Source organism: Paenibacillus sp. oral taxon 786 str. D14, assembly GCF_000159955.1.
Taxonomy (GTDB): domain Bacteria; phylum Bacillota; class Bacilli; order Paenibacillales; family Paenibacillaceae; genus Fontibacillus; species Fontibacillus phoenicis.
The window spans coordinates 1-48,142 of record NZ_GG695970.1; the positions used below are offsets into that span (position 1 = coordinate 1).

General features: G+C 53.8%; 51 protein-coding genes and 1 pseudogene. 33 read left to right on the forward strand and 19 right to left on the reverse strand.

What is annotated here, in order from left to right; translation table 11 throughout:
* Positions 1 to 86: 86 nt before the first annotated feature.
* On the reverse strand, positions 87 to 395 hold the full coding sequence (locus POTG_RS00005) for a hypothetical protein (protein WP_009222721.1): 309 nt from the start codon (positions 393 to 395) through the stop codon (positions 87 to 89).
* A 165-nt stretch (positions 396 to 560) separates the two neighbouring features.
* Here POTG_RS00005 and POTG_RS00010 point away from each other — a divergent pair, with 165 nt between their 5' ends.
* From POTG_RS00010 to racE, 4 genes are all read left to right on the forward strand, one after another.
* Positions 561 to 848 carry a Dabb family protein gene (locus tag POTG_RS00010; RefSeq protein WP_009222722.1) on the forward strand — a complete coding sequence of 96 codons (288 nt, stop codon included), beginning with the start codon at positions 561 to 563 and terminating at the stop codon, positions 846 to 848.
* 24 nt (positions 849 to 872) lie between these two features.
* A complete protein-coding gene (locus POTG_RS00015; protein ID WP_009222723.1) occupies positions 873 to 1,292 on the forward strand; it encodes a DUF86 domain-containing protein in 420 nt (139 codons plus the stop codon).
* Positions 1,293 to 1,411: 119 nt separating this feature from the next.
* Complete coding sequence (locus POTG_RS00020; RefSeq protein ID WP_009222724.1) at positions 1,412 to 1,852, forward strand: YtxH domain-containing protein; 441 nt, start codon at positions 1,412 to 1,414, stop codon at positions 1,850 to 1,852.
* Between the two features lie 178 nt (positions 1,853 to 2,030).
* The gene (gene racE, locus POTG_RS00025; protein WP_009222725.1) at positions 2,031 to 2,849 is read left to right on the forward strand and encodes a glutamate racemase; all 819 of its coding nucleotides are present in this window, start codon (positions 2,031 to 2,033) and stop codon (positions 2,847 to 2,849) included.
* 89 nt (positions 2,850 to 2,938) lie between these two features.
* Here the strand turns inward: racE and POTG_RS00030 are convergent, their stop codons facing one another.
* A complete protein-coding gene (locus POTG_RS00030) occupies positions 2,939 to 3,835 on the reverse strand; it encodes a diacylglycerol/lipid kinase family protein (protein ID WP_009222726.1) in 897 nt (298 codons plus the stop codon).
* 121 nt (positions 3,836 to 3,956) lie between these two features.
* On the opposite strand from POTG_RS00030, the gene POTG_RS00035 reads away from it, so the two are divergent.
* The 4 genes from POTG_RS00035 to POTG_RS00050 all read left to right on the forward strand — a co-directional run bounded on the left by POTG_RS00035 (position 3,957) and on the right by POTG_RS00050 (position 5,719).
* Positions 3,957 to 4,580: a TraX family protein gene (locus POTG_RS00035; protein WP_009222727.1), complete on the forward strand. Its 624-nt coding sequence runs from the start codon at positions 3,957 to 3,959 to the stop codon at positions 4,578 to 4,580.
* A 248-nt stretch (positions 4,581 to 4,828) separates the two neighbouring features.
* Positions 4,829 to 5,068 (forward strand): hypothetical protein, encoded by a 240-nt coding sequence (locus POTG_RS00040; protein ID WP_009222728.1) that lies wholly within the window; start codon positions 4,829 to 4,831, stop codon positions 5,066 to 5,068.
* An 81-nt stretch (positions 5,069 to 5,149) separates the two neighbouring features.
* Positions 5,150 to 5,452: a heme biosynthesis protein HemY gene (locus POTG_RS00045; RefSeq protein ID WP_009222729.1), complete on the forward strand. Its 303-nt coding sequence runs from the start codon at positions 5,150 to 5,152 to the stop codon at positions 5,450 to 5,452.
* Positions 5,453 to 5,488: 36 nt separating this feature from the next.
* Complete coding sequence (locus POTG_RS00050) at positions 5,489 to 5,719, forward strand: DUF1450 domain-containing protein (protein WP_009222730.1); 231 nt, start codon at positions 5,489 to 5,491, stop codon at positions 5,717 to 5,719.
* 52 nt (positions 5,720 to 5,771) lie between these two features.
* Here the strand turns inward: POTG_RS00050 and POTG_RS25275 are convergent, their stop codons facing one another.
* From POTG_RS25275 to POTG_RS00065, 4 genes are all read right to left on the reverse strand, one after another.
* On the reverse strand, positions 5,772 to 5,972 hold the full coding sequence (locus POTG_RS25275; RefSeq protein WP_009222731.1) for an FtsW/RodA/SpoVE family cell cycle protein: 201 nt from the start codon (positions 5,970 to 5,972) through the stop codon (positions 5,772 to 5,774).
* On the reverse strand, positions 5,881 to 6,300 hold the full coding sequence (locus tag POTG_RS23485; protein ID WP_198136148.1) for a hypothetical protein: 420 nt from the start codon (positions 6,298 to 6,300) through the stop codon (positions 5,881 to 5,883). The genes POTG_RS25275 and POTG_RS23485 overlap by 92 nt, the downstream gene beginning before the upstream one ends.
* Before the next feature lie 389 nt (positions 6,301 to 6,689).
* On the reverse strand, positions 6,690 to 8,750 hold the full coding sequence (locus POTG_RS00060; protein WP_009222733.1) for an LTA synthase family protein: 2,061 nt from the start codon (positions 8,748 to 8,750) through the stop codon (positions 6,690 to 6,692).
* A gap of 60 nt (positions 8,751 to 8,810) precedes the next feature.
* Positions 8,811 to 9,956 carry a THUMP domain-containing class I SAM-dependent RNA methyltransferase gene (locus tag POTG_RS00065; RefSeq protein WP_036643663.1) on the reverse strand — a complete coding sequence of 382 codons (1,146 nt, stop codon included), beginning with the start codon at positions 9,954 to 9,956 and terminating at the stop codon, positions 8,811 to 8,813.
* Between the two features lie 138 nt (positions 9,957 to 10,094).
* Between POTG_RS00065 and POTG_RS00070 the strand changes: the two genes are divergently transcribed.
* The gene (locus tag POTG_RS00070) at positions 10,095 to 10,724 is read left to right on the forward strand and encodes an O-methyltransferase (protein WP_009222735.1); all 630 of its coding nucleotides are present in this window, start codon (positions 10,095 to 10,097) and stop codon (positions 10,722 to 10,724) included.
* A 375-nt stretch (positions 10,725 to 11,099) separates the two neighbouring features.
* A complete protein-coding gene (locus POTG_RS00075; protein ID WP_009222736.1) occupies positions 11,100 to 12,449 on the forward strand; it encodes a lytic polysaccharide monooxygenase in 1,350 nt (449 codons plus the stop codon).
* Between the two features lie 64 nt (positions 12,450 to 12,513).
* Here the strand turns inward: POTG_RS00075 and POTG_RS22900 are convergent, their stop codons facing one another.
* On the reverse strand, positions 12,514 to 12,768 hold the full coding sequence (locus POTG_RS22900) for a winged helix-turn-helix transcriptional regulator (RefSeq protein ID WP_157273284.1): 255 nt from the start codon (positions 12,766 to 12,768) through the stop codon (positions 12,514 to 12,516).
* Here POTG_RS22900 and POTG_RS00080 point away from each other — a divergent pair.
* The 4 genes from POTG_RS00080 to pfkB all read left to right on the forward strand — a co-directional run bounded on the left by POTG_RS00080 (position 12,710) and on the right by pfkB (position 15,584).
* Entirely contained in the window at positions 12,710 to 13,606 is an 897-nt protein-coding gene (locus POTG_RS00080; RefSeq protein WP_232282192.1) for an MFS transporter, read from the forward strand. The two genes, POTG_RS22900 and POTG_RS00080, sit on opposite strands and share 59 nt — an antisense overlap.
* Before the next feature lie 10 nt (positions 13,607 to 13,616).
* Positions 13,617 to 13,829 carry a hypothetical protein gene (locus tag POTG_RS24520; RefSeq protein WP_050769655.1) on the forward strand — a complete coding sequence of 71 codons (213 nt, stop codon included), beginning with the start codon at positions 13,617 to 13,619 and terminating at the stop codon, positions 13,827 to 13,829.
* Between the two features lie 81 nt (positions 13,830 to 13,910).
* Positions 13,911 to 14,660 (forward strand): DeoR/GlpR family DNA-binding transcription regulator, encoded by a 750-nt coding sequence (locus POTG_RS00085; RefSeq protein WP_009222739.1) that lies wholly within the window; start codon positions 13,911 to 13,913, stop codon positions 14,658 to 14,660.
* Positions 14,661 to 14,666: 6 nt separating this feature from the next.
* A complete protein-coding gene (gene pfkB / locus POTG_RS00090) occupies positions 14,667 to 15,584 on the forward strand; it encodes a 1-phosphofructokinase (RefSeq protein WP_036643846.1) in 918 nt (305 codons plus the stop codon).
* Positions 15,585 to 15,700: 116 nt separating this feature from the next.
* Here pfkB and POTG_RS00095 read toward each other — a convergent pair whose 3' ends face one another.
* Positions 15,701 to 16,402 carry a cupin domain-containing protein gene (locus tag POTG_RS00095; RefSeq protein ID WP_009222741.1) on the reverse strand — a complete coding sequence of 234 codons (702 nt, stop codon included), beginning with the start codon at positions 16,400 to 16,402 and terminating at the stop codon, positions 15,701 to 15,703.
* Positions 16,403 to 16,577: 175 nt separating this feature from the next.
* Here POTG_RS00095 and POTG_RS00100 point away from each other — a divergent pair, with 175 nt between their 5' ends.
* A complete protein-coding gene (locus POTG_RS00100; protein WP_009222742.1) occupies positions 16,578 to 16,799 on the forward strand; it encodes a DUF2905 domain-containing protein in 222 nt (73 codons plus the stop codon).
* A 158-nt stretch (positions 16,800 to 16,957) separates the two neighbouring features.
* On the opposite strand, the gene POTG_RS00105 is transcribed toward POTG_RS00100, so the two are convergent.
* Positions 16,958 to 17,641 (reverse strand): DUF559 domain-containing protein, encoded by a 684-nt coding sequence (locus POTG_RS00105; protein ID WP_009222743.1) that lies wholly within the window; start codon positions 17,639 to 17,641, stop codon positions 16,958 to 16,960.
* 149 nt (positions 17,642 to 17,790) lie between these two features.
* Positions 17,791 to 19,719 carry a squalene--hopene cyclase gene (shc, locus tag POTG_RS00110; protein ID WP_009222744.1) on the reverse strand — a complete coding sequence of 643 codons (1,929 nt, stop codon included), beginning with the start codon at positions 19,717 to 19,719 and terminating at the stop codon, positions 17,791 to 17,793.
* A 142-nt stretch (positions 19,720 to 19,861) separates the two neighbouring features.
* Here shc and POTG_RS00115 point away from each other — a divergent pair, with 142 nt between their 5' ends.
* The gene (locus tag POTG_RS00115) at positions 19,862 to 21,028 is read left to right on the forward strand and encodes an alanyl-tRNA editing protein (protein ID WP_036643665.1); all 1,167 of its coding nucleotides are present in this window, start codon (positions 19,862 to 19,864) and stop codon (positions 21,026 to 21,028) included.
* A gap of 16 nt (positions 21,029 to 21,044) precedes the next feature.
* On the opposite strand, the gene POTG_RS00120 is transcribed toward POTG_RS00115, so the two are convergent.
* The gene (locus POTG_RS00120) at positions 21,045 to 21,938 is read right to left on the reverse strand and encodes a LysR family transcriptional regulator (protein WP_009222746.1); all 894 of its coding nucleotides are present in this window, start codon (positions 21,936 to 21,938) and stop codon (positions 21,045 to 21,047) included.
* A 354-nt stretch (positions 21,939 to 22,292) separates the two neighbouring features.
* Here POTG_RS00120 and POTG_RS00125 point away from each other — a divergent pair, with 354 nt between their 5' ends.
* From POTG_RS00125 to POTG_RS00135, 3 genes are read left to right on the forward strand one after another with little or no spacing between them, the layout of a single operon-like run.
* On the forward strand, positions 22,293 to 23,270 hold the full coding sequence (locus POTG_RS00125) for a carbohydrate ABC transporter permease (RefSeq protein WP_009222748.1): 978 nt from the start codon (positions 22,293 to 22,295) through the stop codon (positions 23,268 to 23,270).
* Positions 23,267 to 24,091, forward strand: a complete 825-nt coding sequence (locus POTG_RS00130) for a carbohydrate ABC transporter permease (protein ID WP_009222749.1) — start codon at positions 23,267 to 23,269, stop codon at positions 24,089 to 24,091. The genes POTG_RS00125 and POTG_RS00130 overlap by 4 nt, the downstream gene beginning before the upstream one ends.
* Before the next feature lie 39 nt (positions 24,092 to 24,130).
* Positions 24,131 to 25,525: an ABC transporter substrate-binding protein gene (locus tag POTG_RS00135; RefSeq protein WP_009222750.1), complete on the forward strand. Its 1,395-nt coding sequence runs from the start codon at positions 24,131 to 24,133 to the stop codon at positions 25,523 to 25,525.
* 324 nt (positions 25,526 to 25,849) lie between these two features.
* On the opposite strand, the gene POTG_RS00140 is transcribed toward POTG_RS00135, so the two are convergent.
* Positions 25,850 to 27,061 (reverse strand): MFS transporter, encoded by a 1,212-nt coding sequence (locus POTG_RS00140; protein WP_036643852.1) that lies wholly within the window; start codon positions 27,059 to 27,061, stop codon positions 25,850 to 25,852.
* 253 nt (positions 27,062 to 27,314) lie between these two features.
* Here POTG_RS00140 and hemE point away from each other — a divergent pair, with 253 nt between their 5' ends.
* The 10 genes and pseudogenes from hemE to POTG_RS00190 all read left to right on the forward strand — a co-directional run bounded on the left by hemE (position 27,315) and on the right by POTG_RS00190 (position 39,276).
* A complete protein-coding gene (gene hemE, locus POTG_RS00145) occupies positions 27,315 to 28,376 on the forward strand; it encodes a uroporphyrinogen decarboxylase (RefSeq protein WP_009222752.1) in 1,062 nt (353 codons plus the stop codon).
* A gap of 57 nt (positions 28,377 to 28,433) precedes the next feature.
* Positions 28,434 to 29,375, forward strand: coding sequence for a ferrochelatase (hemH, locus tag POTG_RS00150; RefSeq protein WP_009222753.1), 942 nt, complete (start codon positions 28,434 to 28,436; stop codon positions 29,373 to 29,375).
* A 6-nt stretch (positions 29,376 to 29,381) separates the two neighbouring features.
* Complete coding sequence (hemG, locus tag POTG_RS00155) at positions 29,382 to 30,806, forward strand: protoporphyrinogen oxidase (protein ID WP_009222754.1); 1,425 nt, start codon at positions 29,382 to 29,384, stop codon at positions 30,804 to 30,806.
* A gap of 184 nt (positions 30,807 to 30,990) precedes the next feature.
* Positions 30,991 to 32,418: a CapA family protein gene (locus POTG_RS00160; RefSeq protein ID WP_009222755.1), complete on the forward strand. Its 1,428-nt coding sequence runs from the start codon at positions 30,991 to 30,993 to the stop codon at positions 32,416 to 32,418.
* A 37-nt stretch (positions 32,419 to 32,455) separates the two neighbouring features.
* Positions 32,456 to 33,190, forward strand: coding sequence for a glycerophosphodiester phosphodiesterase (locus POTG_RS00165; protein ID WP_009222756.1), 735 nt, complete (start codon positions 32,456 to 32,458; stop codon positions 33,188 to 33,190).
* Positions 33,191 to 33,229: 39 nt separating this feature from the next.
* Positions 33,230 to 33,871 carry a fumarylacetoacetate hydrolase family protein gene (locus tag POTG_RS00170; protein WP_009222757.1) on the forward strand — a complete coding sequence of 214 codons (642 nt, stop codon included), beginning with the start codon at positions 33,230 to 33,232 and terminating at the stop codon, positions 33,869 to 33,871.
* A 2-nt stretch (positions 33,872 to 33,873) separates the two neighbouring features.
* Positions 33,874 to 34,701 (forward strand): DUF92 domain-containing protein, encoded by an 828-nt coding sequence (locus tag POTG_RS00175; RefSeq protein WP_036643855.1) that lies wholly within the window; start codon positions 33,874 to 33,876, stop codon positions 34,699 to 34,701.
* A gap of 15 nt (positions 34,702 to 34,716) precedes the next feature.
* Positions 34,717 to 36,699 (forward strand): ABC-F family ATP-binding cassette domain-containing protein, encoded by a 1,983-nt coding sequence (locus POTG_RS00180; RefSeq protein ID WP_036643668.1) that lies wholly within the window; start codon positions 34,717 to 34,719, stop codon positions 36,697 to 36,699.
* A 277-nt stretch (positions 36,700 to 36,976) separates the two neighbouring features.
* Positions 36,977 to 37,688: pseudogene (locus tag POTG_RS00185) on the forward strand (ABC transporter permease).
* Positions 37,689 to 37,908: 220 nt separating this feature from the next.
* Positions 37,909 to 39,276, forward strand: coding sequence for a helix-turn-helix domain-containing protein (locus POTG_RS00190; protein ID WP_009222761.1), 1,368 nt, complete (start codon positions 37,909 to 37,911; stop codon positions 39,274 to 39,276).
* Between the two features lie 264 nt (positions 39,277 to 39,540).
* Here POTG_RS00190 and POTG_RS00195 read toward each other — a convergent pair whose 3' ends face one another.
* The 6 genes from POTG_RS00195 to POTG_RS00220 all read right to left on the reverse strand — a co-directional run bounded on the left by POTG_RS00195 (position 39,541) and on the right by POTG_RS00220 (position 44,334).
* The gene (locus POTG_RS00195) at positions 39,541 to 40,278 is read right to left on the reverse strand and encodes a hypothetical protein (protein ID WP_232282193.1); all 738 of its coding nucleotides are present in this window, start codon (positions 40,276 to 40,278) and stop codon (positions 39,541 to 39,543) included.
* A 22-nt stretch (positions 40,279 to 40,300) separates the two neighbouring features.
* Positions 40,301 to 41,338, reverse strand: a complete 1,038-nt coding sequence (locus POTG_RS00200; protein WP_009222763.1) for a M42 family metallopeptidase — start codon at positions 41,336 to 41,338, stop codon at positions 40,301 to 40,303.
* 43 nt (positions 41,339 to 41,381) lie between these two features.
* Positions 41,382 to 41,765: a LapA family protein gene (locus POTG_RS00205; RefSeq protein WP_050769656.1), complete on the reverse strand. Its 384-nt coding sequence runs from the start codon at positions 41,763 to 41,765 to the stop codon at positions 41,382 to 41,384.
* An 85-nt stretch (positions 41,766 to 41,850) separates the two neighbouring features.
* The gene (gene pepF / locus POTG_RS00210) at positions 41,851 to 43,641 is read right to left on the reverse strand and encodes an oligoendopeptidase F (protein ID WP_036643671.1); all 1,791 of its coding nucleotides are present in this window, start codon (positions 43,639 to 43,641) and stop codon (positions 41,851 to 41,853) included.
* A 248-nt stretch (positions 43,642 to 43,889) separates the two neighbouring features.
* Positions 43,890 to 44,060, reverse strand: coding sequence for a hypothetical protein (locus tag POTG_RS24145; RefSeq protein WP_009222766.1), 171 nt, complete (start codon positions 44,058 to 44,060; stop codon positions 43,890 to 43,892).
* A 40-nt stretch (positions 44,061 to 44,100) separates the two neighbouring features.
* Positions 44,101 to 44,334: a hypothetical protein gene (locus POTG_RS00220; protein WP_009222767.1), complete on the reverse strand. Its 234-nt coding sequence runs from the start codon at positions 44,332 to 44,334 to the stop codon at positions 44,101 to 44,103.
* Positions 44,335 to 44,574: 240 nt separating this feature from the next.
* Between POTG_RS00220 and POTG_RS00225 the strand changes: the two genes are divergently transcribed.
* The 4 genes from POTG_RS00225 to POTG_RS00240 all read left to right on the forward strand — a co-directional run bounded on the left by POTG_RS00225 (position 44,575) and on the right by POTG_RS00240 (position 47,302).
* A complete protein-coding gene (locus POTG_RS00225; protein WP_009222768.1) occupies positions 44,575 to 44,772 on the forward strand; it encodes a cold shock domain-containing protein in 198 nt (65 codons plus the stop codon).
* A gap of 180 nt (positions 44,773 to 44,952) precedes the next feature.
* On the forward strand, positions 44,953 to 45,900 hold the full coding sequence (locus POTG_RS00230; protein WP_036643674.1) for a helix-turn-helix transcriptional regulator: 948 nt from the start codon (positions 44,953 to 44,955) through the stop codon (positions 45,898 to 45,900).
* 68 nt (positions 45,901 to 45,968) lie between these two features.
* Positions 45,969 to 46,391 (forward strand): VOC family protein, encoded by a 423-nt coding sequence (locus tag POTG_RS00235; protein ID WP_009222770.1) that lies wholly within the window; start codon positions 45,969 to 45,971, stop codon positions 46,389 to 46,391.
* A gap of 23 nt (positions 46,392 to 46,414) precedes the next feature.
* A complete protein-coding gene (locus POTG_RS00240) occupies positions 46,415 to 47,302 on the forward strand; it encodes a prenyltransferase/squalene oxidase repeat-containing protein (protein ID WP_036643681.1) in 888 nt (295 codons plus the stop codon).
* Between the two features lie 63 nt (positions 47,303 to 47,365).
* Here POTG_RS00240 and POTG_RS00245 read toward each other — a convergent pair whose 3' ends face one another.
* Positions 47,366 to 48,013, reverse strand: a complete 648-nt coding sequence (locus tag POTG_RS00245) for a nitroreductase family protein (protein ID WP_009222772.1) — start codon at positions 48,011 to 48,013, stop codon at positions 47,366 to 47,368.
* Between the last annotated feature and the right edge of the window lie 129 nt (positions 48,014 to 48,142).

Genomic DNA, 48,142 nt, shown 5'->3' on the forward strand with positions numbered 1-48,142 from the left:
TATCCCTTCAGCGAAAAAAATGTGTTCCTCCTCCCATCCAGCCATCCCGGTTACCGAATGGGAGGACCACGCCGGTTTCACGCGGTTTACAATTTGATGCTCGTGATTTTGGCGACCGGGACGATCACCTGCCGACCTGATTCATCGACCATCTCCAGAGCATCAGGATGCACAGCGATCAATGTGCCATGGATGACGGAGCCCGTCGTATCAATGATGATGCTGAGACCGATCGAGGCTTCAATTTGCTGCCGGGTCGCGGAATCCGGGAAGGAGGCGGCATCAAGTGCATGCTCCAGATGCTCCACTCGGCTGGCTAGCAGCTCAAGTTCTGCTTGCAGCAGGCGAATTCGCCTTCGCAACGGTTCGTTTAGCAGAAAGCGCAGGAGGGTCATTGCGATTCACCTCTTTTCCCTCTAATTTTCGTCTCTAGTAAATGAGACAATATATCATATGAAACTAGATTGATAGAGTTTCGGGAGTGCCTTACTTTCCGGCAGATACCCTTTATGTTATGCTGAAATGAGATACGGAATCGTTAAGAAGGAGAAGGGTGAACTATGATCAAGCATATCGTATTGTTTAAATTGAAGGATGCATCTCCGGAAAATGTGGCACGTACGGTTGAGATACTGCGCGGCATGCAGGGTAAAGTAGAGCAGCTCAGAAGCCTTGAGGTGGGCACCGACGTGATCCGTTCCCCTCGTTCCTATGACATTGCGCTCATTGCTACCTTTGATTCGCTTGTGGATTTGGAAGGATATCAAGTTCATCCGGAGCACAAGAAAGTGATTGAGCACATGAACGAAGTACGTGAGAGCCAGGTCGCAGTCGATTTCGAATTTTAGGCTGGACCGAAGGAGGGAACCCCCGTGTATTATGTAAACCGGGAACAAATCGAACGCAGACTGGACATGCTGCCGGAATTGCTGCAAGCCCTTCGTGAATCGGCGGAGGCAAGCTCATCCCTGCTGGGGCGTTATGCGGAGGAGCGGGCGTTGCATTTGGCTCTGGAAATCGTGACGGACGTCGGCAGCTATTTAATCGACGGGTTTATCATGCGTGACGCCAGCAGCTATGAAGACATTGTTGACATCCTCTTGGATGAAACCGTAATTGATGCAAAACTGCACGCTACGCTCATCGAGCTGGTTCGGCTGCGGAAACCGTTAGTTCAGGAATATTTTGCTTGGGATCGCCAAGAGGTCGAAGGACTAAGGGGGCGGCTGCCCGAGGCTTTGCAGGATTTTTCGGCAAATGTGCTGAAGTATTTGGATCAGGAAGGCGTCTAATCTAAGACGGACAAGCCCAAAAATTATTCCTTACAAGTGTGACCGGACAGACCATTGCTGCTTATAATACATTATCGATATGGGCATTCGCGGAGAAAGCCAAAAAGGAGAGATGAGTCGTGAGCAAAGGAAACAAAGGTTGGATATGGGGGGCAGCCATCGGCACGGTTGCCGGTGCGGTAACGGCGCTGTTATTTGCCCCTAAAGCCGGGAAAGAGCTGCGTAAGGATATTGCCAACGGGGCTCGTCAAGTCGGAGAGAAGACGCAAGAGGCTGCCGAGAAAGTCTCGGAGCAAAGCACCGTTCTTGTCGGTAAGGTGAAGGAAGCCGCTGAAGTGCTGATCAGTGAAATCCAAAGCCGTCGTTCCGAAAAGACCACCGATGAAGATGAGGTAATTGCTCAAGTCTCCGAATTTGCAGATGAGGATGAGGAGACTGCGGCCGAAGAAGAGACAGTGGCCCTTGGCGTCGTATCGGAAGAAGAAACGACGGAAGCCGGTGAACCGGTGGCTGCAGCTTTGGAAGCGGCGGCAACTTCCGACAACGAGGAAGGCCAATAATTCGATCGGCTGTCCACAGCGATCGCCCGAAAAAGACCCGCTCCCGGGTCTTTTTCCCGTTTTCTCCGCCCTTGCGGGTTTTCTTGCACTACAAATTGAGTTAAGATTTAGGTACCCTCTGTGATGCGAAGTCATAAAGTAATGAGAAGGATTTTACACTAAACATAAAGGAAGCGGTATGTTCGTGCAGCAAGCCATCGCCATATTAGACTCGGGAGTGGGAGGCCTCACCGTCTGCAAGGAAGTGATGAGGCAGCTTCCCAGAGAGAAAATCATTTACTTCGGCGATACGGCCCGGGCTCCTTACGGTCCAAGGTCGCCCGAGGAAGTCCGCTTGTTTACCGAGCAAATCGTCGATTATTTAATCCAGTTCCATCCGAAAATGATTGTCATTGCCTGCAACACTGCAACAGCGGCTGCACTCGATTTCATCAAGGCCAAGGTTGATATCCCTGTAATTGGCGTCATTCATCCTGGTGCACGGGCAGCGATCAGCGAGACGAAGACCGGAAAGGTTGGCGTCATCGGGACGGTGGGTACGATCCGAAGCGGGGCCTATACGGTGGCGTTACGTGAGTTGAATCCGCAAACCGAAATCGTCAGCGAAGCTTGTCCTGAATTTGTTCCGTTGGTAGAGCATGGGTTGTATGAAACGAAGGAAGCGCTGCATGTGGTCGAGAGATCTCTTCGGGAGATGAAGAAGCAGCCTATGGACTGCTTGATTCTAGGCTGTACCCATTATCCGTTCTTGAAGGACCCCATCCAACGTGTCATGGGGCCGAACGTGAAGTTAATCAGTTCTGCGGATGAAACCGCCCGCGAAATCAGCACCATCCTGCATCAACGGGGGTGCTTAGCTCGCGGCAACGGTACTCCCGTGCATCAGTTCTTCTGCAGCGGGGATGCCGAAATGTTCCGCAAGATCGCCAGACAGTGGTTGGGCGAGCAAGTCGAGCTGAGTCCCATCGTTTGGCAGGTATCCAGCCCGGTGAGGTAAACAATCAAAAAACCTTTGGGGGAGCTTAAAAATCCCGCCCAAAGGTTTTTTTGAACCACGTCATAGTTCGTCACGCTGTACCGTTCCCGTTACGGGCGAATGATCCGAATGGAGCCGGGTTCCAAGGAAGCGCGAAGCGGCGTGGTTGCCACGTGCTCCCCGTCACCTAAAGCAAGGCGCGGCAGAGAGCTGGAAATCGTAATGTTTTGGCCCTTCAGCATCGTTACGAAGGAGAGCTTCGTATGACCTCCAAACAATACGGTTGGAAATAACAGGAGCAGCTTCAGCTTGGAGCAATCGTGCACGACGCACAGATCGAGCATTCCGTCATCCGGCTTGGCGTCCGGACAGATGGTCATTCCCCCGCCATAGCTGGAAACATTATTTATTGCTGTCAGCCAGGCTGACTCGAACCGGTAAGTAGTTCCGTCACATTCGAGCGTTAACGGTCCGGGACGATAGGTTAGAAGGGTATGAAAAATGCCGATGATATAAGCTAACCTGCCAAGTCCAATCGCGTTGCATATTTTTTTGTAGCGGCTGTTGTTGACATTGTTGGCAACCTGAGCGTCAAAGCCGACAGCCAGTGCGGTCAATGTGCTGTCTCCATCGATGGAGATGAGATCGGCCGCCGTTGACCGGCCGCTCAGCAGCACCTTCAGTGCGCCGCCTACCCGGCGCGGGATGCCGAATCCACGGGCGGTGTCATTGCCCGACCCGGCGGAGAATACGGCCAGCGGCACGCCGGAGTGGCGCATTGCGGGCAGCAGGCTATGGATCGTGCCGTCGCCTCCGATTACGCCCACCGCGCGCCAAGGCACTTCCCCGGATAGCTTGGCCTGAAGGAATGTATGCGCTTGCTCGGCGCTTGTTGTGTAGACGTGCTCGTAAGGAATACCAAGCCGTTGCAGCTTTTTGCTGATTTTATTCCAACCCCGGCGGCCTTCGCCGTTACCCGCATTTGGATTGACGATAAACAAATACATGATGACTCCCCTATCTATGATGGCAACACCAATTTGGCATAGTTTCAGTCTACTGAAGTTTGGAAAAAATGAAAATCAAAATTTTTTAAACCCCTGTCGATCGACGAAAGGAGTGTAGGCCGTGCAACTGATCGCCATGATCACCATGCTGATCGACCATGTCGGGCTGCTGTTTTTTCCCGGAGATGTACTGTGGCGGATTATCGGACGAATTGCCTTCCCGATCTATGCCTACGCGCTGGTCCAGGGTTATCAACACACTTCCAATTACCGGAAGTACGCTTTACGGTTGTTACTGATTGCTGTACTTTCGCAAATTCCTTATCAGCTAGCCTTCGATACGAACGGTCTAAATGTTGTGGCGACCTTGTTTGTCTCTTTATTGGTTCTGCGCATGCTGGATTCATCGAAACCGGGGCCGCTGTCCGCGATCATTATCGCCGGTGTCTGCGTGATCATGGAGGTACTTCCGTTTGATTATGGCGCTTACGGCCTGCTGCTGGTGCTGATCTTCAAATTTGCCAATCAAGGAAAAGCGGTGGCGATGCACTTGCTCCTGAACCTCGTGTATCTGTTCGCCTACAGCTGGGTGATTCAGCTGGCCAGCATCCTGCCGACGCTGGTGATTGCCTACGGGCCGGGGCTGTGGCGAAAGCTCGAAGCCTGGCGGCTGCCCCGCTGGGTGTGGAGAGCTTTTTATCCTGCGCATTTAGTGGTGCTGGCGATCTTGGTGTACCTGTTGTAAAGAGAGAATGGAGCCAAGTTTGGGGGTGGAAAAATCCGGGGTTTTTCTCGGATTTTTTTTAAGATATCAGAAAGTATAAACTTCGGTGGATCGGCATCCTGATATCGCAAGAAAAACTTCCGCTAAACGCGGTCTGGCTACATTGAATGTACGTCGATAGACGTTTTTCTTATTGGGCCATGAACCATGGTACAATAGGGTATCCTAAGTAGCAGCGCAACACTTACGCCGAAACGGGAGGGATGGAAATGAAATGGAAAAGCTGGTGGTCGCTTCGTCGTTGGTCCCATATTTTTCGCCGGACTCTCCCGCTGCTCACTTCGGGCAACATTCCGCTTACCGATAAGCTGTTGTTGGTCGTGCCGGCGCTTGCTTATTGGGTTCTGCCGGATGTGCTGCCGTGGATTCCGATCGACGACATGGCGGTGACGATGCTGCTGATGGATTGGTTTGTGACCCGGGCAGAGCGGAAATATCCGGGTGCTTAGCGTTGAGCCTTGCTTGTTGAGCTGTGTTTCTTTACAATAGGAATGTTAGGGGAAGCCATTTTGTGCGATAGGAGAGATCATATGAGAGTCAAAATTACCCGCAATGCGGCGAAAGTGATACAAAAGGAACTGGCCAAGGAAGAAAACCAAGGGTTGACGCTGAAGGTATTCATCACCCATTCTCATGGCGACCATGCTCACTACGGCCTGGATTTGGTCAAGCCTACCGAGAACGACCAAATCGTCAAGACCGATAAGGACATCGATGTCATCGTGGAAGGAACGGATCCGTTGTTGGATGGCGTGAAGATCGATTATTTGTATTTTCCGGAGGAAGGCTTCGTGATTACCAACCCTTCCAAAGGCAATCACGGGGATCACTAAGCTAAGCTTTAGCTAACGATAAAGAAGGGACCTGGCATGGCTAACGATATTCGGATTTGCGATAAATGCAATCATATCCGCATGAAGACGTTTGTACCGAAGCTGCAAAAGCTCGCGCCGGATGCCGAGATCAAAATCGGCTGCAAATCGTATTGCGGTCCGTGCGGCAAAAGAGCGTTCGTATATATCAACGGCAGATACGTCAGCGCACCGACAGAGGACGAGGTGCTGGCGAAGGCTGCGCCTTTTGTGAAGAAACCGAAGTAAGGGAAGGAATTGAAACCGCCGGAGCTGGGCTCCGGCGGTTTTTTTAAGGGTATCAGCCGTTTCGGATTCTGCCTTTTAAGCTAATCATGTCTTTCCTGCGATAGACACTGTAGATGAGGCCGATGGCAGCTAACTGAGCCAACAACTGGCTTCCTCCAAAACTAAGAAAAGGAAACGAAACTGCAGAAATCGGGAGCAATCCCAGCGACATGCCCATGCTCCAGAATAAAGCTCCAAGTCCGGAAATGAGCATTTTCCCATAAGTATCGCTGGCGCAGCAAAAATCCGAGCAGCCGATCGTGACTGCGTTCGCTTAGCAGCATCGGCAAGAGGTAGGCCGCTGTGACGAATGCCAGGTAAGCGGCTGCCCAGGGACGTGCATACCTGGAGATGGCTAACATGAAGGTGAACGTGGCGGCATATAGCAGAAGGCTTGCAGACGACGGAATGGATGCAAACAGCAGTAAAGGAAGGACACCGAGTAGAATGATTTTCCCTAAAGCCTTCCCGTACCCCTCATTCTTCTCGACCCTGGACAGCAGTCCGGCTGCCGCGATGATAAAGAGATAGGGGCAGAGCACTTTAATACTTATCCCTCCGAAAATATAACCCCGAACGCCATTGATCTGCTGGCTCCAAAGATGGGCAGCCCAAATAAGACCCACCGATAATCCATTAATCATCCAAGGCCTTAAAGCGGGAAAGAGCGACGCTGGCGACACTCCATTTCGTTCTTCCCGATAACGGTAAAAAAGTTCGCTATATCGGCCAATTTACGTAACTGACCGAGAATAACGGACTTTTTTGGCTCTATCTAACGGTAGTATCGCTCCAAATGGCGATTTAGCCAACTGTCCACGAAAATAACACCATAAAAGGGCGCTATTTCGCGATATGATCAACAATTGGACGAAATAACGCCCTATATTACCGCTATTCCACTCGCTCGCGTTGCTCGCCGCGCGGCCCCTTAATCCTCCTTGCGGAACGTCGCAATCAAATCGGAAGTGATGATTTCGTCTGAGATGCGCAGGCGCTTCATCGCTTCTTCGTGCGGAGCGCGGCATGCCTCGATGTCGGTAGCGTTCCGGCTGGTCAAGTCGTAGCAGCTGCCATTCGTGAACAAGTTATCGTCGGACGGAATGTAGTACCGCTCGCCGTCCGTAAACGCGCCTGAGCGCAGCACGACCAAACGATCCAGCGCGTGGTCATTTCCGGTGCCGGCAAACAGATTATGCCCCATCATGTAGTAGGAATCCGAGGATATGCCCAGCAGATGCAGCAGCGACGGCGCCAAGTCGAGCTGACCGGCAGGCTCCTCGTAGACGCCGGCGTGCTGGCCGTCCGGCAGATGGATGAGCAGCGGCACCTGATTCATGATTTGGTGCATATCGAGATCGCTTAGCGACTTGCCGAAGAACTGCTCATACACCGCTTTGTCGGTGATCGAGTTGTCGTGGTCCCCGTAAAATGCCAAGATCGTATGCTCCCACAAGCCTTCTCGTTTTAGGCCCTCCACGAACTCCCCAAGCGCGGCATCCACGTAATGCACGGCCTGCAAATAATCGCCGAAAATAGTGCCTTTGAACTCACCGGTATCCAGTTCCTGTACCGCAGCCGGCAGCGAATAGGGATGATGGCTCGATAAGGTGATCATAAACGAATAAAAGGGCTGTTTCTCCTGAGCCATGATCGTGAGCGACTGCCGGAAGAAGGATTTGTCCCCCAGCGACCAGCCCAGGGGCTCGTCCAGTTGGAAATCTTTTTTGCTGAAAAACCGGTCGTAGCCCATCGCTTGATACATATTGTTACGGTTCCAGAAGCTGCCCTCGTACGCATGAAAAGCATCGGCGGTATAGCCGGCTTGCGTCTTCAGAATCTGCGGCAGCACGTCGAACGTATGGTTAGGGTAACGGACAGCAACCGAGCCTGTTGGCAACGGATGCAGGGAGCTGTTGGAGGAGAAGTCCGCATCCGAGGTGCGCCCTTGACCCGTCTGATGATAGAAATTCGAGAAATAAAGGCTCTCATCCATTAGCTTGTTGAAGTTCGGCGTGATTTCTTGGCCGCCAATGGTCTTGCCGATCATGAAATTCATAAAAGCTTCGGCCTGAATGACGATCACATTGCTGCCGGCGTACGCCCCAAACAGGTCATTATCCGCATGGCGGCGCTGGCTGGCTTCACTGAACCACTGGCGGATCTCATCCTGCTCCTCGGCGCTGACCGTTTGGACGCCTCCGAGATGCTCCTTGAGGAACCGGCTCGTATCATAGTAATGGAAGCCTAGCAAGCCGGTCACATTGTATAAGGAGACGTTCCACCAGTTGTTTTCGAACAGCCCCACCGCCCAGGTTTGGGTATAGAAGCGAATGGGCCCCATCGTGAGCGCAAAGCTGAGCACAAAGACGCCGATCCCCGTATAGAGGCGGCTGAATCGGCGCCAGCCGACCGAGCGGCGGGCGGTGCCGCCAAAGGAGACGGGCGCGAAGGAGCCGCCGCCCAGGCCGGTGTAGGCGTTGTAGCCGCCGGAGCTGCGAAGCCAACCTGATTGACGGCGGCTTCCGCCACCGCGTATCAAGCGCCGGACAGCCTTAAACGCCGCCCAAACGGCCCAATCGGCGATAAGCCACAGATCGGCTACGCGGATCAGCTCGCGAATGCTTCCGCCCAGATCCCCGACTTGTCCGGCCTGCAGCAGGACGGGCACGGTCAGAAAATCGCCGAAATAGCGGTAATAGATCAAATCGGCGAAGATGAGTACGGTGAGCAGCACGTTTAGCACGCCTAACGCGATCCCTCTGCCACGCGGGGGCAGCCACAACGTCCAGAACGAAGCCAGTAGGATGGAACCGACGGCGATCAGATCGTCCAGCAGGTTCATGTCGATATAGCGGGCGTGCAGATTATTATGCAAAATGACAAGTTTCATGAAGATGGCGGCCACAAAAAAGAAATAGACGAAATGGCGGTACTGCAGCCGAATGCTGAATCGACTGCCGAAACCGCGAGGAGATGTCAAACGCAGCATGACGACATGTCAGCTCCTTTCCTTGCAAAGGTGTAAAAGGGAGAGACCCTCCCTCTGCACCTAATGGCGCGGAGGAAGGGGCCCAAGATACTGCAAATATTGGCATTCGATACGCCCGTTGTACAGCTTGCGGCGCTTGTCCGCTTTGCGCTGGAAGTCGTGCTCGAACTGCTTGGTCGGAGTCAGCGCGAAAAAGGACCATGTCGGCAGTCCGGCCATCACTCTCCCAAGCTGGGCGATCAGCTTGCGCACTTCCTTCTCTTCACCAATCCGCTCTCCGTAAGGCGGGTTGGTGATCATCACGCCGTAATCGCCCTGCGGCTGGACTTTGGCGGCAGGCATGCAGGCGAACCGGATTTCGTTCGCCAGCCCGGCGCTTTTGGCCGCGGCTTTAGCGATTTCGATCGCGGCCGGGTCAATGTCGCTGCCGGCAATGTTCAGCGGTACATCGTCCCGTACCGCGTCAATCGCCTCGTCGCGCGCTTGCTGCCACAGCTCTGGCGGCACAACCGGCCATCGCTCGGCGTTAAACGTGCGCCGCATGCCCGGCGCTATGTTCCAGCCGATCATCGCTGCCTCGATCGGCAATGTTCCCGAACCGCAGCACGGGTCGTAGAACGGGCGCACCGGGTTTTGATTCCAGCGGCTGAGCAGAATCATCGCCGCGGCCATCGTCTCCTTGAGCGGTGCTTCGGTCGCGTGCTTGCGGTAGCCGCGCTTATGCAGTGCTGGACCGGTGGTATCCAGTGTCAGCAGCGCTTTGTCGTTAAGCAGATTTACTTCAATCACGTAACGCGGTCCGGTTTCTTCGAACCACTCGGTGTGATAGGATTGCTTCAGCTTTTCGACAATCGCTTTTTTCACGATCCCCTGACACGCCGGCACACTGCTGAGCTGCGATTTGTGCGAGCGTCCTTCCACCGGAAACTCTCCGTTTACCGGGATAAAATCTTGCCAAGGCAGCGCCTTGGTGCCTTCAAACAGCTCGTCAAAGGTGACGGCCGTAAACTCGCCCATTTTGATGAGGACGCGATCCGAGGTTCTTAGCCACAAATTACAGCGGCAAATATCGATGAGATCTCCGGTGAAATTCACCCTGCCGTTCTCCACCGCCGTATCTTCATAACCTAATTCTTTGAGTTCACGCGCCACCACGGCCTCCAGGCCCATCGGGGCGGTGGCGATCAGTTGCAAAGGTCCAGCCATATTTACGTCAATCACTCCAGCTTCGCATAGACTTGTGAGAATAGCGGAAAAACCATACAATTCAGTATAGGCCAATGTCTAACAAGTTACAAACGGTTCTTCGATTAAGGAATGAACGGATGAAAGGAAGATTAATCCATGCTGACACCGGAAGAATACGGTGATGAATTATATGCCAAGGATGAAGTGCTGGAACGGGTGACCGAATCGATCGCAAACCATGGGATGCGGGATGTGTCGATTGCACCGGGATATGGGCGGCTGCTGACGCTGTTAGTTAAGCTGGCTGGAGCCAAATCCGTGCTGGAGATCGGTGCGCTGGGCGGGTACAGCGGCATCTGCATGGCGCGGGGATTACCTGCGGACGGGCGGCTCGTGTCCCTGGAGCTGAAGGAGGAGAACGCCGAGCTGGCGCGGAGCAATTTGCAAGAAGCTGGATTCGGGCAGATGGTGGAATATATGGTAGGCCCCGCGCTAGACAGCTTGCATACCTTGGAGCAACGGGGGGAGCGGTTTGATTTCTTTTTGATTGATGCGGATAAGGAAAACTACCCGAACTATCTCGAATATGCGATCAAGCTGGCGAAACCGGGGGCGCTGATTGCCGGCGACAATATCCTGCTGCGCGGTCGGACGTTAAATCCGGACAAAAACGGGCCGTCGGTGCAGGCGATGCGCAGGTTCAACGAGATGATCGCCCGAGACGAGCGGCTGATCAGCACGCTGCTGCCGGCGTATGACGGGCTGGCGCTGGCGATGGTGAAATAAGGCATCCGACAAGAAACATAAGATAGACAAGAACCTGCTGGAATGGCGGGTTTTTTGATGTGGCAAGTTGCCAAGAATGCACTATTTTTTACAAAAAAATAAATAATTGTTCACAAAAATGCAGCAAATCGTGTATAATTTGGACATCAGCAATATTCCCCATAATTAACATCCTCTTCTATTCTTGTTAATTCCCTTCATGATCTCACGGCGAAATGAACTTACGGTATAAGCTCCTTTGGGAGTTTATATAGACTTCCTTCAGAAAGGGGGGGCGTTTAGGGTTCCTGCAGAAGGTTGTAAAAGTGAGAATTTGAAATGCACAGCCAAGGATCAGACATAAGGCACATTTCCAATTTCAAAGGAGGGACAAGCATGACTTCAACACGGCTAGCACAATCGTTAGTTTTGAAGGCGCTTACTTCTTTGTTGGTCATGGTGATTGCTGGAATCGGAATGATCCTGTTATCGGAACAAGCTTCGGCTCACGGCTGGGTGGACGGGCCGGCAAGCCGGGCGATCTTGTGCAAAAACGGCCAGAATACGGACTGCGGTGCGATCGTGTACGAGCCTCAAAGCTTGGAAGCGCCCAAGGGCTTCCCCAATTCCGGCCCGGCGGATGGGAAGATCGCCAGCGCAAATGGAGCTTTCCCCAAACTTGATGAGCAGTCGGCTAACCGCTGGACCAAAGTGAACATCTCGGCTGGTACGAACACCTTCACCTGGAAATTTACCGCTCCCCATGCTACGGCAAACTGGAAATATTACATGACGAAGCCGGGCTGGGACCCTAATGCCCCGTTAACGCGCAATTCCTTTGATCTGACACCGTTTTGCACGGTTTACTATGGCGGTGTGCAGCCTCCGTTTACGTATTCGCATACTTGCAACGTACCGGCGCGGACAGGGTACCATGTCATCTTAGCCGTTTGGGAGATCGCCGATACCGCGAATGCCTTCTACAACGTAATTGACGTGGATTTTGGCGGCGGCAATTCAGGGGACACGACCGCTCCAACGGCGCCGACTGATCTGACGGCTACGGCGGTCACCTCGAACTCGGTTACGCTGGGCTGGAACGCCTCCAGTGATAATGTTGGCGTCACCGGCTATCGGATTTATAACGGCAGCAACCTGGTCGCCACTGTATCGGGATCGACGCTTAGCCATACCGTGACCGGGCTGAATGCGAACACGTCCTACACGTTTACCGTCAGGGCGGTGGATGGAGCGGGCAACAGCTCCTCGCCCAGCAATTCGGTGACGGTGACGACAAGCCCGGCCGCTAACGATCCCGAGGCTCCTTCGGCTCCCGGCAACCTGCATGTCATGGGGACAGCTACGTCCTCCAGCGTGACGTTAATGTGGAATGCTTCCAGTGACAATGTGGGTGTAACAGGCTACCGGATTTATCGCGGATCCACCTTGTCCGTCACTGTGCCTGGGACGCAGACCAGCTTTACGGTAACGGGACTTAGCGCTGCGACTTCGTATACGTTCACCGTTCGTGCGATTGATGCGGCCGGCAACGAATCGGCAGCCAGCAACGCGGTGCAAGTGACGACAGCGTCAGCCCCCGCCGCGCAGCCTTGGGCCCCCAATACCGCTTATGCGGTAGGGGAATTGGTCAGTTACAACGGGGCGATCTACGAATGCCGCCAGGCCCATACTTCCCTAGTAGGCTGGGAGCCGCCGAACGTACCGGCTTTGTGGCTGCTGAAATAACCCGAATAACCTAAAATCCCTCGGCTTGCCGCCGGGGGATTTTTTTTCGCCGGACAATTAGTTGTCATGGTGTCGAACAGGGGGGGTTATTCCATCTGGCTGCCCAATTTTCCATCTCCTTCAGCGCACTCTGGAAATCGAGGCCTTTAGGAGTTAGCGAATATTCAACCGTGACGGGGACGGTGGGGAAGACCTGGCGGTGAACGATGCCGCTCTTCTCCAAATGACGCAATGTGTCGGTCAATGACTGCGTCCGGACGATGGACAAGGCGCGCCGAAGTTCCTGGAACCGTTTCGGTCCTTTAGACAGCTCGAACATGACAAGAAACGACCATTTCGCCCCAAGAATTTGCAGCACAGAGCAGATATTGCCGAATTCGTCGTCGTTACGTTCCCAAAACTTAACGATGTGGATGCTAACGCTTGGCGTCTTTCTAACCGCGACCTCAGAGCTAACCGTCTCAGGGGTGATCAGCCAGATTGCGGGGGATTTTGGTATTACATTAGGCCTTACCGGGCAACTGGTCACGGTTTTCTCATTGGCTTATGCCATCGGGACCCCGCTGCTGATTTCCCTCACGTCACGTTGGGATCGCAAAAAGCTGCTTCTCTATGCTCAGCTTGCCTTTATCGCCGGCTGCCTCGTGGCTTGGGTGAGCCCGAATATCGCCGTGCTGATGATCTCGCGCGTGATCTTAGGAGCGAGCTCGGGCGTGTTCCTTGTCGTTTCCTTTGCGGCGGCTGCCAAAATCATCGCTCCGTACAAAATCGGAAGTGCCATCAGCACCCTGGTTCTGGGTTTCAGTCTTTCCATGATATTGGGCGTTCCGATTGGGATCGCCATCGCCGATTGGTTGAACTGGAAAGCGATCTTCTTGTTGCTTGGTCTGATCAGCGCCGGAGTCGCCTGGTTGATTACCAAGCTGCTGCCACCTATAGAAGGGGATGCGCCTGTACCTTATTTTCAACAGTTTAAGGTGCTGGGGAGCAACCCGCACGATTGCGGCAGGGCTAATTGCACAAACCGCGGCTTTGACCGTTTTACCTTTCACGGCGGGAGCGGTTTTTCCTGGGATTGGCTTTATCGGTTTGATGGTTGTAGCCATGTTTATGACCGGGCCGGCGATCCAAAGCTATTTTATTCAACGTTCGCCTGAATCTTCCGGTATGGCACTGAGCATCAATACGTCCATGACCCATATTGGTTTGGCTGCGGGGGCCGGGACCGGGGGAGTGCTGTTCCAGCAGGTATCGACGCTTCACTTCCACCCTTGGTTGGCAGCTGCGATGGTGGGGATCGGGCTAGGTATTGCTTATGTCGGATATGCAGGGGAACGGAAGCGGCGTTCACAACTTGTGATGAAGGATGATAGAATTTGATTGAAAATGATTGATTATGATAGAATATGATTGATTTTTGCGGAGGATATGATACGATGGTTGGAGTTGGGAGGGGGAACGATGTTAACCGAAGAAAGACATCGCCGGATTCTGGGACGGTTGCAGGAGGTAGGCACCGTTAAGCTTCAGGAGCTCTGCGTCTTGCTTGAAGCGTCCGAATCCACCGTAAGGCGCGATTTAGCCGATTTGGAAGAACAGGGGCTGCTTCGCAGAGTGCACGGCGGTGCGACGCTCCCGATGATGCCCGGAGGCTTGGAGCCGGGGATGGTGGAGAAGTCCGCCGTCAATCTCCCGCAAAAGCAGCAAATTGCTGAAATGGCGTCCGGCTTGGTACGCAGCGGGGAGGCGATTTATCTGGATGCGGGAACGACGACGTTGGCCATGATCCCTTATCTGCGAGGGAAATCGATCACCGTCGTGACGAACGGCTTGCCGCAAGTGGAGGCGCTGTTGGAGGCGGACATTCCGGCTTATCTGCTCGGAGGTCTGGCCAAAAAACGCACGAAAGCCCTAGTCGGCCACCTGGCGTTGGAGCAATTGGCACATTTTCGGTTTGACCGGTGTTTCCTTGGGACGAATGGGGTTCATCCCGATGCGGGGTATACGACGCCGGATCCGGAGGAAGCTGCGTTAAAACGCCGCGCTCATGAGCAGTCCTCCCTAACGTATGTACTTGCCGATTCCAGCAAAATCGGGAACATTGCCTTTGCCAAGATGTTCGAGTTGGAGCGGGCGACGCTTATTACGGAGCAGGTTCCGGAACGCTGGCGCAAGCCCATCACGGAAATCACAAACCTAATTGGAGGATAAACCATGATGATCTATACCCTCACTTTAAATCCTTCCATTGACTATATCGTGGAGGTTGACGACCTGCAGCTCGGCGGACTTAATCGTATGAAACGGGACCTGAAGCTCCCCGGCGGGAAAGGTCTTAACGTCTCCCGCGTTCTAAAGCGGCTTGGGGCGGACACGACCGCTATGGGGTTTCTTGGCGGCTTCACCGGTGATTTTATTGAAGCAGCTTTACAGAAGGAGGGGATTCCTGCTGATTTTGTACGCATTCGCGGCGGAGAGACCCGTATCAATGTTAAGCTCAAGCATGGCGAGGAAACCGAGATTAACGGCGGAGGGCCGCCTATCACGGCGGAAGAAGCGAATGCCTTGGTGGAGAAGCTGTCCATCTTGAGGGAAGGCGACCTGATCATTTTGGCCGGCAGTCTGCCTTCAACGCTTCCCGGTGATTTCTATGAACAGCTGATCCGGATGTGCCAAAAGCAAGGGGCTGAGTTCGTCATCGACACCACGGGTGAACCGCTGCGCCGGGCGCTGGCGTACCACCCGCTGCTTGTGAAGCCGAACCATCATGAACTGGCCGAGCTGTTTGGCGTCGTGATTGAGACCCGGGAGCAGTTGATCGCTTACGGCCGCAAGCTGCTGGAAGAAGGGGCACAGCACGTGTTGATTTCGATGGCCGGGGAAGGCGCTCTGCTGATCAGCGGCGACGAGGTTTACCATGCGAACGTCCCACCCGGGAAGGTGCGCAACTCGGTTGGCGCCGGCGATTCGATGATCGCCGGATTTACGGGGATGCTCGCCTTGGGCGGAGACTTGATGGAGGCGTTCCGGGCCGGCGTTGCCTCGGGCAGCGCCACCGCTTTTTCCGACGATTTGGCCGAGCGCGGGCTGATCGAGGAGCTTCGGACGCAGGTGAGTATTGAGAAGATTGGATAAACCCGGAACCCCTAAACCTAGGGTATATCAAGATTAAGACCCCCAAGTTTCGCTTGGGGGTCTTGTTATCCACACTAAGAAATTTGATGGAATGCTTGGAGTTCTCTCCGCTGCCTTTAGGGTCCGTCGTGGTACAAATGCGCCCAGCCGTTGCCAATGACCTGCGGACGACGGGGATTGCCGTCGCTTTGCTGGTAAGGCCGCAGCCCGTAACCCTGGTTATACGGCGGATGATAGGAATGTGACGCAGAAGTCTGTTGCGCCTGGAATTGCGGGTTCGGTTGATGACAGCCTAGCGGAGGACCGATGATTACGGTTTGATTCAGCGGTGCGAACGCGGCTCTCACTTTTTCAACATCCAGGCAATAGGTGTGGGCGAACGCTTCAGGCGGAGTTAGCCGCAACATATCGGAAGCGGGAATGATCTCCGGAATCGGCTGATCAAAAATAGCCAGAAAACGCGTCCCATCCATCGTCGCGGTGTCATAATGCCACCAGCCTTGCGGGACGCTGGTCGCCCAACCGGGACGGGTGGGGTAGTGTTTCAGTTCTTTGGTAAACGGGTTGATGATCGAGACGACGACTTCACCCGAAATGCAATACACCAGCTCCGAGGCGTTTTGGTGAATATGCATTTCGATGACGTTACCTTTGTCGAGGTAGGTATCCAATAACGACATATTGCCCAGCGTATTTAGCTGCTGAATGGATAGTGTGTTGATGAAGTTACGTTGATCCTTGCGGAATGTCGTGTTCCGGTTGACGTCGAACGTGAACTGTGCGTTTGGTGACGTGAAATCCATATAAGAAACCGCCATGTTGTTCCCTGCCTTTCCGATGTATAGGCGCTATTGCTTCTACAGAATATCTATGTTTGAAATATGGTTGATATGTATGTTTTGGGGAATCTTATAGGAGCCCTCGGGTTTGCATTTTCGGCAGACGGTTTGTATCATGAGGTCAAAACAGCATTTACATTAAAGGAGACAGGTCATGAGTAACGTTCCGAAAATACTGATCGTTGCCGGTGCGGTTCTTATCGTGATTGGCTTGCTGTGGATGTTCTTGGGGAGGTTTGTGCAACTGGGGCGGCTTCCGGGGGATATTGCGGTCGAACGCGGCAATTTTCGGTTCTACTTCCCGATCGTAACGTGTATCGTGCTCAGTGTCGTGTTCTCTATAATCATGGCCGTGATTCGGTGGTTTATGAAGTGATCCATCTAGGGAGGAGACCCTCCATCCAAGAACTGGCTGCTTGGCTGTTCGCTTCTGCCGCCTCCATAAAACTGCAAAAATCTTTTGCAGTTTTATACTTCGGCGGCCTGCCAGTGATGAAAGTTGCAGAGAGGGGGGGTACTCCCCTCAATCTCCCCCTATAACCGCAAAATCGCATCCTTATGGAGTTCGTACTTTGTAACGTGCTTTCCTTCCGGTCCTGCGACTGCGAGGAGAACCCCTTTCGCGCTTAACGATTGCAGCGTACGTACAGCGGTCCGATGATTGAGGCCCAGGTGGGTCTCAACATCCACGGGTCGCAGCGGCCGGGCAAGCGTGCAGGCTAGGCGCAAAATCTCCCGCTCCCTTAGCGTAAGCGGATCGGCTGGGGAAGCGGCCGGCAAGTAGCGGTTGAGCACCATACGAAGCAGGGTGACGCACAGTTCCGGCCGGTTGGCGACATCATCGTAGGCGAAAGAAATCACCTGAAACCCCATCGCGGCCAAAAACGTTTCCCGGTTCAGCTCATAGCAATACTTTTGCCTGTCCATATCTTTGACATGGGGGCCATAGCCTTTAATTTCAATAACCAGCTTGACCGGCCCAGCTAACCAAACGAAATCGCAAAAATAGGACAATCCCCTCCAGTCCAACACTTCGTACTCCGGGTGCAGCCCCTCGAAGTTACCTTGAACCTCCCACCACACCTTTCGGCAAAAGAGCTTTTCGGCCTCTCGATGCCCGCGTTCCAAACGTCCTTTGTGTTCACCGGTCCTACGCTTCAGGTGCTCCTCAATAAATGCGGCGTGCGCTTGTTCAAACGCCATCTCCGTTCCCATCATTCCATCCCTCCCAGGAAAAAAGAAAACGCCCCGGCTCCATCAATCTAAATGGATCGGGACGTTCTTCGTCTTATGGCCATTATACCTGGCAGAAGACGTCTTGGAAACTATCTTATTCGCAGCCTGTGTCGTGAGGGACAGATTCACCGCTAAGGCGAACTGTCCCCATATTTGTTGACGTAATGCGAAAGGGCCAAAAGCGGCCAGATATATCGATAGCTGTGATAGTGCACGTAAAAATAACCCGGCAACCCGGCTCCCGTTGGATAAGTGGAGGGCCAGTCATCCTCATGCAATAGCGCGATCAACCGGGCAACGCCTCGCTCGATCTCCGGCGCCCGCCGATCGTGGACGGCGATCAGCGCATCCAACGCCCAGGCGGTTTGGGACGGCGTGCTGGCATGGAGCGGGACGTACCGTCTCACCTGATCGCTGCGGCATGATTCGCCCCAGCCGCCATCTGCATTCTGGATGCGGATCAGCCAGTTAGCCGCCTTGGCGATGCCCGGGTGATCGGCGGGCATGCCCACGGCCATCAGCCCGGTGAGTGCCGCCCAGGTCCCGTAGATGTAACAGATCCCCCAGCGACCATACCAAGAGCCGTCCGCCTCCTGATGGCTCAGCAACCAGTCAGCCCCGCGGGCAACCCAATCCTGCCGAACGCTCAGCTTGGCGAAGTTACCCAAATACTCCAGCGTCCTTCCGGTCAAGTCCGCTTCGGAAGGATCCGTGGCTGCGGATTTCGCCCCTTCAATCGCCAGCCAGGTGAGCATTTCTTTGTTGGTGTTTTTTTCGAAAGCCGGCCAGCCGCCGTCGTTATTTTGCATCGACCAGACCCAGTTGAGCCCGCGGTTCCATGCGCCTAAGACCGCAGGTTCGCTGCCGTGTAAGGCAGATAGGGCACGGAGGGCGGCGGTGGTGTCGTCAACGTCAGGGACGAACGTATTTGTCTCCGAGAAACCCCAGCCGCCGGGTACGATGCCCGGATTATGAATCTGCCAATCGCCGGGGCGGCGATGCTGACGGTTCCGCAGGTAATCGGCGGCCCGTTGAATGGCCGGATGGGAAGATGAAACCCCTGCTTCCTGTAAAGCGTAGGAGATCAACGCGGTATCCCAAACGGTGGAAGGGGAGTTCTGGATCGTGACATAGCGGGTTCCTCCTTGGCCGGTGCTGTCCACCGTAAACTTCATCTGAGATAACCCTTCAACCGCACGTTGGATCACCGGATGCTGCGGTTCGTATCCCAGCGCCAGCAAGGCGAACACCATCAGCACAGTACAGCTGGCGTACGTGTACAGCGTCCCGTCGCCTTCAATCCGATCCAGCATGTATTGCTCGGCTCGGTTTACAGCAGCTTGCCGGATGCGCCGGGGTGTACCTACCAGATGCGCCAGCCCCGATTGGATGAGCTTCAGCGGTTCCCGGCTTTCCGGGGTTAGCGTGAGCGGGTCTTCCTCCCCGTTGCGGGCGTCGAGAAACAGCTCACTTAAATCGGGCGTCCGCACCGATCTGGTGCGAAAGTTTCGCTCGGCCATGATCAGAAGCGGCACGAGATGAACTCGCGAATATCCGGAGAAATCATAAAAGTTCAGGGGTAACGATTCGGGCAGCAGCAGGATTTCGATGGGGATGAGCGATAAGGAGGCCGGCCATTTTCTTTGTCCAGTGGCGGCCAGGATGGCTTTGGTGAACAGGCTTCGCGCTTGACCAATGCCGCCCCGATCCAGGATATATCGTTTCGCCCGTTGGATCGGTTCATCCTCCGGCCGGCTGTATCCGGAGCACAGCAAGGCGTAGTATGCCTCAACCGTAGCGGACAAATGGCCCTCCTTGTCGTCATGATACCATCGCCAGCAGCCCTCCGGCTGCTGGGCGGCGACGATGCGATCGTGCAGCTGTCGGATCAATTCCTCCTTGTCGACATTTAACGTGCGAAGGAGAATGATCGTGCACGCGTCAATCGTGATGCCGTTTTCGAAGCAAAAGCGCCACGAACCGTCCGGCTCCTGCCGCTGAATCAGTTCCTCGGATAATCGTTGTATTTCTTCCCGGATCTCGCCGTTGCTCAGTGCCATCCTTGCTCCCTCCCTTTACCTGTCACCTCATTATATGAGTGGGGGATGGTGTAAAGTCCGGCGATAATTCGGTATAGTAGATGGAAGAAGTTTGGTGATGAGGATCCTATAGACCGTTACCTAAAAGAGAGGGAACCAAGTGATGACGACAAGACTTTATTTTGACGATGCCTATTTAACCGATTGGACCACCCGCGTCAAGGACAAGCTGGAGCGGGAGGACGGCGTTTACGTCGTGCTGGAAGAGAGCGCCTTTTACCCCCATGGGGGCGGACAGCCCAACGATACCGGAAGGATTGGCGGGATTCCTGTTCTGGATGTGATTAGTGAAGGCGATGAGGTGCTGCATAAGGTGGAGCGTTTCCCAGAGGAGGCCCAGGTGCGCTGCGAAATCGACTGGAACCGCCGGTTTGACCATATGCAGCAGCATAGCGGACAACATCTGTTATCTGCGGTTTGCCGCGAGCTTTATGAGGCGATGACCTTGAGCTTTCACCTGGGTGAAGATTATTGCACCATCGATGTGGACCGGCCCGAGCTGTCATCGGAACAGCTGGAAGCCATTGAACGCGAAGCAAACCGCCATATCTATTTGAATCACAAAATCTCCGGCTACTTTGTCACGCAGGAGGAGGCGTCCCGACTGCCGCTCGTGAAGCCGCCGAAGGCGGTGGACCGCGTCCGCATCGTCGAGATGGAAGATGTGGAGTACAACGGTTGCGGAGGTACGCATGTGGCGGCGACCGGCGCGATCGGGATGATTAAGCTGCTGAAGACCGAGAAGCAGAAAGGGAATGTCCGGATCTTTTTCAAATGCGGATACCGAGCCTTAAGAGAGTTTCAGGAGCAGCAACATATCTTAGGCTCCATCACCGCCAAATTAAGAACAGGCCGGGACAGCATTCTAGAGCGCCTCGACAAATGGGAGGACGAGCAGAAGCGACTGCAACGGGAGTTCGATACGTTAAAAGAAGCGATGGACGAAATGACCGTTCGTGAGTTGCTTACCAAGCGGGAAGGCGGGATCATTGCGCAAATTTTCGCGGACAAGTCCTTGAAGGATTTGCAGAGCCTCGCACAAAAGCTGACGGCGCATAGTGATGCAGCGGTCCTGCTGGCAACGGAAGCCGAGCAGAAGGTGGTGCTGGCCCATAACGGCAGCCGTTCGCTGTCCTGCGGCGCATTCTTCAAGGAGCATCTCTCTGCATACGGAGGCAAAGGCGGCGGCAGCGACAAGCTGGCACAGGCCGGATTCAGCAGCTGGGAGGATGCGCTCACATTTTATGAGTTTGTTAAACAAGGGCTGTAATGAAAAATACCGGGCGTCAACCATGCGGATGCTCACGGATCAAATCGACAAAACGTTGAACCGCTGGAGACAGCGGTTCATTTTTTCGCGTATAGACCGAGATCGTATTCATCAGGTCCACGCCTTCAACGAAGACGCGGCTCAGTTGTCCGCGCTCCACGTATTCCCTCACCACCAGCGCTGAAACGAAGCTGGCCCCGTACCCGGCAATCACGGCTTTGACGGTTTCGTTTAACCCGTTAAACTGCAAGGCGATGCGTGGCGCAGGAGCATTGTAGGTACGGCATAACGCCATAAATCGCTCGCGCGTCGAGCTGCCGATCTCCCTCATAACAAAAGGTTCCTTGACCATGTCGTGTAAGGAGACGCGTTGTCCCGCATACCGGTGTTTTGGGGAGACCACAAACCACAATTCGTCCCGGAACATTTCCTCCGCGTAAACGGATTCGGGGTAGGCTTCCGGCAATCCGCCGTAGATCGCCAAATCCACCTCCAAATTCAGCAGTTGCTTTAGCGCATCCGTCGAATTTGTGGTGTTGATGCTCATCTCCACATGCTCGTATTGCGATTTGAATTTCGCGATCCAGGTCGGGGCGAGGAAGTGCGCGGGCAAATAGGTGGCCGCCAGCCGGATATGCCCCAGCTCCCCCATTTTGTAATCTTGTAAAAACTGCTCGATTTGCTGCTCTACCGCAAAGAGGCGTCTGCTGTATGTAAACAGCTTGTTCCCGACGTCGGTTAAGGCGATGCCGCGTCCTTGTGCTTTCAGCAGGGGCAACCCCAGCTCTTTTTCCAGCTTTCGGATCTGGGTGGAGATGGCCGGCTGGCTGATGTTTAATAGCTCCGAAGCGCGCGTCACACTGCCCGTCTCCGCAATGACGTGAAACAGCCGTAAAGCATGCAAATTCATTCCATCTAGCCCCTTTCATCGTGGAGGAGCGGCTTGTCCAACACTTGGCCGACGCTTTGAAATCCGGGGAATGGGACCGCAAATACGGAGCTTACCGAACCATGCCCGCCATGACAGGTTCACTCCGGCTGATCGTTAGCGAATCCAAAGCATGATGAAAAAGTCTATTGTCTTATAAGCCGTCTTCACCGCAAACGCGCGTGAGGCGGCTTTTTTGCGTTTTCTTTACCGTGCGATAACGATTTTGACGCCCCCTTGATCTATGCCTAACGTTCCGCTGACATCCAAGCTATACACTGGCAGAGGAATTCGAACAAACCCACATCAACCTGCACAAAAAAGGAGGCTTCCGTCATGAGCGAGCTGGATCACCAGGTGAGTCTGCCATCTAGGGGCCATTCCGTGCCGTCTGCCTCTGCTGCGACTCGTCGCCCTGCCCATGCCGCAACCTTAAGACAACAGAAATATCGAGAACATGCGCTGGCCTACACGTTTCTAGCTCCATCGCTGCTCCTGTTCGGCGTATTTTTGTTCTACCCGCTGCTAAAGTCGGTGTACTTGAGCTTACACAGCACCGACCCGACTGGCCGGATCGCCTCATTTGTTGGCTTCGACAATTTTACTAGCCTTTTTACTTCCGGCTTGTTTGCCAGCGGCATGAAGGTGACGGCGCTCTTTGCCTTATTCACCGTGCCGACTGGAATGCTGATCGCCTTGGTGCTCGCGGCATTAACGCATCATCTTCGGCGGGGAAAACGGTTTTTCCAGTTCGCCTACTCGCTGCCGTTGGTGCTCTCCGTTGGTTCAGCGGCTGTCATCTGGAAGTTTCTGTTTCACCCTACATTAGGCATGCTTAACTACTTGCTTGGTTTGGCCGGTATTCGTCCGGTACCTTGGCTGATCAGTCCTGACTGGGCTTTGTGGTCCGTGTCGCTGATGACCGTTTGGATGAATATGGGCTTTAATTACATCATCCTGTCCAGCGGGATGCAGGGAGTTCCCGACGAGCTGTACGAAAGTGCCAAGATCGATGGAGCCGGACCGCTGACAACGTTTCGCAAAATTACGCTGCCGCTCCTGTCACCAACGTTATTTTTCCTCTTGGTTGTGTCCATCATCAGCGCTTTCCAGTCGTTTGGGCAGATCAACATTCTGACATCGGGTGGGCCGATGAACCGTACGAACGTATTCGTCTACACGATCTACCAGGAGGCATTCGTGAACTTCCGGTTTGGAACGGGCAGCGCCCAAGCGCTTCTGCTATTCCTGGTAATCCTGCTGTTGACCTTGATCCAGTTCAATTGGGTGGAAAGGAAAGTTCACTATCAATGAACAAGCTGACCTTAAGCCAAATTGTCGTTCTGTTGTTCATGACCGTTGCCGCCGTACTTGTGCTTTATCCGATTGTTTACAGCCTGTTTATGTCCGTGATGACGCCACAGGAAGCCAGCGCCTATCCACCGCATTTGGTGCCGCATTCGCTGCATTTGACCAACTTCACCGAGGTGCTTCGTATCGTTCCGATCGCCGTGTTTATCGGGAATACCTTCCTGGTCTCCGGCATTGTGATGGTCGGTCAACTGATCACCTCCAGCCTGGCAGCCTATGCCTTCGCCAAAATGGAGTTCAAGGGCAAAGGCCTGATGTTCAGCTTGTTTGTCGCCACGATGATGGTGCCTTGGGAAGTGACGATGATTCCCAACTATTTAACCGTACGCAGCTTAAATTGGCTGGACAGCTACCAGGGGCTGATCGTCCCGTTTTTGGCTACCGCCTTCGGGACGTTTCTGCTTCGTCAGTTTTTCCTGCAGCTGCCGAAGGAACTGTTCGAGGCTGCGAAGATCGATGGTTGCGGGCATGTCCGGTACTTCCTGTTTCATGTGCTTCCGCTGGCTAGACCGGCGCTTGGAACGTTGGCGGTGTACTCTTTTTTGAGCATGTACAACAGTTATCTGTGGCCGCTTCTGATCACAAACAGCAAATCGATGCGCACGGTGCAGATCGGTATCTCCATGCTGGAATTCCAGGAGACAACCTCCTGGAACCTCGTATTCGCGGGGATTACGCTGGTCATTCTGCCGTCCTTGCTGCTATTGGTGTTTGGACTCAAGCAGCTCGTTCGCGGGATGGCGGCGGGAGCGCTGAAAGGATAAGGGATATCCAAATCATTTGATGAGGGAGAGATTCGAATAATGAAAAGCTTTCGCTTCAAAAGTATTCTGCTGCTCATGGCAGCGTTGTTGATCGTTATAGCCGGATGCGGCGGGAATACGAATAACGCAGGAAGCAGCACGGCAACAGGGGGAACCAATACTCGCGGTGAAGATTCGGCCAGCGCCAGTTCTGGGAAGAAGCCGGTGCATCTAACCTGGTGGCACTCGATGTCGGGGGCGGGGGAGAAGGCGATTAACGGGCTAGTCTCGGATTTCAATGCCAGCCAATCCGATATTGAGGTCGAAGCGGTATTCCAAGGAAGTTACGACGAAAGCTTAAATAAGTTGAAAGCTTCACTTGGCTCAAAAAGCGGCCCGGACCTGATCCAGGTGTACGAGATCGGCAGCAAATTTATGATCGACTCCAAGGCGATCACGCCGGTGCAGAAGTTTATTGATGAGGATGGCTACGACCTCTCGCAGTTAGAGCCTAACATTATTCGCTACTACACGATCGGCGGCCAATTAAACGCAATGCCTTTTAATACTTCCAACCCGATTCTCTACTACAACAAGGACGCTTTCAAAGCGGCCGGACTCGATCCTAAAAACCCGCCGAAAACGTTCGAGGAGTTTGAAGCGGCAGCTACCGCATTGACCAAGAAGGGGCAGCCAGGCGCTGCGATCGCCGTTTATGCCTGGCTCATCGAGCAGTGGTTTGCTAGCCAAAATGCCGATTACGTGAATAACGGCAATGGGCGTGAAGGGGATGCCACCGAGTCGCTGCTCGCATCGGAGGCGGGCGTGAACATACTGGAATGGTGGAAAAGGATGGTGGACAATGGGGTGGTAGCCAATCTGGGCCGCAAAACCGATGATACGGACGCCGCCTTTGCTGCAGGCCAAGTGGCCATTACCCTAAATTCAACTGCGGCGCTGCGTAACATCGTGGGAGCGGTTGGCGACAAATTCGAAGTAGGCACCGCCTTCCTGCCAAGACCAGCCAGCGCCAAAGAAGGCGGCGTGATCATTGGCGGCGCCAGCTTGTATATCATGAACAACAAATCGGAAGAACAGCAAAAAGCGGCCTGGGAATTTATCAAATATGTAACCTCCCCGGCTGCGCAGGCGAAATGGAGCGTAAACACCGGCTACTTCCCGATTACGAAGGCGGCTTACGACGAGCAGGTGCTGAAGGATAATATGGTGAAATATCCGCAATTCCAAACCGCCGTAGATCAGTTGCATGCGTCGACCGAATCTACAGCAACCTCCGGTGCGGTTATGGGCGTCTTCCCGGAAGCGCGGCAATTCGTGGAAGCGGCAATTGAGGAAGTGCTGAACGGACAAAAAGCTCCGAAGCAGGCGCTGGAAGACGCCGCCAAGCAAATTACCGAGAAGATCAGGCAGTATAATGTAACGGTGCGAAAATAATCTTACATTTAGTAGTCAAGCCGGGAGATGTCCCGGCTTTTTTTTACGTGGGAAGCTTAACTGTAAATCCTACAGCTAATTTCTAACATTCTCCTCGTGTTCAGAAAATAACAGTAAATCCTACCGTTAATTTTGAGGAAATGTGCACTTCTGGGGAAAACCGCCTGAAATAACGTTACTTTTTCCAGTTAATTAAGCTAAAACAGCGGTTTGGCTTCAAAATAACAGTAGGATTTCCAGTTAGTTGTCTCATTTCCCCGAGCAGAGAGATCGGCAACCGATATTATTCAAACATAAGCCGGGAGGCAGCCTGCAATATGCAGCTTACCTCGGCGCCGTCACCTTCGGCCGGGCGTACAGCTTCACGCGCACCCAGAGCATATTAATCAGCAGCAGGATGCCGGAGATCACAAACAAGCCCTCGATGCCGATGTACCCGGCGAGAAAGCCGCCAATCAGCGAACCCATCATGTTGCCGAGGGCGAGGGTACTGCTGTTAAACCCAAATGCCCGGCTCTCCATGCCGTCCGGGGTATAATAGCGGATCAGCGCATTGACGCTAGGCAGCAATCCGCCCATGAACACGCCCATCAGGAACCGAACAGCGATCAGCTGCCATACCGTCTGCACGAACGCCTGCGGGATCAGCGTGGCCGCCGCTCCAATCAGGCAATAGGTCAGAATGCGGTGGGCCCCCAGCTTGTCGCTGATTCTGCCGAGAACCGGCGAGGTAATCATATTGGAAATGCCCGTGACGGCGCTGACGAACCCGGCCCAGAACGCCACATCGGCGGTTTGTCCATGCAGCTTCTCTACATAGAGAGGCAGCAGCGACATCGGGCTCAGCATGGCGAACTGCAGCAAGAATGTTACGGCGAACAACGCGGTGAGCTGCGGTGTTTTGTTCAGCTCCAGGAAACCTTGCAACACAGAAGGCTGCGGCGTATGCAGCGCCTCCTCCCGGTCGAACTTCTCGCGTACGAAGAGGAGCGCCAGCATGGATGCGATAAACAGCAGCACCCCGGTAATGTAAAAAATCGGCCGAAATCCAATCTGCTCCGCCATAAGCCCGCCAATCAAAGGTCCGAGGATCGTACCGGCCACGTTGCCGGACTGGATCGTGCCCATCGCAAAGCCCATCCGCTCCTTCGGCGCCGTACCTGAGATCAACGCGACGGAAGCCGGATTAAAGCCGGAGATCGTCCCGTTCAGGAGCCGCAGGCCAAGTAGGTGCCACGGTTGGGTGGCGAAGCCCATCAACGTAATGACGATGGCCATGCCGAAGCCGGAGCGCAGCAGCATAATTTTGCGGCCGTATTTGTCGGCGAGCTTCCCCCATATCGGTTGAAAAATAAACGAAGTCGCGAAGTTAGCGGCAAAAATCATTCCTGCCCACAGCCCAATCGCCTGCTCTCCCTGCACGTGCAAATCCCGCGCTAGGTACAGCGAGAGAAACGGTGTAATCATCGTCATCCCGGCGTTGACCAGAAACTGCCCGAACCAAAGCACAATGAGATTAATCTTCCAGGTATTCAATTGTGCTTTCACTTCCTTTCGCTGGGATTCTAGGATGCGAGAAACCAGATCAGAGTTATACCAGTATACACCATTGAAAACCGGGTCCGGGGCATTCTTCATAGCATCTTCATCCGATTGTCATAGGTTCGCCACGTTGTGATAGTTGTTACTTATTTTTAAGTAGGGCATAATGTAAATTAGAATGTTTATAGTGTAGCTTTAATGATTTGTTATCAAAATTTGGTTTCTACGAGTATTGGAGGCGTGCGGTTTGGTTTACAATGATCGCTTGATCCGGGCCCTGCGGAAGCAGGAGGTGGATCGCCTTCCGGTTTGGTACATGCGCCAGGCGGGCAGGTATGATCCCGATTACCGGAAAATCAAAGAGAAATACAGCTTATTGGAAATTTGCCGGCAGCCGGAGCTGGCGGCGGAAGTGACCATGATGCCCGTCCGTAAGCTTGGCGTGGACGCGGCTATTTTGTATTCCGACATTATGAATCCGGTTGCTTCGCTGGGCGTCAAATTCGACATCGTCAAAAATTTCGGTCCGGTCATCGAACAACCGATCCGTACGCTTGCGGATATTGAGCGGCTTCGGCCTATCGACGTTCACAAGGATTTATCGCATATTTTGGAGACGATCGCGATTTTGGACAAGGAACTGGATGTGCCGCTGATCACATTTGCCGGCGCGCCGTTTACGATTGCCAGCTACTTGATCGAAGGGCGGCCGTCCAAGAGCTACAGCCGCACCAAAGCGATGATGTATGGCGATCCGGAAGCTTGGTTCAAGCTGATGGACAAGCTGGGCGATATGGTGATCACCTACCTGCGGGCCCATGTGGAAAGTGGAGGCAAGGCGTTCCAACTGTTTGACAGCTGGGTGGGCGCGCTCGCTCCAAAAGATTTCCAGCGGTATGTACTCCCAACGATTACCCGTATTTTTGCCGAACTTCAGGATTTGGATGTACCTAAAATTTATTTTCCTGGCGTCAGCTCGGGAGAGCTGCTGCCGACGTTAACGGATATCGCTGCCGATGCCATTGGTCTTGATTGGCGGGTATCGATCTCGGAAGGCCGGCGCCGGACGGGCGGAAAGTTTGCAATGCAAGGCAATTTGGACCCGTATGTGCTGACCGCGCCAATGGACGTCATTAAGGCGCAGGCAAAGGAAATTATCGATGACGGCCTGAACGCCCCTGGATTTGTTTTTAACCTGGGCCACGGTCTGTTCCCGGAGGCCTCGCTGGATAAACTGCGCGAGCTGACGGAATTCGTGCACGAATATTCTGCGGAAGCGATCGTGCATCAACCTGTACGGCGTGCGTAAGAATAAGCCGCATTGGATGAAGGACACACAACTTTCAACTTGAGGTGAACTGATATCGTGAAAACAAAAATCGGAGTTTTGGTGATGTCTTACGGCACGCCGCAGAGCTTGGACCAGGTCGAGGCGTATTATACGCATATTCGGCGTGGACATCCCCCAACCGCGGAACAACTTCAGGAACTGGTCAGCCGGTATGAGGCGATTGTAGGCGGAGTGTTCCCGCTGCGTGCCAATACCGATAAGCAGGTCGCTGCTTTGCAGGAAACGTTGAACCGGATGTCTGCGGACATGGACGTCGAATTCATCTGCTATCAAGGATTAAAGCATGCTTATCCGTTTATTGAAGATGGTGTAGAGCAGATGGCGAAGGACGGCATCCGTGAGGCGATTGGCATCGTGCTCGCACCGCATTATTCCGTAATGAGCATCGGCGGGTATATCAAGCGGGCGCAAGCAAAAGCGGAGGAGCTGGGAGTGTCGGCACGCTTCGTGGAGAGCTATCATTTGCATCCGAAGCTGATCGAGGCTTTTGCCCAGCGCGTGTCCGCCAAGCTGGACCAGTTCGAGGAAGCCGGCGCATTGCGGGATGAGGTGAAAGTGCTGTTCAGCGCCCACAGCCTGCCGGAGAAAATCCTGCAAATGGGCGATCCTTACCGGGATCAATTGCTGGAGACCTCCCAAGCCGTCGCCGAGAAAGCCGGCGTGAAGAACTGGCAGTTTACGTGGCAAAGTGCCGGGCGTACCGCCGATCCGTGGCTCGGGCCGGATATTTTGGACACGCTGAAGGAATTAAGCGAGGAGCAGGTAGAGGACGTCCTGGTCGCTCCGGTCGGCTTCGTGTCGGACCATCTGGAAGTGCTGTACGATCTGGACATCGAAGCCAAAACGATCGCCAAAGAGCTGGATATGCGGCTGGAGCGGATCGAATCGCTGAACACCGAACCTTTGTATATGGAAGCGCTCAGCGACGTCATTATCAAATCTTGGGAAAAGAGATGAGAGGGCATGCGTGATTCTTCACGTCAAGTGGTCATTATCGGCGGGGGGCTGACCGGTCTGTCCGCGGCCTTTTACATTCGGAAATTTTACAAGGAACGGGGTGTTACCCCGCAAATTACGCTGTTGGAGAAGGGGAGCTCCCTAGGCGGCAAAATTGAAACACTGGAGAAGGACGATTTTGTGATCGAGAAAGGTCCGGACTCTTTCCTGGCACGCAAGACGGCGATGATTGATCTGGCGAAGGAGCTGGGGGTGGAAGGCGAACTCGTCTCGATGAATCCGGAGGCCAAGAAGACCTACATCGTCAGCGAAGGGAAGCTGCATCCGATGCCTTCTGGGCTGGTGCTGGGCATCCCGACAGAGCTGGGGCCATTCTTGCGCAGCGGTCTTGTCTCATGGAGTGGCAAAGCCCGGGCGATGCTGGACCTCGTGATGCCGCCTCGGCTCAGCGAAGAGGATGAGTCGCTTGGCGCATTTATCGAGCGCCGGCTGGGTGCCGAAGTGCTGCAAAACATCACCGAGCCGCTGCTCGCGGGCATTTATGCTGGCGATACTTACCATCTCAGCCTGCAATCGACCTTCCCGCAGTTTGGCGAGGTGGAACGAGCTTACGGTAGTCTGATCAAAGGCATGATGTCTGGGAAGAAGCCTACGGAGACGCACACCGGCACTAAACGCAGCGCCTTCCTCACGTTCCGCAAAGGATTGAAGACGTTAGTGAACGGCTTAGTCGAGTCGCTGTCGGATGTGGATTGCCGCTTGCACACTGAGGTGGTGGAACTTCGTCGCACCGGAACGGAAGTGTATGAAGTTGTCCTTGCCTCGGGCGAGGTGATCCCAGCGGATGACGTGATCGTTACGGTGCCGGCGTTTGCCGCCGCCGAGCTGCTGCGGCCGTATGTGGATGTGGCCGCGCTGGACGCAGTGAACTACGTGTCCGTGGCTAACGTTGTCATGGCTTTTGATCGCAAGGACGTCACCGGCCAGTTCGACGGCTCAGGCTTCCTCGTGCCGCGCAAAGAAGGCATGAACATTACCGCCTGCACATGGACCGGCATCAAATGGCTGCACACGAGCCCGGACGACAAAATGCTGCTGCGCTGTTACGTCGGCCGCTCCGGCGACGAGGAGAAGACGTTTTTGCCTGACGAGGAGCTGCTGGAGCTGGTGCTCGGCGATTTGAAACAGCTGATGAACATTACGGCTCGGCCGTTGTTCACAGAAATTACCCGGCTGCCTAAATCGATGCCGCAGTATCCGGTGGGCCATCTGCAGCAGGTTGCGGAGCTGCGCAGCGAGCTCACGCAGAAGCTGCCCGGCGTATATGCAACAGGAGCGGCGTTTTACGGCGTTGGTCTGCCTGACTGCATCAAGCAAGCGAAGGAGCTGGCGGAGCAAATGGCCGACCAGCTGAAGGTCGCTCAAGCTTAAGGCGATGGCCGGCTAACCGCCCTGACATAGGACTTCCTGACCCCTTGCCCGTAAAATAGGCGAGGGGTTCTATTTATTTCCTCAGACCTGATATAATAAAATCAAACGGTCGGCTTTACAACGCGAAGGAAGGGGGACAGCGCCTTCCATCGTAACGATAGATCTATGCAAAAAGGAGTCCGTAATGTACCCACCAAGGTCGGAAAAATACAAGAAAAAACAGCAGGAAAAAAAGCGGCGTCAAAATCGGATTTGGCTGACGTTGAACTTGACTCTCATCACTTTAATTTTCGTGCTGGGAGCTTACTTTTATTTGGAGGAACGCACTGGTCAAGCGAGATTGGACTCGGGAACGGAGCAGCAGCTGCCAGGAGCTTGGGGAGACAACGGGTCAGTTGTTGGCGATACGACAAGCGAAGATGCTCCTAGCGTGCAGTCGGAGGACAACGATGCTGGGTCTGCAGGAACGGAAGACGAGAAGGGGCAGAAATCCACGAACCCAGGTGAGAACGCATCCGGTGAAAATAACGCCGCCGTTACCGGCGACGAGGATCAAGAGGGAGCAGCGGATTTGCCGTCCAATGGTGGAGGCTTAAGCGAGGCAGACGGCAAAGGGGATCGGCTGTTGGTTCATTTTGCAGGGGACACCATGTTCTCCGGCAAAGTGGAGGAGCGGTTAGAGAAAGCGGGATACGAGCTCCCGTATGAGTACGTGCGAGGATTATTCCAGAACGACGATTTAAGCGTTCTGAATTTGGAGACGCCGGTTACGACCGGCGGGGAGCCGGCGGAGGACAAAACCTATGTGTTTAAATCGCCGCCAAAGGCGATTGGACCGATGGCTCAAGCCGGCGTGGACGCTGTGAATTTGGCGAACAACCATGTGTTAGACCAAGGGGTTTCCGGCCTCCTGGATACGATGAAAGCTTTGCGGCAGCAAAACGTGATGTATGTCGGGGCTGGCAAGAACAGTAAGGAAGCGTACGCCCCGGTTTATGTGGAACGCAGAGGGATTAAGATTGCCCTGTTTGGCTTCAGCCGGGTCGTCCCGGAGCCGGGATGGGTGGCCGGTGCGAACAAACCGGGCGTAGCCTCGGTCTATGCGCCGGAAGCTGCTTTGAACGCCATTCGGGCGGCGCGCAAAAACGCAGATCTCGTATTCGTGATCGCCCATTGGGGCAAGGAGCGGACGACCAAGCTGGAGGAGCACCAGCAGAAGCTGGCGCACGCCTTCATTGACGCCGGGGCGGATCTGGTCATCGGCGGTCATCCGCATGTGATGCAAGGGCTGGAGCAATACAAAGGCAAATGGATTGCGTACAGTACGGGTAACTTTATTTTTACGAAATCAAAGGATCCGAAGACGTGGGAAACCGCAGTGTTTGCCGCTTCCTGCACACGCGACGGGGATTGCGATCTCAAGCTGATCCCGTTTCGTACAGAACTGGGCCAGCCCGTGCCGATGAGCGCCGAGGACGGAAACAAACTGTTGAAAGAAATCGAAGGCTTCTCGCCGGGGGTACGGATCTCGGAGGACGGAGATGTGAGCGCCTCGAAGACCGGGTGGATTCAAGAATCCGGTACTTCGCTGTTGGGGGATGACCAGACCTAAGTGGAAGGATCGTTTCCGATCAGAAGGAGGCGAGAGCATGCGTAACCCATGTGTTGCTCATCGCGGTTTCTCAGGAATTGCTCCGGAGAACACGATGGCTGCGGTCCAGCTTGCCATGGAGCAGGAGGATGTCCACTGGATCGAAGTTGATGTACAATGTTCAAAGGACGGCGTGCCTTTGTTGATTCATGATTTTACGCTGAACCGCACGACAAACGGAAAGGGACCGGTGAAGGACAAGACTTGGGCGGAGCTGCAAACGCTGGATGCCGGGAGCTGGAAATCCAAGGCTTACCGCGGGGAGCGGCTGCCAAGCCTCGATGAATTTCTCGATGCCGTCGCCGGACGGCTGCGGGTCAATCTGGAAATCAAGACCGAAGGGAACATGTACCCCGGGCTGGAGGAAAAGGTGGTCGCTGCGGTCAAACGGCGGCATATGGAGCATGAGGTGGTGCTGACTTCGTTTGAACCGCGGATCCTGGCGAAGCTCAAGGAGATCGGACGAGGAATCCGCACAGGGCTGATCATCGATCGGCAGCCCAAAGATTTGCTGTTGCGGCTGAAGCTGTTGCACTGTTCGTTCTTATCGATTTATTATCGGGCATTAACCGCAGAGCTGGCTGCCAAAGCGTTCAAACACGGCATTGAAGTGATGGCTTGGACGATGGATGATGTGAAGTCGCTGCGGAAGGTGGCGGCGATGCATCCTGACATCCTGCTCTGCACGAACCGGCCGGATGTTTGGCGCCAAGCGATCGTAACGGGAAAGTGAAAATATCGATTGGGAAACCATAATCCCCTGGAGGAGAAGATGAACAAATTGATCGCTAATGTGTATTGCGTAGGCCGGAACTACCGGGCGCATGCTGAGGAGCTTGGCAATGAGGTGCCAACTGAGCCGATGATTTTCCTAAAACCGTCCCATGCGGTGACCGCCATGGACGGCAGGGGGCTGGAGCTTCCGGCGGACCGGGGCTCGGTGCATTATGAAGCTGAGCTGGTGCTGCGTATCGCCCGCGATTATAAGCCGGGGATGACGGTCGACGAATTGGTGGATGTGATCGCGTTTGGGATCGACTTCACGCTGCGCGACGTGCAGAGCATCGTCAAAGACAAGGGCAATCCGTGGACGCCGGCCAAAGGCTTCCTACAATCGGCGCCAATCACGCCATACATCGCTTTCCCCGGCGCGGTGGAGACGGTAAATGAAGATTTTGTGCTGCGGAAGAATGGGGAGATTGTGCAGCGCGGCAATATCAGCCGGATGATTTTCCCGCTGCAGCAAATCGTTGATTATATCGCTGAGCATTATGGGCTGGGCGAAGGCGATTTGATTTTCACCGGAACGCCTGAAGGGGTAGGCCCGGTATATCAAGGGGACAAGCTGGAGCTGTCCTACGGCGATAAAGTGCTTGGCAGCTGCACAGTGGCTGTCGGTCCTTCGGCAAAATGATGATGGATTGGATTATTGGGGCGCTTTGCGCCCTAATCGTGTCTGCAGCCGCCTATAAGAAGCGATCGTTATCGCTCTCCGGCATGCTGGCCGCATGGATCATGGGAACCGTATACTACGGGGCCGGCAACTTGTTCTGGTTTGGGATCTTGCTGCTATTTTTCGTCAGCTCGTCGGTCTTTTCGCATTTTCGCGGGGATCGTAAGGCGGAGCTAGAAAAATCGTATGCCAAGAGCGGCCGCCGGGACGCGGAGCAGGTGCTGGCGAACGGCGGGCTGGGGATGCTGGCTTGCCTCGGCAACCTGTTTTGGCCGGATCCGGCATGGGCCTACTTCTTCGTTGGCACCATGGCTGCGGTAACGGCGGATACTTGGGCAACGGAATGGGGCGGCCTTAGCAAAAGCGAGCCGCATTCGATTCTAAACGGCCGCCGGGTTCCTCCAGGAACATCGGGCGGGGTGACGCTGCTGGGTAGCACGGCGGCGCTGGCCGGGGCCGTATGCATCGGCGGGGCTGCATGGCTGCTGCGCATGTGGACCGGAGATGACACTTATGCCGGAGTAGGTTCCGCGTTGCTTGCCCTGGTGAAATGGGGGCTGATCGGCGGAATCTCCGGATTGGCCGGGGCCTTTGCCGACTCCTGGCTGGGCGCGACGGTTCAATATATGCATCGCTGCGTCGTTTGCGGCAAAGAGGTAGAGGTAGCGACGCATTGCGGTCATAAGACCGTGGTGCTGCGAGGTTTTCGCTGGATGGATAATGATATGGTGAATTTACTCAGTTCCCTGGCAGCCGGCTTGTTGGCTTGGGGAATTGGGATGATAGGATAAAGTAGGGATTTGAGCATGAATATATTAACGGTGGAGCATCTGACCAAAACCTACGGGGAGAAAGTGCTGTTTCAGGACGCTTCCTTTGGGATGGACGAGAACGATAAAATCGGCATCATCGGCGTCAACGGAACGGGTAAATCTACGTTTCTGAAGGTGATCGCCGGTCTGGAACAAGCCGACTCCGGCAAAGTCGCCATTAACCGGGACGTCCGCGTGACGTTTCTGGCGCAAAATCCCGAATATGATCCGGACATTTCTGTGTTGCGCGGCGTGTTCCAAGGCGGCGGGCCTGAGCTCCAATTGGTGTCTGCTTATATGGAGGCAGAGGAAGCGATCGAACGGGAACCGGGGGATGCGGGGCGGCAAGCGGAACTGGCGCGGCTGTCCCAGGAGATGGACCGACTGCAGACATGGACCCTGGTCAGCGAGGCCAAAAGCGTCTTGTCCAAGCTGGGCATCACCGATTTTACCCAGAATATGGGCAGCTTGTCCGGGGGTCAGCGGAAGCGCGTTGCGCTCGCCTCAGCGTTAATTCTCCCATCGGAGCTATTGATTATGGACGAGCCCACCAACCACATCGACAATGAATCCGTCGCTTGGTTGGAGACGTATCTCCAGAAACGGCGCGGGGCGTTGCTCCTGATTACGCATGACCGTTATTTTCTGGACCGCGTCTGCAATGTGATGCTGGAGCTCGATCACGGCCGGTTGTTCCGCTACGAGGCGAATTACAGCCGTTTCCTGGAGCTCAAGAGCGAGCGTGAGGAGCGTGAAGCCGCCTCCGAACAGAAGCGGCAAAATCTGCTGCGGGGTGAGCTCGCTTGGATTCGCCGCGGAGCCAAGGCACGTTCGACCAAGCAGAAGGCGCGGATCGAACGGTTTGAGAAGCTGCAAGCGGCCAAGACGGAATACAAAAGCGACAACCTCGAAATCTCGGTGGCTTCAACTCGATTGAGGCGCAAAATTTTGGAGATCGAAGGGCTGCGTAAATCAATTGAAGGGCGGCTGCTCATCAGGGATCTGACCTACACGGCGGTCCCGGGCGACCGCGTGGGCATCGTGGGGCCTAACGGCAGCGGGAAATCGACGCTGTTGAACATGATCGCCGGTCGAATCGAACCGGATGCCGGCCATATTGTGCTGGGCCAGACGGTGAAGCTGGGTTATTTTACTCAGGAGCATCAGGAAATGGACAGTCAGCAACGGGTGATCGAATATATCAAGGAAGCGGCGGAGGTTGTGACGACGGCGGACGGCTCGCGGATTACCGCATCGCAAATGCTGGAGCGGTTCCTGTTCCCGCCGGAGATGCAATGGACGCCGATCGGCAAGCTGTCGGGCGGTGAGAAGCGGCGACTGTATCTGCTGCGTGTGCTGATGGGAGCGCCTAACGTTTTGCTGCTGGACGAACCAACTAACGATCTCGATATCCAGACGTTGACCGTGCTGGAGGCGTATTTGGATGAGTTCCCCGGCGCCGTCTTTGTTGTCTCCCATGACCGGTATTTCCTCGATCGGACCGTGGACAAGATTATGGCGTTTGAGGGCGGCGGAGTCGTTGCTGTACATGTGGGCGACTATAGCGATTACGAGGAACGGACGCAGGGGAGCGGTGCGAATGGCGCGGGTAAAGGGAGCGAAGGTAGTTCAGCGGCTTCGGGCTCGCGGAAGGCAGGTTCTTCGGACTCAGCGGCTGCCAGAGGTTCAGCCTCCCAAGCCAACACTGGCAACCGCAATTCAGGGCGCGGCGAGAAGCTGAAGTTCAGCTATAACGAGCAGCGGGAGTTCGAAACGATCGACGCGACCATCGAAGCAGCCGAGCAACGTCTTGCCGCTATTTCCGAGGAAATGGAAGCTGCGGCGAGCGATGCCGTTCGCCTGCAGGAGCTGATGCAACAGCAGCAGGAAGCGGAGGCCGAGCTGGACCGGCTGATGGAGCGCTGGACGTATCTGAACGAGCTGGCGGAGAAGATCGAAGCCCAGCGGAACGGGTGAGGGTGGTTGCAACTTTTTCGGGATACGGCGATGCAATTCAGCATTGGATGTTACACTTGCGGCAGGTACAGCAATGAGAGCAACAACATTGTATTCGATTTTTCGCATACAATTGTTCCCTTTTGCGGCGATAACCCGTATTCTATTCGATTTTTCATATAGAATTGAGGGATTTGTCCTTCGGAAGCCGAAATCTATATGAAATTTCATATACATTTCGTCGAAATCCCCAAAACGGGAGAATTCTGTTCGATTTTTCATATAAAATGAAAATTTGATGCGCAACATTTTGCGCAGTCCGGATACGATCATTACGGTGGCGATTACGCTCATCATGATGATGCTGTTGTTCGTCTACGTATTTGGCGGCGCCATTGAGTCAGGTACGGACAACTACGTGAATTATCTGCTGCCGGGAATCCTGTTGATGGCGATCGCTTCCGGCGTCGCGTACCTCGCTGCGGCTGTTTAATGATATCAAAAGCGGACCGATGTCGCGATTCATCACCATGCCGATCAAGCGCTCGTCGGTATTGTGGGCGCATGTGCTGACCTCGCTCTTTTCCATTGCGTTAACGCTCGTGGTGGTGTTCTTGGTCGCCCTCTTGATGGGCTTCCGCTCCAGCGCCTCTCTTCTGAAGTGGCTTGCGGTAGCTGGGATACTAGGTCTGTTCACACTGGCGTTAACCTGGCTTTCCATTATTCCTGGCTTGACGGCCAAATCGATGGAAGGGGCGACGGCCTACTCGTACCCGCTGATTTTTCTGCCGTTTATTAGTTCGGCTTTTGTTCCCACCGAAACCATGCCAAAAGTGATCCGCGCGTTCGCTGAGAACCAGCCTGTTACCTCCATTGTCGATGCCGTTCGTGCCTTGCTGTACAAGGGGACGGTTGGGAATGAGATCTGGATCGCGCTTGCCTGGTGTGTAGGCATCACGGTTATCGCATATTTCTTTGCGAGTAGAGTTTTTAAAAGTAAGTTAGGGTAATACGCGCTAAGATTTAAAGGAAACAAGGGCTATTTTTACGCCAACTAGGATAACTTCACAGAATTAGAAAATCCTTGCAATCTCTTAAACAGGGAGAGTAAGGATTTTTTTACTTCCTAATTAAATGCAAAATTGACCGCAGTATAAAAAGAAGATATATTTATTTCATACATATAATTCCAAACTCATTTTATCTAAAGAATGCGTGGTGAGAAAGCCAATGAGTACAGCTACGATTCTGGCGGAAGTTCACTCCTTTATGAAAGAAAATGAGCTAAGTTTAAGTCAATTCTCGGCAAAGTTAAATATTAATGCGGGTACGTTAAGTTATATTCTAAACGGTAACCGTACCTTGACCATCGATCATTTGGATCGGATTTCAGAGGTCATGGGCTTACCCATGGGGCATTATTATGAGCATTATATTAACGATTATCTCCAAGAGAGAAATCCAGATTGGCGGAGAGTGGCCCCTTTCCTTCGGAAATGTGCTGAATTGAACAAGCTGGATTGCATTCGCAGAACGATATGCATGCTGTTGGATAATTTGACGTACTCTACGTCCTTATTCGAGCTGGCCGAGGAGTTTTATGAGAAGGGATTATATGGTGCTGCGGAGATTCTGTATGAAAATGTGGCCATGAGCGAAACAAAGCAACATTCTGAGCGGTTAGCTTTATGCCAGTATCGGCTGTTTAAGATTCGGATTGGGTCGGACCAGGCTCACAATCTCAAAATTGCTTACCAATTTGAACCCTACGTAGATCGGCTGGATGAGGTTACGCAGTTGGATGCGCTGAAGGATTTGGCAAATTTATACCGTTCGCTTCGTCAGTGGGACCGGCTTGAGGATTTTGCTAAGGAGATGGAACATAAAGCTAGCATAATCTATTTCAGTAAACGACGCTCAAATAAAGAAATTTTGGAATTACAGAAGAAGTTAAATGGGCCATTGTTTGCTTACATTGCGTATGCCAAATTGTTATGTGGGGAAGCTTGCGAGGGTAGAGGAGATTATGATCAAGCTTTGAAATATACAAATGATTACGCCGATTTAAGTTGGGTCCAGGAAACTGATCAGGATACAATTCGCTGGTTAGGTTTATTTGAAAAATGGGCGAAGGCTAATTTATATGTCTATAAACTGATGACAGGTCAGATTGAAGTTTTACAAGAATACGTATCGTTTGCTCAAGAAAATCCGGATGAAATTATTCTTGCCCTTTTAAATATTATGCGTGCTGCAAACCTACATCAGATAAACGTTGACTTCATACTTCACCAATTTAATTCAGAAATAGACGCATATATCAACCACAAAAAGTCAAATGATCTGTATAATAATCAGGTCTTACCCGACAAGTACAACAGATTCATATATAATCTCACCTTTTACTATTTACAAAGAAAGGATTACATTAAAGGTTTTAATTTTCTGATGCAAGGACTGGAAAATTCAATTATAATGAATAATAAGGAACTCATTATCAGTTTTATGGTATTATTTGAACATCATAGAGATATGGCTTCCCAGGAAATATGCCAGAAGTATAAAACTATCGTTTGTGAGGTGAATAGAGGTATATGAAATCCAAATTCATTGTTGTTTTTGCGGTTCTGTTATCTTTATTAGTTGTTTCACCTGGTAGCGTTCATCCAGAGAAACCAACTGTATCAACTTTTGATATGCATGGTGGCTTTTAATTTCTGCATACATATGGACAACGAAAAACGCCTATTCGTTCTTTTAAACGAATAGGCGTTTTTGTATAACATTAATAAACTTACCATAAATCTACCATACAGCCCAACCTAAAACTTTGCTAACGTCCATATTCCGCCAAGTTAGGTCTCACCGAATCACAATCATCTGCCGCAAATCCCGGGAATCGCCGTTTAGCTTGGTTTCGGCGGCGTTTAGCTGCGCGGAGCCGTCGCCGTCGAGGAAGATGCCGTCGACGAGCCCGCCGTCGGCCAGGGCGGACTTGACGGCGGTGCGGAACGCTTCGGCGGTGCAGCGGGTGGGGGTGACGATCAGCCACAGCTGGCCGTTCGCGTCATACGCGAGACCGGAGCGGAGCCGGTTCTCATCGGGATTCGGCAGGTGCTCAGCCTCCACCGCCGCAGCCCGCCATCCGGCGTCATCCGGCAGCTTCATGCTGACGCCGCCTTGGGCAAAATAGCGGGTGCGGTCCGTAACGGCCAGCTCGCTTGCGGCGGATACCACTTGCACCGAGAAGCTGCCCGTGGCGCCGTCCCACACGAGCGTGCCGCGGGCGTATTTAGCGTTGAACCACCCGGACCCGTAGGCGCCGGCCGTGCCTTGGACCGGCTGATCGTTGTTCACCGCCAGCGACAATACGGCTTCGTTGTAAAAGAATCCGCCGTTCATCCCATATACGCGGTAACGTCCCAGTGGCTGATCCGCCGCCCGCAGTTCAATGCGCTCCGGATCTACAACTAAGGCATGCAGTTTGACACCGTTTGCTGCGGTAGTCTCATGATATTCATAATGGCGGGGGAGCAGGTAGCGGCTGCCCCAACCGATCATCAGCAGGATGACGAGAAAAATCGCCATGACCGAAGCCATGGCGATTCCCCAGCGTTGCCCCTTAATCGGCAACATAAGCGGCTAGCAGGCGGGTCGTATTAATGACCGCCAGTTTATGTGTCCGCTCCATGGCGTGCGAGGCATGCACGCCCGGTCCGATCAGCGCAGCGCGGATATTGTGGCCGCCGCGCAGGGCAGCCGAGGCATCGGAGCCGTAATACGGATAAATATCAACCGCATGCGGGATGCCAAGGCCCTTGGCAAGCTCGATCAGCCGGGTGGTCATCTCGTAGTCATAAGGGCCGCTGGAGTCTTTCGCGCAAATCGAGACATCGGTCTCTTTGCAGCTCAGATCATCGCCCATAGCGCCCATGTCAACGGCGATCATTTCGTTCACGCCGTCCGGAATCCAGGAGGCGCCGTGCCCCACTTCCTCGTAGTTGGAGATGAGGAACACCAGATCATGTCTCGGCGTCCAGCCTTCACGGCGGATCGATTCGATCAGCCCGAACAGGGCCGCTACGCTGGCTTTGTCGTCCAGGTGGCGAGATTTAATGAATCCGCTTGGTGTGATCACGGCGCGGGCATCAAACGAAATGAAGTCGCCGACCCCGATCCCAAGCTTCAGCACGTCCTCTTTACTTTCCACAACCTCGTCGATCCGGACCTCCATGTTCTTCTCCTCACGTTTGAAATCGCGGGCATCGCTGTAGACGTGAACGGAAGGATGGGTCGACAGAATCGTGCCGGTATATACTCGGCCGCTGCGGGTGTGAATTTGGCAGTATTCGTTCTCGATACTGTTCATCATGAACCCGCCAACGGAGGTGATTGCCAGCGTACCGTTCGAACGGATGGCGCGCACCATGGCGCCTAACGTGTCAACGTGGCCGCTGAGTGCAATGCGCCGCGACGAATCGCGGCCAGGCACGGTCAGGATCGCTCCACCTTTTTCATTAAAGCTGCAAGGTACACCCAAGGCTTCGGCCTCACGCCCGATGAACGTCATGACATTGTGTGTAAACCCGCTTGGGCTTGGGGTGTCCAGCAAGGATTTGAGCAAATTTAAAATATAGGTTTCATTCGGTTGGATATTCATGGGAAACCTCCTTTATGGGTTAGGTCGGACTCTTCATTACGCGTTAAGGCTGGATGGGGGAGTCCTCCTCCGCCGATTCGGCTCCCGCTCCAGCTTCAGCTTCAGCTTCATTGCCGGCAGATTTCTTCTTCTTGCCGCGCTCTGGCTTCTCCGGTTCCGGGAAAACATAGCCGGTAGCCTCCTGGATATGTACAAGCTTGGCATGCAAGCCTTTGACTTCACGCTGCAGCCGGTAACCGCGGTAAATGCCAAACGCCCCGACGATAATACCGCCAAGCAGCGTACTGCCAAGGATCAGCAAAATCAACGGAAGGCTGACGGAGCCAAACAGCAAATTGACCTGCACCGGATCGACGTTAATCACCGCAAATACGGCGGTAATCAAGGCAAAGAACAAAGCCAGAATTAGGGACCATTGGATTTTCATGAGGGTACACCTCCTTCTAGGACAGTATAAAATCCCTTGTCCGCTTGGAGCAAGGGATTTTGTAGTCGCTATGGCCCAGGACATGTTAACTCGTCAACTGTTCCATTTGCTCGATCACGTTCTCGAACACGCTCATCGCTTCACGGATCGGCTGCGGCGAGGACATGTCGACCCCGGCTTTCTTCAGAATGTTAATCGAATAGTCGCTGCCGCCGCTCTTTAGGAAGCCGAGGTAACGGTCAACCGCCGGTTTGCCTTCCTCAAGAATTTGCTTCGAGAAGCTGGTCGCTGCAGAGAAACCGGTAGCGTATTTGTAGACGTAGAAGCTCGTATAGAAATGAGGGATCCGTGCCCATTCCATTTCGATATCCTGGTCAACGACCATGTCTTTGCCATGGTATTTCACATTCAAGTCGTAATAAATTTCCGACAGCTCCTGCGGTGTGAGCGATTCGCCGGCTTCCGCGCGCTCATGGATGAGCTTCTCAAATTCGGCGAACATCGTTTGCCGGAACAACGTCGTCCGGAACTGGTCGGCGTAGTAGGTCAGCAGGTACAGCTTCTGCTTCGGATCGGTGGATTTCTTGAGCAGATAATCCATCAGCAACGCTTCGTTGGTCGTCGAGGCGACCTCAGCCAGGAAGATGGTATATTGGGCATCACGGTACTTCAGGGCTTCATCCGAAAAATAGGAATGCAACGCGTGCCCCATCTCATGCGCCAAGGTGAACATGCTGTTCAGATTGTCCTTATGGTTCAGCAGCACGTAAGGATGGGTGCCGTAAGCGCCCCAGCTATAAGCGCCGGTGCGTTTACCTTCGTTCTCGTACACGTCGATCCAGCGGTTTTCGAAGCCTTCACGCAGGACCTTCAGGTATTCCTCGCCCAGCGGCTTCAGCCCTTCCTCGACCATTTTCTTAGCGTCTTCATAAGGGATTTCCCACTTATATTCCTCAACGAGTGGAGCGAACAAATCGTACATATGCAGTTCGTCAACGCCCAGCAGCTTCTTGCGCAGCTTCATGTAACGTTGCAGGAGCGGCAAGCTCTCATGCACCGCGTCGATCAGGTTCGTATACACTTCCTTCGGAATGTTGTCGCCATATAGGGACATTTCCAGCACGGAAGGATATTTGCGGACCCGCGAGTAGAACATGTTCTTGTTCACGTTCGCGCTCAGTGTAGCGGCGATGGTATTTTTCTGCTTCCGATAGGTTTCGTAGACAGCTTTGAATGCCCGCTCGCGTACTTCGCGGTTGGGGTTCTCCAGGAACTGGATGTAGCTGCCGTGGGTTAAATCCACTTCGTTCCCGTTTTCGTCTTTGATTTTCGGGAATTTCATATCGGCATTGTTAATCATGCCAAAAATTTGCTGAGGCGCCTGCGACAAATTGCCTACTTGGGCCAGCAGCGCTTCTTCCGTTTTGCTCAGGACATGCGCCTTTTCGCGTTTGATTTCCTGCAAGGTGAACTTGTAATCCGCCAGCACAGGGTCGTTGATCAACTTGTCGAGCTCCTGCTCCGGCAGGGCCAAAATTTCTGGCGTAATAAAAGACAAGGCCTCGCTGACTTCAACGCTTAACTTCTTCGCTTTTTGCACAAGGGCTTGATATGTAGGGTTGGTCGTATCCTCATCGTGATGGAGATGGGCGTATACGTAAAGCCGCTCAATTTGCAAAGAGAGTTCATCTTCCAACTCGAAAACGGCTTTGATATGTTCTGCATCGGTAAGCTTGCCTTCAAACTCAGCCGCTTTATCCTTTAGCTTCTTGAGGTCGTTATACGATTTGTCCCAAGCGGCTTGATCAGGGAATAAATCCTGGAGCTGCCATGTGTGCTCCTTCGGTACTTCAGAACGTTTCATTACGGTGCTCATCGGAATCCTCCTTTGGACTGGGTAAAATGATGATGCCGGCTGGCCCATCGCAGCACTGCCAGGGAATGCGGCAGCTAGCAGGGCGCCGGTGAGCAACAGGGGAATCGCACGTGAGATGCGCTTAGGTCGCATACCAAGAAAACCTCCCTTATGGATGTCGGGAGCCCAACGTGATTTTCGTACCTTAGGGTCCGGTTCGCTTTGGGCATTTTCCTAGTATGGCCGCCTGCTGCGGGAAATATAGGGGATCAAGCAAGGAAGCTGTAGATCATCAGCCCAAACGCCAGTGCAATTAGCACGACGGAGGCCAAGGCCAGACTGCGCCTTAGACGCGGCTCCAGCCGATCCTTGTTCAGGATGACCACGACGCCCAGCGCAAAAGCGCAAATGATGAAGATCAAGAGATTGGAAGTGTCCATCAAAATCAATGCTCCGTTTCGTACGAGATTGGACGGCGGGCTACACCTGCTTAAACGCGTTCATAATTTCATTCCATTCCGCCTCGTTGCCGGCATATTCCTCTTTTGGGAACCGGCGCTTCACCCAATCCATCATGGCAGGGCGGCTGAGGAACGTATGCGATTCCTCGCCCCATTGGTCGGAAATTTCGCGGAGAACGATGTATCTGCCTTGAACCTCTACCGTCATCATATTCCATTTGTCTTTTTTGTATATTTCGTGTTTTTTGATCATCTCTGACGTTCTCCAATCTTTGGCTTTGCACCACAGGTATGAAACCCGCGGGATATTGGGAATATTTTATGTAAAATGATAACTCACGCCCCCGAGGAAAGCAAATGAAACCATACGATTCTGGCGGCGGTTTTTGGCGCGAAAAGTTATGGGCGAACTGACACGTTGCATTGTCGGTGGGCATAGAGTATAATATGGGTATTCGTCAATGATGGCGATTATTTTTAGGAGGTTGTTCATTTGAAAGGTACAGTTAAATGGTTTAACGCAGAAAAAGGCTATGGCTTCATCCAAGTTGAAGGTGGCGAAGACGTATTCGTACACTTCTCCGCTATTCAAGGCGAAGGTTTCAAAACTCTAGAAGAAGGCCAAGCCGTTGAGTTCGAAATTACTGACGGCAACCGTGGTCCTCAAGCTGCTAACGTAATCAAATTATAAGATCACTTCCGTATTAGCGGATCACTTATAAAGTTTGGTACTAAGCGCGATAATGAAAGGCACAGCTCTTTATAGGGCTGTGTTTTTTTGTATACATAGATAGAATGAAATTAATTGGTGACAATCTGTTGTCACCATTACTCTGCTATAGTGATGTTAACGGGAGGGGAACCAAACGCGATGAAGCGAATGGACCGGATGATGGCGATTGTGATGGCCTTGCAGCAGCGCCCGGAGACCGCACAATCCTTGGCGGACAAGCTGGAGGTGTCCAAGCGGACGGTGCTTCGCGATATGCAGGCTTTGGCGGAAATCGGCATTCCTTTGGTTGCGCTTCCAGGACCGGGCGGCGGCTACCGCCTCATGGACGGCTTTCGGCTGCCTCCGCTGCAGCTTGACGCCGGCGAGGCGCTGACCGTCCTGCTGGCTTTGGACGGCATCGGCAAATACGCCGACAGCCCCTTTCGCGAGGCGAAAAGGACTGTCGCCGACAAGATCCGCTCCGCTTTGCCCGAGCAAATGCTAGGGCAAATTGCTCCATTGCTCCGGCACGTGGAAATGGAGGTGCCGGAGCGCGGCATCCAGGCGCCGTTCCTCAGCGCCTTGATGGCATATGCTGCCGGCGGGAAGTGGATCCGAGCAGAGTACCGCTCGCTGAATTATCGCCGGCAGCTGACGTTGAAGCCGCTGCGCGTGTACGCCGCGCATGGCTTCTGGTACTGCGAAGCCGAGTCGCTGGAGCATGGGGAGAAGCGAACGTTCCGCGTCGATCGCTTCGTCGAGGCGGCCGAGACGTCTCCCCCACCGGGTGCGGGTGCCGGAAGGGGAGAGGCCGCCAAAGGGACTCCTCCCCGGGCGGCAACCGGGAGAGAGGATTTCCGGCTGCGCGTGAAATTGACGTATCGCGGTTCGCTGCTGGCGGAGCAGGATCCGCATTTTGGTCAGGAGGTGCAGCAGGTGGGGAAGGCCGAGTGGCAGCTCGACTGCACCCTGCCGGGTTCGGAATGGGATTGGGCGGTTTCCTATTTCTTTGGTCTTGGCCGGGATGCGGAAGTCCTCGAGCCCCAGGCGATGCGCGAGAAGCTGCATCAACGCGCGGTGGAGCTGGCCGAGCGGTACCGGACTTAAGCTGATACCGCCGACTTGAACGCTTAGCTTAGACCTATTTATTTCGAAGAAGAACGGAGGGTGGATGCATGAAACCTAGAATGTCGGTGTTAACGATTGGTGTGGAGGATTTGGAAAGAGCGGTGCAATTTTATCGAGATGGCCTTGGCTGGGCGACGGAGGGGATCGTAGGTCAAGAGTTCGAGCACGGGGCGGTTGCCTTCTTCGATTTGCAGGCGGGACTGAAGCTGGCGCTGTGGAAGCGGGCGGATATCGCCCATGACACTGGTCTAACGCTTCATGCCCCAAGTCCAACGGAAATTACGCTGGGTCATAATGTGGCGAGCAAAGCGGAAGTGGATCAAGTGATGGGGCAAGCGAAAGCAGCTGGAGCTAAGATCGTGGTTCCGCCTCACGATACGTTTTGGGGAGGGTACTCCGGATATTTTCAAGATCCCGACGGGCATTTGTGGGAGGTTGTCTTCAATCCTGAATGGGTATTCGAAGCCTGAGTGGCGAAGGGGACGAGAGTTTTATGAAAAAACGGGACGTATTGGAACGGGCCAGTACTTTTATTTATTCGCATGCCCGGCTGTTGGATCGCAAGCGGTTTGCTTACCACTTTGAAGGAGGGAGCGCGGAGGAGGTGCTTCGCGCGCTTCGCCCATACCAGAACGGGGATGGCGGATTTGGTCATGCGCTGGAGCCGGATATGCGCGGTCCGCATAGCCAGCCGGTGGCAACCGAAACGGCGTTGCTGGTGATTCGCGAGGTGGGCGGATTCGGGTCGGATCTGCTGGACGGAGTGATCCGTTATCTGCGCAGTTTGACACTGCCGGGAGGCGGCTTGCCGCGGGCAACGACGGAAGTGAATCGATATCCGCATGCGCCGTGGTGGACGACCGAGCAGGACGGGGGCCCCTCGATCAACCCGACGGGAAGCATCATCGGCATGCTGCTGGGGCAACAGGAACGCACCGATTTTTTCCGTGAGGATTGGTTCCAAAATAATGTCGCCTATCTGTGGGGATGTGTAGAGCAAGGCCTTCCCGAGGATTATCATGACGCGGTTCAGTGGATTTCCTTCCTGCAGCATGTGCCAGATCAGGAGCGGGCGGCGAAGGCGCTATCCAGGTTGGATGCCTGGCTGACCGGACCAAACGGGATTGAGCGGGATCCGCTGGCGGAGGGGTACGTCCATAAAGTGCTGGACTACGCACCAACGCCGGAGAGTTACGCGGCGAAGCTCATCTCGGAGCAAGACATCGAGAAGCACTTGAATTGGTTGATAAGCACGCAGCAGGAGGATGGCGGTTGGGCGCTCACGTTTCCGGCAGTAAGCCCGGCGGGCGAGCAGGAATGGCGCGGTTGGCTGACCATAGAGAATTTGAAGACGCTGAAGGCTTACGGCCGCTTGTCCTAAGCCAGATTAGAAAGAGGCTCGTTTCCAACATGTTGCTGGAAAGAGCCTCTTCATGTATGGACTTTACTCAACGATCCGCAAAATCTCGGATACTTCCTTCCGCGGCACCGGCTTCGGTGAGATCGCCGGATGGCCCAGTGCGATCACCATATTCACTCCGCGATCGGCAGGAATGTCGAGGAATTCGCGCAGCTTATCTTCCGCGAGCAGTACCGGTCCGGTCATCGGACAACTGGCGAGGCCTTTGGCATGCGCGGCCAGCATCAGGTTCTGCGCGGCCAGACAGCTGCTCTTGAGGCCTTCTTCGTCCCAAATTTCAGGAGTGACGAAGGAGATCGGGTCAAAAATTCGCTCACGGAACTTCGAGGTGTACGGCGTAGACAAAACTACGATTAACGCCGGAGCGCCGGAAAAGGCGGTTGCGTAAGGGCCAAACGATTTCACAAGCAGCTTGGCTTCCCGATCCTTCCCCTGTGCTGTGGCGCGTGCTGCGATTTCATGCAGGCTTTCCCAGGTAAAATCCTCGATCTGCTTGATTTTATCTGCGTTCATGACGACGATGAATTCCCAGGTTTGCGAATTCGTGTCGCTGGGCGCATAGCGAGCGCAGTCGATGAGATCCTTGATATCGGAGACGCTGACAGGCTCTTGGGTAAATTCCCGGATACTGCGGCGGGTTTGAAGGATGTCCCGAAACAAAGCGAAATCCATGCGTTTTCACCTGCTTTATCAAATTTAACACCAGGTACTATCATCTGATAATAACTATTATATAGGAAGACTTGTCCTTTGAACAGAGACAAACAAGAGGCGAAGCGCCGTGACGGCACTTCGCCTTGA

Excerpts from the sequence above, each read along its gene's own strand:
- POTG_RS00160 (WP_009222755.1), top strand. The coding sequence starts at position 30,991 with ATGTACCCACCAAGGTCGGAAAAATACAAGAAAAAACAGCAGGAAAAA.
- POTG_RS00230 (WP_036643674.1), top strand. The coding sequence starts at position 44,953 with ATGAAGCGAATGGACCGGATGATGGCGATTGTGATGGCCTTGCAGCAG.
- POTG_RS00125 (WP_009222748.1), top strand. The coding sequence starts at position 22,293 with ATGAGCGAGCTGGATCACCAGGTGAGTCTGCCATCTAGGGGCCATTCC.
- POTG_RS00095 (WP_009222741.1), bottom strand. The coding sequence starts at position 16,402 with ATGGCGGTTTCTTATATGGATTTCACGTCACCAAACGCACAGTTCACG.
- POTG_RS00105 (WP_009222743.1), bottom strand. The coding sequence starts at position 17,641 with ATGATGGGAACGGAGATGGCGTTTGAACAAGCGCACGCCGCATTTATT.
- hemG (WP_009222754.1), top strand. The coding sequence starts at position 29,382 with ATGCGTGATTCTTCACGTCAAGTGGTCATTATCGGCGGGGGGCTGACC.
- racE (WP_009222725.1), top strand. The coding sequence starts at position 2,031 with ATGTTCGTGCAGCAAGCCATCGCCATATTAGACTCGGGAGTGGGAGGC.
- POTG_RS00060 (WP_009222733.1), bottom strand. The coding sequence starts at position 8,750 with ATGCTGCGTTTGACATCTCCTCGCGGTTTCGGCAGTCGATTCAGCATT.
- POTG_RS00010 (WP_009222722.1), top strand. The coding sequence starts at position 561 with ATGATCAAGCATATCGTATTGTTTAAATTGAAGGATGCATCTCCGGAA.
- shc (WP_009222744.1), bottom strand. The coding sequence starts at position 19,719 with ATGGCACTGAGCAACGGCGAGATCCGGGAAGAAATACAACGATTATCC.
- POTG_RS00080 (WP_232282192.1), top strand. The coding sequence starts at position 12,710 with ATGGACAAGGCGCGCCGAAGTTCCTGGAACCGTTTCGGTCCTTTAGAC.
- POTG_RS00180 (WP_036643668.1), top strand. The coding sequence starts at position 34,717 with ATGAATATATTAACGGTGGAGCATCTGACCAAAACCTACGGGGAGAAA.
- POTG_RS00200 (WP_009222763.1), bottom strand. The coding sequence starts at position 41,338 with ATGAATATCCAACCGAATGAAACCTATATTTTAAATTTGCTCAAATCC.
- POTG_RS00075 (WP_009222736.1), top strand. The coding sequence starts at position 11,100 with ATGACTTCAACACGGCTAGCACAATCGTTAGTTTTGAAGGCGCTTACT.
- POTG_RS00100 (WP_009222742.1), top strand. The coding sequence starts at position 16,578 with ATGAGTAACGTTCCGAAAATACTGATCGTTGCCGGTGCGGTTCTTATC.
- POTG_RS00070 (WP_009222735.1), top strand. The coding sequence starts at position 10,095 with ATGCTGACACCGGAAGAATACGGTGATGAATTATATGCCAAGGATGAA.
- POTG_RS00130 (WP_009222749.1), top strand. The coding sequence starts at position 23,267 with ATGAACAAGCTGACCTTAAGCCAAATTGTCGTTCTGTTGTTCATGACC.
- POTG_RS00085 (WP_009222739.1), top strand. The coding sequence starts at position 13,911 with ATGTTAACCGAAGAAAGACATCGCCGGATTCTGGGACGGTTGCAGGAG.
- POTG_RS00065 (WP_036643663.1), bottom strand. The coding sequence starts at position 9,956 with ATGGCTGGACCTTTGCAACTGATCGCCACCGCCCCGATGGGCCTGGAG.
- POTG_RS00190 (WP_009222761.1), top strand. The coding sequence starts at position 37,909 with ATGAGTACAGCTACGATTCTGGCGGAAGTTCACTCCTTTATGAAAGAA.
- POTG_RS00170 (WP_009222757.1), top strand. The coding sequence starts at position 33,230 with ATGAACAAATTGATCGCTAATGTGTATTGCGTAGGCCGGAACTACCGG.
- POTG_RS00175 (WP_036643855.1), top strand. The coding sequence starts at position 33,874 with ATGGATTGGATTATTGGGGCGCTTTGCGCCCTAATCGTGTCTGCAGCC.
- POTG_RS00195 (WP_232282193.1), bottom strand. The coding sequence starts at position 40,278 with ATGGCTTCGGTCATGGCGATTTTTCTCGTCATCCTGCTGATGATCGGT.
- POTG_RS00120 (WP_009222746.1), bottom strand. The coding sequence starts at position 21,938 with ATGAATTTGCATGCTTTACGGCTGTTTCACGTCATTGCGGAGACGGGC.
- POTG_RS22900 (WP_157273284.1), bottom strand. The coding sequence starts at position 12,768 with ATGTTCGAGCTGTCTAAAGGACCGAAACGGTTCCAGGAACTTCGGCGC.
- POTG_RS24145 (WP_009222766.1), bottom strand. The coding sequence starts at position 44,060 with ATGGACACTTCCAATCTCTTGATCTTCATCATTTGCGCTTTTGCGCTG.
- POTG_RS00165 (WP_009222756.1), top strand. The coding sequence starts at position 32,456 with ATGCGTAACCCATGTGTTGCTCATCGCGGTTTCTCAGGAATTGCTCCG.
- POTG_RS00205 (WP_050769656.1), bottom strand. The coding sequence starts at position 41,765 with ATGAAAATCCAATGGTCCCTAATTCTGGCTTTGTTCTTTGCCTTGATT.
- pfkB (WP_036643846.1), top strand. The coding sequence starts at position 14,667 with ATGATCTATACCCTCACTTTAAATCCTTCCATTGACTATATCGTGGAG.
- POTG_RS24520 (WP_050769655.1), top strand. The coding sequence starts at position 13,617 with ATGGCACTGAGCATCAATACGTCCATGACCCATATTGGTTTGGCTGCG.
- POTG_RS00240 (WP_036643681.1), top strand. The coding sequence starts at position 46,415 with ATGAAAAAACGGGACGTATTGGAACGGGCCAGTACTTTTATTTATTCG.
- POTG_RS00050 (WP_009222730.1), top strand. The coding sequence starts at position 5,489 with ATGGCTAACGATATTCGGATTTGCGATAAATGCAATCATATCCGCATG.
- POTG_RS00245 (WP_009222772.1), bottom strand. The coding sequence starts at position 48,013 with ATGGATTTCGCTTTGTTTCGGGACATCCTTCAAACCCGCCGCAGTATC.
- POTG_RS00045 (WP_009222729.1), top strand. The coding sequence starts at position 5,150 with ATGAGAGTCAAAATTACCCGCAATGCGGCGAAAGTGATACAAAAGGAA.
- pepF (WP_036643671.1), bottom strand. The coding sequence starts at position 43,641 with ATGAGCACCGTAATGAAACGTTCTGAAGTACCGAAGGAGCACACATGG.
- POTG_RS00235 (WP_009222770.1), top strand. The coding sequence starts at position 45,969 with ATGAAACCTAGAATGTCGGTGTTAACGATTGGTGTGGAGGATTTGGAA.
- POTG_RS00005 (WP_009222721.1), bottom strand. The coding sequence starts at position 395 with ATGACCCTCCTGCGCTTTCTGCTAAACGAACCGTTGCGAAGGCGAATT.
- POTG_RS00040 (WP_009222728.1), top strand. The coding sequence starts at position 4,829 with ATGAAATGGAAAAGCTGGTGGTCGCTTCGTCGTTGGTCCCATATTTTT.
- POTG_RS00115 (WP_036643665.1), top strand. The coding sequence starts at position 19,862 with ATGACGACAAGACTTTATTTTGACGATGCCTATTTAACCGATTGGACC.
- POTG_RS00220 (WP_009222767.1), bottom strand. The coding sequence starts at position 44,334 with ATGATCAAAAAACACGAAATATACAAAAAAGACAAATGGAATATGATG.
- POTG_RS25275 (WP_009222731.1), bottom strand. The coding sequence starts at position 5,972 with ATGCTCATTTCCGGACTTGGAGCTTTATTCTGGAGCATGGGCATGTCG.
- POTG_RS00135 (WP_009222750.1), top strand. The coding sequence starts at position 24,131 with ATGAAAAGCTTTCGCTTCAAAAGTATTCTGCTGCTCATGGCAGCGTTG.
- POTG_RS00030 (WP_009222726.1), bottom strand. The coding sequence starts at position 3,835 with ATGTATTTGTTTATCGTCAATCCAAATGCGGGTAACGGCGAAGGCCGC.